The 55,469-nt window shown below is 67.8% G+C and carries 55 protein-coding genes and 1 tRNA gene (2 of these 56 only partly in view); 39 read left to right on the forward strand and 17 right to left on the reverse strand.

Translation table 11 applies throughout. The features are described from left to right. The 11 genes from CDN99_RS10320 to CDN99_RS10370 all read left to right on the forward strand — a co-directional run. A protein-coding gene (locus CDN99_RS10320) for an ABC transporter substrate-binding protein (protein ID WP_162296487.1) crosses the window boundary here: on the forward strand, positions 1–1,053 show its final stretch. 1,266 nt of this gene lie to the left of the window's left edge; the window shows 1,053 of its 2,319 coding nt (coding positions 1,267–2,319); the start codon falls outside the window, past its left edge; its stop codon occupies positions 1,051–1,053. Next, positions 1,050–2,033, forward strand: a complete 984-nt coding sequence (locus tag CDN99_RS10325; RefSeq protein ID WP_088384753.1) for an ABC transporter permease — start codon at positions 1,050–1,052, stop codon at positions 2,031–2,033. Before CDN99_RS10320 ends, CDN99_RS10325 begins: the two co-directional genes overlap by 4 nt. Positions 2,034–2,065: 32 nt before the next feature. Continuing rightward, the gene (locus CDN99_RS10330; RefSeq protein WP_088384754.1) at positions 2,066–3,538 is read left to right on the forward strand and encodes an ABC transporter permease; all 1,473 of its coding nucleotides are present in this window, start codon (positions 2,066–2,068) and stop codon (positions 3,536–3,538) included. Between the two features lie 13 nt (positions 3,539–3,551). Then, positions 3,552–5,450, forward strand: coding sequence for an ABC transporter ATP-binding protein (locus CDN99_RS10335; protein WP_088384755.1), 1,899 nt, complete (start codon positions 3,552–3,554; stop codon positions 5,448–5,450). 593 nt (positions 5,451–6,043) lie between these two features. Further along, positions 6,044–8,722: a TonB-dependent receptor gene (locus CDN99_RS10340; protein WP_088384756.1), complete on the forward strand. Its 2,679-nt coding sequence runs from the start codon at positions 6,044–6,046 to the stop codon at positions 8,720–8,722. A 115-nt stretch (positions 8,723–8,837) separates the two neighbouring features. Beyond that, a complete protein-coding gene (locus tag CDN99_RS10345; RefSeq protein WP_158218813.1) occupies positions 8,838–9,539 on the forward strand; it encodes a 2OG-Fe(II) oxygenase in 702 nt (233 codons plus the stop codon). Between the two features lie 576 nt (positions 9,540–10,115). Beyond that, positions 10,116–10,760, forward strand: a complete 645-nt coding sequence (locus CDN99_RS10350) for an ABC transporter substrate-binding protein (protein ID WP_088384758.1) — start codon at positions 10,116–10,118, stop codon at positions 10,758–10,760. A gap of 105 nt (positions 10,761–10,865) precedes the next feature. Then, positions 10,866–11,720, forward strand: a complete 855-nt coding sequence (locus CDN99_RS10355) for a MotA/TolQ/ExbB proton channel family protein (RefSeq protein ID WP_088384759.1) — start codon at positions 10,866–10,868, stop codon at positions 11,718–11,720. A 26-nt stretch (positions 11,721–11,746) separates the two neighbouring features. Continuing rightward, positions 11,747–12,175 carry an ExbD/TolR family protein gene (locus CDN99_RS10360; RefSeq protein WP_088384760.1) on the forward strand — a complete coding sequence of 143 codons (429 nt, stop codon included), beginning with the start codon at positions 11,747–11,749 and terminating at the stop codon, positions 12,173–12,175. Positions 12,176–12,187: 12 nt separating this feature from the next. Continuing rightward, positions 12,188–12,619 (forward strand): ExbD/TolR family protein, encoded by a 432-nt coding sequence (locus CDN99_RS10365; RefSeq protein WP_193531703.1) that lies wholly within the window; start codon positions 12,188–12,190, stop codon positions 12,617–12,619. An 83-nt stretch (positions 12,620–12,702) separates the two neighbouring features. Beyond that, positions 12,703–13,953 carry a hypothetical protein gene (locus CDN99_RS10370; RefSeq protein WP_088384762.1) on the forward strand — a complete coding sequence of 417 codons (1,251 nt, stop codon included), beginning with the start codon at positions 12,703–12,705 and terminating at the stop codon, positions 13,951–13,953. 141 nt (positions 13,954–14,094) lie between these two features. Here CDN99_RS10370 and CDN99_RS10375 read toward each other — a convergent pair whose 3' ends face one another. From CDN99_RS10375 to CDN99_RS10405, 7 genes are all read right to left on the reverse strand, one after another. Continuing rightward, complete coding sequence (locus CDN99_RS10375) at positions 14,095–14,853, reverse strand: 3-hydroxyacyl-CoA dehydrogenase (RefSeq protein WP_088384763.1); 759 nt, start codon at positions 14,851–14,853, stop codon at positions 14,095–14,097. Between the two features lie 143 nt (positions 14,854–14,996). Continuing rightward, complete coding sequence (gene adk, locus CDN99_RS10380) at positions 14,997–15,650, reverse strand: adenylate kinase (RefSeq protein ID WP_088384764.1); 654 nt, start codon at positions 15,648–15,650, stop codon at positions 14,997–14,999. A gap of 215 nt (positions 15,651–15,865) precedes the next feature. After that, positions 15,866–16,636, reverse strand: a complete 771-nt coding sequence (gene kdsB, locus CDN99_RS10385) for a 3-deoxy-manno-octulosonate cytidylyltransferase (protein ID WP_088384765.1) — start codon at positions 16,634–16,636, stop codon at positions 15,866–15,868. Beyond that, entirely contained in the window at positions 16,633–16,836 is a 204-nt protein-coding gene (locus CDN99_RS10390) for a Trm112 family protein (RefSeq protein WP_088384766.1), read from the reverse strand. The genes kdsB and CDN99_RS10390 overlap by 4 nt, the downstream gene beginning before the upstream one ends. Beyond that, on the reverse strand, positions 16,817–17,872 hold the full coding sequence (gene lpxK, locus CDN99_RS10395; protein WP_088384767.1) for a tetraacyldisaccharide 4'-kinase: 1,056 nt from the start codon (positions 17,870–17,872) through the stop codon (positions 16,817–16,819). Before lpxK ends, CDN99_RS10390 begins: the two co-directional genes overlap by 20 nt. Positions 17,873–17,885: 13 nt before the next feature. Further along, positions 17,886–18,299, reverse strand: a complete 414-nt coding sequence (locus CDN99_RS10400; protein WP_088384768.1) for an ExbD/TolR family protein — start codon at positions 18,297–18,299, stop codon at positions 17,886–17,888. Continuing rightward, a complete protein-coding gene (locus CDN99_RS10405) occupies positions 18,296–19,027 on the reverse strand; it encodes a MotA/TolQ/ExbB proton channel family protein (protein ID WP_088384769.1) in 732 nt (243 codons plus the stop codon). Before CDN99_RS10405 ends, CDN99_RS10400 begins: the two co-directional genes overlap by 4 nt. 330 nt (positions 19,028–19,357) lie before the next feature. Between CDN99_RS10405 and xseA the strand changes: the two genes are divergently transcribed. Both xseA and CDN99_RS10415 read left to right on the forward strand, forming a co-directional pair. Next, positions 19,358–20,662: an exodeoxyribonuclease VII large subunit gene (gene xseA / locus CDN99_RS10410; protein WP_088384770.1), complete on the forward strand. Its 1,305-nt coding sequence runs from the start codon at positions 19,358–19,360 to the stop codon at positions 20,660–20,662. Between the two features lie 154 nt (positions 20,663–20,816). Then, positions 20,817–21,401 (forward strand): superoxide dismutase, encoded by a 585-nt coding sequence (locus tag CDN99_RS10415; RefSeq protein WP_088384771.1) that lies wholly within the window; start codon positions 20,817–20,819, stop codon positions 21,399–21,401. 161 nt (positions 21,402–21,562) lie between these two features. Here CDN99_RS10415 and CDN99_RS10420 read toward each other — a convergent pair whose 3' ends face one another. Continuing rightward, entirely contained in the window at positions 21,563–22,030 is a 468-nt protein-coding gene (locus CDN99_RS10420) for a DUF192 domain-containing protein (protein ID WP_088384772.1), read from the reverse strand. A gap of 35 nt (positions 22,031–22,065) precedes the next feature. Here CDN99_RS10420 and CDN99_RS10425 point away from each other — a divergent pair, with 35 nt between their 5' ends. The 8 genes from CDN99_RS10425 (at position 22,066) to CDN99_RS10460 (ending at position 29,810) form a co-directional block, all read left to right on the forward strand. After that, positions 22,066–24,453, forward strand: a complete 2,388-nt coding sequence (locus CDN99_RS10425) for a heavy metal translocating P-type ATPase (protein WP_088384773.1) — start codon at positions 22,066–22,068, stop codon at positions 24,451–24,453. A 1-nt stretch (position 24,454) separates the two neighbouring features. Further along, the gene (ccoS, locus tag CDN99_RS10430) at positions 24,455–24,601 is read left to right on the forward strand and encodes a cbb3-type cytochrome oxidase assembly protein CcoS (RefSeq protein ID WP_088384774.1); all 147 of its coding nucleotides are present in this window, start codon (positions 24,455–24,457) and stop codon (positions 24,599–24,601) included. Positions 24,602–24,676: 75 nt separating this feature from the next. Beyond that, complete coding sequence (ccoN, locus tag CDN99_RS10435; RefSeq protein ID WP_088384775.1) at positions 24,677–26,137, forward strand: cytochrome-c oxidase, cbb3-type subunit I; 1,461 nt, start codon at positions 24,677–24,679, stop codon at positions 26,135–26,137. A gap of 24 nt (positions 26,138–26,161) precedes the next feature. Further along, entirely contained in the window at positions 26,162–26,788 is a 627-nt protein-coding gene (gene ccoO / locus CDN99_RS10440; RefSeq protein ID WP_088384776.1) for a cytochrome-c oxidase, cbb3-type subunit II, read from the forward strand. A gap of 11 nt (positions 26,789–26,799) precedes the next feature. Then, a complete protein-coding gene (locus CDN99_RS10445) occupies positions 26,800–26,976 on the forward strand; it encodes a cbb3-type cytochrome oxidase subunit 3 (RefSeq protein ID WP_088384777.1) in 177 nt (58 codons plus the stop codon). Continuing rightward, complete coding sequence (gene ccoP, locus CDN99_RS10450; protein WP_088384778.1) at positions 26,969–27,943, forward strand: cytochrome-c oxidase, cbb3-type subunit III; 975 nt, start codon at positions 26,969–26,971, stop codon at positions 27,941–27,943. The genes CDN99_RS10445 and ccoP overlap by 8 nt, the downstream gene beginning before the upstream one ends. Positions 27,944–27,956: 13 nt before the next feature. Further along, complete coding sequence (gene ccoG, locus CDN99_RS10455) at positions 27,957–29,483, forward strand: cytochrome c oxidase accessory protein CcoG (protein WP_088384779.1); 1,527 nt, start codon at positions 27,957–27,959, stop codon at positions 29,481–29,483. Between the two features lie 33 nt (positions 29,484–29,516). After that, positions 29,517–29,810, forward strand: coding sequence for a hypothetical protein (locus tag CDN99_RS10460; RefSeq protein WP_088384780.1), 294 nt, complete (start codon positions 29,517–29,519; stop codon positions 29,808–29,810). Positions 29,811–29,840: 30 nt separating this feature from the next. On the opposite strand, the gene CDN99_RS10465 is transcribed toward CDN99_RS10460, so the two are convergent. Beyond that, positions 29,841–30,587: a helix-turn-helix domain-containing protein gene (locus tag CDN99_RS10465; protein WP_088384781.1), complete on the reverse strand. Its 747-nt coding sequence runs from the start codon at positions 30,585–30,587 to the stop codon at positions 29,841–29,843. Between the two features lie 172 nt (positions 30,588–30,759). On the opposite strand from CDN99_RS10465, the gene hemN reads away from it, so the two are divergent. From hemN to icd, 3 genes are all read left to right on the forward strand, one after another. Continuing rightward, positions 30,760–32,196 carry an oxygen-independent coproporphyrinogen III oxidase gene (gene hemN / locus CDN99_RS10470; protein WP_088384856.1) on the forward strand — a complete coding sequence of 479 codons (1,437 nt, stop codon included), beginning with the start codon at positions 30,760–30,762 and terminating at the stop codon, positions 32,194–32,196. Positions 32,197–32,210: 14 nt separating this feature from the next. Next, a complete protein-coding gene (locus tag CDN99_RS10475; protein WP_088384782.1) occupies positions 32,211–32,954 on the forward strand; it encodes a sulfite exporter TauE/SafE family protein in 744 nt (247 codons plus the stop codon). A 108-nt stretch (positions 32,955–33,062) separates the two neighbouring features. Beyond that, entirely contained in the window at positions 33,063–34,316 is a 1,254-nt protein-coding gene (gene icd / locus CDN99_RS10480) for an NADP-dependent isocitrate dehydrogenase (RefSeq protein WP_088384783.1), read from the forward strand. 155 nt (positions 34,317–34,471) lie between these two features. On the opposite strand, the gene CDN99_RS10485 is transcribed toward icd, so the two are convergent. After that, positions 34,472–34,756 (reverse strand): cold-shock protein, encoded by a 285-nt coding sequence (locus tag CDN99_RS10485; RefSeq protein ID WP_088384784.1) that lies wholly within the window; start codon positions 34,754–34,756, stop codon positions 34,472–34,474. A 253-nt stretch (positions 34,757–35,009) separates the two neighbouring features. On the opposite strand from CDN99_RS10485, the gene clpS reads away from it, so the two are divergent. Both clpS and clpA read left to right on the forward strand, forming a co-directional pair. Next, positions 35,010–35,375: an ATP-dependent Clp protease adapter ClpS gene (clpS, locus tag CDN99_RS10490; protein WP_088384785.1), complete on the forward strand. Its 366-nt coding sequence runs from the start codon at positions 35,010–35,012 to the stop codon at positions 35,373–35,375. Next, positions 35,372–37,693: an ATP-dependent Clp protease ATP-binding subunit ClpA gene (clpA, locus tag CDN99_RS10495; protein ID WP_088384786.1), complete on the forward strand. Its 2,322-nt coding sequence runs from the start codon at positions 35,372–35,374 to the stop codon at positions 37,691–37,693. The genes clpS and clpA overlap by 4 nt, the downstream gene beginning before the upstream one ends. Positions 37,694–37,806: 113 nt before the next feature. Here clpA and CDN99_RS10500 read toward each other — a convergent pair whose 3' ends face one another. The 5 genes from CDN99_RS10500 to CDN99_RS10520 form a co-directional block, all read right to left on the reverse strand. Then, positions 37,807–38,598 carry a M90 family metallopeptidase gene (locus CDN99_RS10500; protein WP_088384787.1) on the reverse strand — a complete coding sequence of 264 codons (792 nt, stop codon included), beginning with the start codon at positions 38,596–38,598 and terminating at the stop codon, positions 37,807–37,809. Positions 38,599–38,699: 101 nt separating this feature from the next. Next, a complete protein-coding gene (locus CDN99_RS10505; protein ID WP_238139457.1) occupies positions 38,700–39,497 on the reverse strand; it encodes a UDP-2,3-diacylglucosamine diphosphatase in 798 nt (265 codons plus the stop codon). Then, positions 39,494–39,997, reverse strand: coding sequence for a peptidylprolyl isomerase (locus tag CDN99_RS10510; RefSeq protein ID WP_088384788.1), 504 nt, complete (start codon positions 39,995–39,997; stop codon positions 39,494–39,496). Before CDN99_RS10510 ends, CDN99_RS10505 begins: the two co-directional genes overlap by 4 nt. Before the next feature lie 12 nt (positions 39,998–40,009). Then, on the reverse strand, positions 40,010–40,573 hold the full coding sequence (locus CDN99_RS10515) for a peptidylprolyl isomerase (protein ID WP_088384789.1): 564 nt from the start codon (positions 40,571–40,573) through the stop codon (positions 40,010–40,012). 65 nt (positions 40,574–40,638) lie between these two features. Continuing rightward, positions 40,639–41,175 (reverse strand): tetratricopeptide repeat protein, encoded by a 537-nt coding sequence (locus CDN99_RS10520; protein ID WP_158218814.1) that lies wholly within the window; start codon positions 41,173–41,175, stop codon positions 40,639–40,641. A gap of 294 nt (positions 41,176–41,469) precedes the next feature. Between CDN99_RS10520 and cysS the strand changes: the two genes are divergently transcribed. The 7 genes from cysS to CDN99_RS10555 all read left to right on the forward strand — a co-directional run bounded on the left by cysS (position 41,470) and on the right by CDN99_RS10555 (position 48,354). Then, complete coding sequence (gene cysS, locus CDN99_RS10525) at positions 41,470–42,870, forward strand: cysteine--tRNA ligase (protein WP_088384791.1); 1,401 nt, start codon at positions 41,470–41,472, stop codon at positions 42,868–42,870. Then, positions 42,870–43,523 carry a DNA-3-methyladenine glycosylase family protein gene (locus CDN99_RS10530; RefSeq protein ID WP_088384792.1) on the forward strand — a complete coding sequence of 218 codons (654 nt, stop codon included), beginning with the start codon at positions 42,870–42,872 and terminating at the stop codon, positions 43,521–43,523. The genes cysS and CDN99_RS10530 overlap by 1 nt, the downstream gene beginning before the upstream one ends. A 138-nt stretch (positions 43,524–43,661) precedes the next feature. Then, positions 43,662–44,633, forward strand: coding sequence for an acetyl-CoA carboxylase carboxyltransferase subunit alpha (locus CDN99_RS10535; RefSeq protein ID WP_088384793.1), 972 nt, complete (start codon positions 43,662–43,664; stop codon positions 44,631–44,633). Continuing rightward, on the forward strand, positions 44,602–45,942 hold the full coding sequence (tilS, locus tag CDN99_RS10540; RefSeq protein ID WP_088384794.1) for a tRNA lysidine(34) synthetase TilS: 1,341 nt from the start codon (positions 44,602–44,604) through the stop codon (positions 45,940–45,942). Before CDN99_RS10535 ends, tilS begins: the two co-directional genes overlap by 32 nt. A 128-nt stretch (positions 45,943–46,070) precedes the next feature. Then, complete coding sequence (locus CDN99_RS10545) at positions 46,071–47,342, forward strand: aspartate kinase (protein WP_088384795.1); 1,272 nt, start codon at positions 46,071–46,073, stop codon at positions 47,340–47,342. Between the two features lie 118 nt (positions 47,343–47,460). Then, positions 47,461–47,553 (forward strand) — tRNA-Ser (locus CDN99_RS10550). Between the two features lie 171 nt (positions 47,554–47,724). Further along, positions 47,725–48,354 (forward strand): FMN-binding negative transcriptional regulator, encoded by a 630-nt coding sequence (locus CDN99_RS10555; RefSeq protein ID WP_088384796.1) that lies wholly within the window; start codon positions 47,725–47,727, stop codon positions 48,352–48,354. 100 nt (positions 48,355–48,454) lie between these two features. Here the strand turns inward: CDN99_RS10555 and CDN99_RS10560 are convergent, their stop codons facing one another. Continuing rightward, entirely contained in the window at positions 48,455–50,140 is a 1,686-nt protein-coding gene (locus tag CDN99_RS10560) for an electron transfer flavoprotein-ubiquinone oxidoreductase (protein WP_088384858.1), read from the reverse strand. 276 nt (positions 50,141–50,416) lie between these two features. On the opposite strand from CDN99_RS10560, the gene CDN99_RS10565 reads away from it, so the two are divergent. From CDN99_RS10565 to CDN99_RS10585, 5 genes are all read left to right on the forward strand, one after another. Beyond that, positions 50,417–50,818 (forward strand): OsmC family protein, encoded by a 402-nt coding sequence (locus CDN99_RS10565; protein WP_088384797.1) that lies wholly within the window; start codon positions 50,417–50,419, stop codon positions 50,816–50,818. A gap of 151 nt (positions 50,819–50,969) precedes the next feature. After that, positions 50,970–51,752, forward strand: a complete 783-nt coding sequence (locus CDN99_RS10570; RefSeq protein ID WP_088384798.1) for an SDR family oxidoreductase — start codon at positions 50,970–50,972, stop codon at positions 51,750–51,752. 64 nt (positions 51,753–51,816) lie between these two features. After that, complete coding sequence (locus CDN99_RS10575) at positions 51,817–52,455, forward strand: YceH family protein (protein WP_193531704.1); 639 nt, start codon at positions 51,817–51,819, stop codon at positions 52,453–52,455. A gap of 26 nt (positions 52,456–52,481) precedes the next feature. After that, complete coding sequence (locus tag CDN99_RS10580; RefSeq protein ID WP_088384799.1) at positions 52,482–52,901, forward strand: acyl-CoA thioesterase; 420 nt, start codon at positions 52,482–52,484, stop codon at positions 52,899–52,901. 81 nt (positions 52,902–52,982) lie between these two features. Beyond that, complete coding sequence (locus CDN99_RS10585; protein ID WP_088384800.1) at positions 52,983–53,222, forward strand: hypothetical protein; 240 nt, start codon at positions 52,983–52,985, stop codon at positions 53,220–53,222. Between the two features lie 6 nt (positions 53,223–53,228). Here the strand turns inward: CDN99_RS10585 and CDN99_RS10590 are convergent, their stop codons facing one another. Continuing rightward, positions 53,229–54,260: a hypothetical protein gene (locus CDN99_RS10590; RefSeq protein ID WP_088384801.1), complete on the reverse strand. Its 1,032-nt coding sequence runs from the start codon at positions 54,258–54,260 to the stop codon at positions 53,229–53,231. Between the two features lie 208 nt (positions 54,261–54,468). Here CDN99_RS10590 and CDN99_RS10595 point away from each other — a divergent pair, with 208 nt between their 5' ends. After that, positions 54,469–55,469, forward strand: partial view of a cyanophycinase gene (locus tag CDN99_RS10595; RefSeq protein ID WP_088384802.1) — the 5' portion only. The gene runs 334 nt beyond the window's last position; 1,001 of the gene's 1,335 nt are visible here — the first part of the coding sequence; it begins with the start codon at positions 54,469–54,471; its stop codon lies beyond the right edge, outside the window.

Consider the following 55,469-nt stretch of genomic DNA (forward strand, 5'->3'; position numbering starts at 1 on the left):
GATCCCAACAACTGGTACATGGGCTTCAACGGGCTGGACCCGGTCGTCGGCAAGGGCGACACGCCCGAGCATCAGCTGCGCAATCGCAAGCTGCGCCAGGCGCTCTCGATCGCGATCGACTGGGAGGAGGGCTACGGCCGCATCTTCAAGAACCGCGGCGGTGTCACCGCCTACGGCCCGGTGCCGCCGGGCGTGTTCGGCTCGCGCGAGGCCCAGCCCGGCTTCTTCAATCCGGTCACGCACAAGCGGGTGGACGGCAAGATCGTGCGTCGCTCGATCGAGGAGGCGAAGCAACTGCTCGCCGAGGCCGGTTATCCCGACGGCCGCGATGCGAAGACGGGGCGGCCGCTGGTGCTGAACTACGACTTCATGCGCACCGTCACGCCGGAGGTGAAGGCGGAGAACGACTGGATGGTCAAGCAGTACGCCAAGCTCGGCATCCAGCTGGACGTGCGCGCCACCGACTACAACCAGTTCCAGGAGAAGATCAAACAGGGCAAGCACCAGATCTTCTGGTGGGGCTGGTTCGCCGACTATCCGGACGCCGAGAATTTCCTCTTCCTGCTCTACGGCCCGAACAGCAAGTCGCTGCACGAGGGCGAGAACGTGGCCAACTACCAGAACGACGAGTACGACCGGCTGTTCAAGCAGATTCAGATCCTGGACGACGGGCCGGCCAAGCAGCAGGTCATCGACCGCATGGTGGAGATCACGCAGCAGGACGCGCCCTGGGCCTTCGGTTACTGGGCCTGGACCGGCCAGGCGTTTCAGGGCTGGGTCCACAACGGCAAGCCCAGCATCGTGATCCGCGACCCGGTCCGCTTCTACCGGCTCGACCCCGCGCGGCGCGCGCAGTTGCAGGCGGACTGGAATCACCCGGTGTGGTGGCCGCTGCTGGTGCTGGTGATCGGCGGCGCGGCGATCGTCTGGACGACGCGCCGCAGCTTCCAGGTGCGCGAGACCGCCACCGCCCGCGGCACGTCCGCGCCGACCGGCCGCGACGATGCCTTGGTCGCGAGCGCGACCTCGACGGCGCCGGGAGCCGACCGATGATCAAGTACCTCACGCGCCGATTCGCCTACGGGCTGGCGATCCTGGTCGGCGTCAACCTGCTGACCTTCTTCCTGTTCTTCACCGTCAACACGCCGGACGACATGGCCCGGCTGAACATCGGCGGCAAGCGCGTCACGCAGGAGCAGATCGAGAAGTGGAAGGCCGAGCGCGGCTACGACAAGCCGCTGTACTGGGACGCCTCGCAGGCGGGCGCCGCGCGCGTCACGCACACGGTGTTCTGGGAGCGCTCGGTGTCGCTGATGCTGCTGGACTTCGGCCGCTCCGACGCGCGCCAGGCCGTCGACATCGGCCACGAGATCAAGACCCGCATGGGCGTGAGCCTGCAGCTGGCGGTGCCGATCTTCATCCTGCAGCTGATCATCAGCGTGGCCTTCGCGCTGCTGCTGACCTTCTTCCGCCACTCGCGCATCGACTTCTGGGGCGTGGTGCTGTGCGTGCTGATGCTGTCGATCTCCAGCCTGTTCTACATCATCGTCGGGCAGTTCTTTTTCTCGCGCGTGCTGCGCCTGGTGCCGATCAACGGCTATGAGCCGGGCCTGGACGCGATCAAGTTCCTGGCGCTGCCGATCGTGCTGTCGCTGCTGTCGCGCCTGGGCGGCGAGGCGCGCCTGTACCGCGCGATGCTGCTGGAGGAAGTCGGCAAGGACTACGTGCGTACCGCCCGCGCCAAGGGCCTGTCGGAGCCGGTGGTGTTGATGCGCCACGTGCTGCGCAACGCGCTGATCCCCATCATCACCAGCGCCGGCGCCTACCTGCCGTATGTCTTCCTGGGCAGCCTGGTGTTCGAGAGCTTCTTCGGCATCCCCGGCCTGGGCGCCTTCGTCATCGAGGCGATCACCGGGCAGGACTTCGCCATCGTGCGCACCATGGTGTTCCTGGGCGCGCTGCTGTACATCGCCAGCAATGCGCTGATCGACGTGGTCTACACCTGGGTCGATCCGCGCGTGCGGCTGACCTGACGCGCGCGAGCGCCCGGGAACCTGGAACGGATATGGGATTCAAGGTCGTCATCCTCTGGACCGACGCGGCGCTGTGGGCGATGTTCGCGGCGCTGGCGCTCTACATCGTGCGACTGGTGCGGCGGCCGCATCTGCGCGCCAACTGGCAACGCGTGCTGCGCGATCCGGCCGCACTGAGCGCGGGCGTGGTGCTGACGCTGTTCCTGGCCATCACCGCGCTGGACAGCCTGCACTTCCGCCGCGCGCTGGCCGACAGCCCGGCCGGCCAGCAGTTCTACGAGACGCGCACCGAGTCCGTCCTGGACCTGCTGCTCGCGCGCCAGATCGAGATGCGCGAGACCAGCTACTCCGCGCCGCTGGCCTACCGCGGCTTCAACATGGACAGCGTCGCGCACGGCGCGGAGATCGTGCGCGAGTTCCCGCGCCTGGCCTTCGGCGGCGCGCATTTGCAGGATCCGGCCAGCGACTGGACCGGCGACATCACGCGACGCGCGCTGGGCGGCCTGGCCGGCGGCGCGGTGGCGGCGGTGCTGCTGGCGCTGGCGATGGCGGCGGTGCTGGCGCCGCACCACGGCGGCTTCCGCCAGGGCCTGCGCGACCTGCTGGGCGACCGCACCCACTACCCGTGGCGCGCCGCGCTGGCGACGCTCACCGTGACCGCGCTGCTGGCCGGGCCGGTGATCGCGCTGATGGGGCATTACCACGTCTTCGGCACCGACCAGACCGGCAACGACGTGCTCTACCAGGCGCTCAAGAGCATCCGCACCGCCTTCGTCATCGGCGCGCTGTCGACACTGGCGACGCTGCCGTTCGCGCTGGTGCTGGGCATCCTGGCCGGCTACCTGAAGGGCTGGGTCGACGAGGTCATCCAGTACTTCTACACCGTGTTGACGTCGGTCCCGAACGTGCTGCTGATCGCCGCCTGCGTGCTGATGGTGCAGGTCTTCCTGGACAAGCATCCGGAGGCCTTCGAGACCGGCGCGGAGCGCGCCGACCTCAAGATCTTCCTGCTCTGCGCGATCCTGGGCGTGACCGGCTGGGCGACGCTGTGCCGATTGGTGCGCGGCGAGACGCTCAAGCTGCGCGAGGCCGATTTCGTGCAGGCCGCCACCGCCTTCGGCGTGCGCGACACGACGATCATGGTGCGCCACATCGTCCCCAACGTGATGCACCTGGTGCTGATCAGCCTGGTGCTGAATTTCTCCGACCTGATCCTGTACGAGGCGGTGCTGACCTACGTTGGTGTCGGCGTTGACCCGGGCATGAACAGCTTCGGCGGGATGATCAACCTGGCGCGCTCCGAGATGAGCCGCGACCCGGTGGTGTGGTGGAGCTTCGTGGCCGCCTTCGGCTTCATGGTGAGCCTGGTGCTGGCGGCCAACCTGTTCGCCGACGGTGTGCGCGACGCCTTCGATCCGCGCTCTCGCAAGCTGCGGCCGCAGGTGCTGTCGCTGAAGAAGAAGGCCGCGGCGCCGGCGACCGCGCCGGCACGGCCGCAGGCCTGAGGAACGACGCGAGATGTTGAAGATCGACGACCTGCAGGTCCACCTCGACGCCGATGCGGGCCTGGTGCGCGCCATCGACGGCATGCGGCTGACGCTGGCGCGGGGGCAGACCTTCGCGCTGGTGGGCGAGTCCGGCTGCGGCAAGAGCATGACCGCGCTGGCGCTGATGCGCCTGCTGCCCGACAACGGCCGCATCGCCGCCGGCCGCCTGGACCTGGACGGCCAGGACCTGTTCGACCTCAGCGAGGCGCGCATGCGCGACGTGCGTGGCGGCCGCATCGGCATGATCTTCCAGGAGCCGGGCACCAGCCTGAACCCGGTGATGAAGGTCGGCGCGCAGATCGTCGAGGCGATCGAGGCCCACACCCCGCTGCGCGGCGAGGCGGCGCGCCGGAAGGCGGTGGACTGGTTGCGCCGCGTCGGCATCCCCGAGCCCGAACGCCGCGTCGACGAGTACCCGTTCCGCCTCTCCGGCGGCCAGAAGCAGCGCATCATGATCGCGATGACGCTGGCGGCCGAGCCCGACTACCTGATCGCCGACGAGCCCACCACCGCGCTGGACGTGACCATCCAGGCGCAGATCCTGGCGCTGCTCAAGGACCTGCAACGCGAGCGCGGCCTGGGTCTGCTGCTGATCACGCACGACCTGGGCGTGGTGTCCGGCATGGCGCACCAGGTGGCGCTGATGTATGCCGGCCAGATCGTCGAAGTGGCGCCGGCGGCGGATTTCTTCGCCGCGCCCCGTCACCCGTACGCCCGCCTGCTGCTGCGCGCGCTGCCCGATGCCGACCGACGCGGCGAGCCACTCGCCGCCATTCCGGGTACCGTGCCGCCGCTGTGGCAGGTCTTCGACGGCTGCCGTTTCGCACCCCGTTGCGATCAGGCGATGGTCCATTGCGGCGCGACCCGGCCGCTGCTGGCGGACCTGCCCGAGCAGCCCCCGGGGCACGAGGTGCGCTGCCTGCTCTACACCGACCGTCGCGAGGCGTTGCCGCGCCCGGCCGCCCAGCCCGCGGACGCGACGATGGCCTCGCCGCGCGCGGCGGCCGAAGGCCGGCTGCTGCTCGAGGTCAAGGACCTGCGGGTGCGTTATCCGATGTCGCGTGGACTGTTCGGCGGTGCCAGGCGCTATTTCGACGCGGTCGACGGCGTGTCCTATTCGATCGAGGCCGGTCGCACGCTGGCGCTGGTGGGCGAGTCGGGCTGCGGCAAGACGACGTCCGGCAAGGCCATCGTGCAGTTGCTGCGCCGGGTCGCGGTCATCGAGGGTCAGGCCTTGCTGCATCCGCCGATGGCCGGGGTGGGGCGGGGCGGCACCGCCGCCGCCGACATGGCGCGAGACCTGTTCCACCTCGACGGCGACGCGCTGCGCGAGGCGCGCCGCCAAGTGCAGATCATCTTCCAGGACCCCTATGCGTCGTTGAACCCGCGGCTGAGGGTCCAGGAGGTGCTGGAGGAGGGGTTGCTGGCCCTGCGGCCGGAGCTCGACGGCCCGGCGCGGATCGCGCTGCTGCATGACCTGATCGACCAGGTCGGCCTGCGCCGCGACGCGCTGGCGCGTTTCCCGCACGAGTTCTCCGGCGGCCAGCGACAGCGCATCGCCATCGCCCGGGCGCTGGCGGTCGAGCCGCGCCTGATCGTCTGCGACGAGCCGACCTCGGCGCTGGACGTGTCGGTGCAGGCGCAGATCCTGAACCTGCTGCGCGAGCTCCAGCGCAGCCGGGGGCTGTCCTACCTCTTCATCACGCACAACATCGGTGTCGTCGAGTACATCGCCGACGAAGTGGCGGTGATGCAGGCCGGCCGGATCGTCGAGGCGGGCCGCTGCGATGCCGTGCTGGGCAGTCCGACCCAGGCCTACACCCGGACGCTGCTGGCGGCGGTGCCGCGTGTGGAGCGGCAGGCGGGCTGACGCGCGCGCAATGGGCTCGACGGCGCGTCGCGCCACCACCCCGCCCAGGGCCGCTTCGCGGCCCTTTTTTTGCTCGGTTGCCAGCCGTTTCCGTGTCCATGCCAGGGCGGCTCGCGCTCCGTCCCGAGGCGACCGCACGGTTGTGGTGCCGGGCCATGGTTTCTCAGGGTTACGGGCGCGTGAATCGGCGGACGAGCGCGGATTCCCGTCGTTCGTGCGGCAGATGCTGCCCCTCTTCAATGCATTTGAGCGATTGGCGAACGAAGTAGTTCCAGTTTTGCCAACTCTTGGTGCGATTTACACCTGATTACGTCTGTCACGACCCCGTTTGGGCGCTACCCGCGCGTCGCGTGGCCGCAACGTGTGACGCATTGCGCACGGTCGGTGTTTACCCGTGAATTCCCAGGGCTTCCCCAGCAAATCAGGGCTAGCGCTGTCTTGCATAGGGTGATTACGGGGCATTCCTTATCAATCCGGACAAGAAACTGCCTTCCGCCCTGTCCCGGGAACAGCGCTCGGAGGGGTTTGGCCGACACCCTGGCCGCCCGTGTTCCCGGGAACACGTCACAAGTGTTTCTGGATAAGGAGTCCACATGTTCAAACGCAAAAGCATCAACCTGGCCGCGTTGCTGGCCCTAGGCGCGGCGGCCTTGCCGGCGACCGCGCAGCAGCAGCTCGAGCGGGTTGAGATCACCGGTACCTCGATCAAGCGCATCGACGCCGAAACCGCCTTGCCGGTGAGCGTCATCACTCGCGAGAACATCGACAAGACCGGCGCCTCCAACGTGCAGGAGCTGGTCGACCGGCTGAGCTACAACAACGGCGGCGGCATCGCGCTGGGGCAATCGATCGGCGACGGCAGCGCGCTGGGCCAGACCGGCGCTTCGCTGCGCGGCCTGGGTCGCTCGCGGACCCTGGTGCTGCTGAACGGCCGGCGCATGCCGATCTATCCGTTCTCGGGGCAGGGCGTCGACTTGAACTCGATCCCGCTGGCGGCCCTGGAGCGCATCGAAGTGCTGCGCGACGGTGCGTCCGCGACCTACGGCTCCGACGCCATCGGCGGCGTCATCAACTTCATCACCCGCAAGGATTACCAGGGCGGCGACCTGAGCGTCGGCCTGGAGCTGCCGCAGCAGGTGGGCGACGTCTTCTCGCTGTCGGGGGGCTTGGGCTTCGGCGACCTGGAGAAGCAGAAGTTCAACGTGATGGGCACCTTCAATTACCAGAAGTACGACCCCATCCGCGCCAAGGACCGCTCGTACGCGCAGACCGGCAACCGGCCTGACCTGGGCATCGTCAAGGACTCAGGCAACACCTTCCCCGCCAACGCGGTGATCCCGTCCACCGGCCAATACGTGCCGCTGGCCGCCAACTACCCGACCTGCGCGCCGCCGGACTCCTTCAAGGGCGCCTCCAACTGCCGCTACGACTACACCCATTACATCGACCTGGTGCCGGAGCAGCAGCGCTACGGCGCCCTGGTGAAGGCCACCGTCCAGCCGGTGCAGGACAACACGCTGTTCGCCGAGGTGGCCTACAGCCGCAACGAGATCATCCTGGGCTCGTCGCAGACGCCGTCCACGACGACCGGCAAGCCGGCCTACCTGTACCCGGGCGGCGGCAAGTGGTACCCGACGGCGGCGGTGGACGCGGTGCTCCCGGGCTACCGTGGCCCGCTGCGCATCTCCTGGCGCATGGTCGATGGCGGCCAGCGCCGCGACAAGGTGACCAACGAGGTGCTGCGCACCGTGGCGGGCGCCGAAGGCACACTGGGCGGCTTCGACTACAAGGCGGCCTTCACCTATGCGGAAGGCAAGGCGCGTGACGACTTTGTCAGCGGCATCTACTCCGACGCGCGCCTGGTGCAGGCGCTGGCGACCGGCCTGATCAACCCCTTCGGCCCCAACGACGCCGCCGGCCTGGCCGCGCTGAAGACGGCCGAGCTCAGCGGCAACAACCGCAAGTCCAAGACCAGCAACACCGGCGTGGACTTCACGCTGTCGCGCGAGCTGTTCAACGTCGGCGCCGGCAATATGGGCCTGGCCTTGGGCGGTGAGTTCCGCAAGGAGAAGTACGAGGACGGCTTCTCCGACATCGCGGGCTCCGGCGACATCGTCGGCGGCAACGGCAATGCCGGCAAGGTGACCGGCCAGCGCGACGTCAGCGGCCTGTTCGGCGAAGCCAACTTCCCCATCCTCAAGACCCTGGAGCTGAACGCGGCGGTGCGCTTTGACCGCTACAGCGGCACGAAGGGGGCCTCGCGGGACGGTGCGTTCAGCACGCCGAACCTGTCGTCCACCAGCCCGAAGCTGTCGCTGCGCTTCACGCCGATCAACGGCCTGCTGCTGCGCGCGGCCGCGGGCCGCGGCTTCCGCGCCCCGGCGCTGGACAACATGTTCGCGCCGTCCGCCGGCACGAACTCCGGCAGCAACTACACCGACCCGTACTACAACGCGCTGAAGGGTTGCACGGCGTTCCCCAACACCGACTTCTGCGACACCCAGCTGACGGTGGTGAACAACAGCAACCGCGACCTGAAGCCGGAGAAGTCCAAGACCTTCACCGCGGGCCTGGTGTTCGAGATGATCAAGGACACCACGATCGGGATCGACTACTTCGACATCAAGATCAACAACGGCCTGCGCCTGCTCAGCGGCGACGACATCCTGAAGGACTGGTTCAAGCACCAGACCGGCCCGACGACCAGCACCTCGATCTTCGCGAACCGCCTGGTCCGCGATCCGACGACGGGGTACCTCTCGTTCGTCAACGCGTCGTGGGAGAACGTCAGCCAGTCGCGCGTGGCGGGCTTCGACCTGAGCGCCCGCACCCGGCTGCGCACCGAGATCGGCACGTTCACGCCGGGCTGGGAAGGCACGCTCATCACCAAGAGCGAGGAGACCATCGTCGGCACCGGCACCACCCAGGACAACCTGGGCAAGTACCAGGTCGGCGGTCCGGTCATCCGCCTGAAGCAGACCTTCACGCTGGACTGGGACAAGGGCGTGTGGGGCGCGGGGATCCGCTACTTCCGTCAGAACGGCTACCAGGACTATGACGAGATCCGTCATGTCAAGGCCTACGGTCTGTTCGACGTGCAGGGGCAGTTCCGCGGCATCAAGGGCGTGACCCTGAGCGCCGGCATCCGCAACCTGTTCAACACCAAGCCGCCGGAGACCGTCCAGCAGGACTACTTCCAGGTCGGTTTCGACCCGACCTACGCCGATGTGAAGGGTCGCACCTTCTATCTGCGCGGAAACTACAAGTTCTGATCCAGACTGCTCGTCTGATGATGGACTGAACAGGCAGGCCCTTCGGGGCCTGCCGCCGTTGTGGCATCCGACCGGTCGGTCGATGCGTGTCCACACGGCCGACATGGAAGGGCTCATGGACTATCTGAATCCGACGCTGGACTACGCCGCGCTCGGCCGCACGCTGCGTACCGAGGGCAGGGTGTTGATCCGCGATTTCTTCTCCCCGCAGGTGGCCGACGCCCTGGACCGCGCCTTGCAGGCGATCGATTGGGAGCTCGTCTATCGCGACCTGAATGGCGACCGACGATTGACCGGCGAGCAACTGCGGGCGTTGACGCCGCAGCAGCGGATGCAGCTCACCGAAGGCATCCACTCGGTCGCGCGGGAGGGCTTTCAGTTTTCGTTCTTCTCAGACTCGCTCGTCCGGGCTGTTCATGACGGGCGGGAGGATCTGCTCGCGCGCTTCATGCGATGGATGGGCGGCGAAGATTTTCTGTCCCGCATGCGCGAGCTCAGCGGCGACGCCACGATCAATGGCGTCTATGCGCAGGCCACGATGTACTCGCGCGGTAACTTCCTGACCACGCACGACGATCATGTGGACCGCGAAGACCGCCGTCTGGCCTACGTCATCAACCTCACGCGGCGATGGCGACCGGACTGGGGCGGCATGCTGCACTTCACCGCCGAGGACGGCTCGGTGCTGGACACCTATTACCCCCACTTCAATTCGTTGTCGCTTTTCACCGTGCCACAACGACATTTCGTATCGTATGTACCGCCCTTCGCCATGGCGGAACGCCAGGCGATCACCGGCTGGCTGATCGCCGCCTGACTTGGCACGACAATTGCCGAGTCTTTCTCAAGGGTTCGCGGGTCGCCCTGGTGCGGGTTATTCCTAGGGAGCAGTCTCTAGTCGCTAGAGTGCATACCAGTAGAATACCAGGCAGCACTTGGGACCTCGGCGGAGGTGGTTCGCCGCCCGTAACCCGAGGTGATCAGGAGGCTGGGCGAAGCGCGCATGCTGGGGCAAACCCCATGACTTGTCGCCGGTGCAAAGCGTTTATGATCAAGGTCGCGAAAGGCGGTCAATCCTGTAGTTTTGCTACAGTTTTGATCGATCCTTGAGACGCCCGCGGCCACAAGCCGACGGGCATTTTTGTTGAGTCGGGTTCGTATCGTGCCCTGGGTTTTCGAGTCTTCTTGTGTCCATCCTGCATTCGGCGGGTCGACAGTCCTGGTCGCTTCGGCGGCTTGGCACCGGTCGCATCGCTGCTCACACAGCCGGCAAGACAGGCGCTGCTAACCTTGGGTCGCGGCGCGAGTACCTGATCAGTCCAGACGCTGTGCTGAGTCGAACTCCCCTCGTAGTCTCGATGAAAGAAATTCGCAGTTTGATGAAGGAGCGCGCATGAACTTTGCGCAGGATAAAGGCGGGTCATCGCGCCTGACGGGTCTCGGCCTCGTCGTGTTGGTCCACGTCCTGATCATCGGCGCCCTGGCCAGCGGCCTGGCGACGAAGATCAAGGAAGCCGTCAAGGGCCCCATCGACGTGAAGGTCGTCGAGGAAAAGGTCAAGCCGCCACCGCCGCCGGAGAAGGTCATTCCTCCTCCGCCGGACATCAAGGCGCCGCCGCCGCCGTTCGTGCCGCCGCCGGAAGTGGTCGTGACCGCTCCTCCGCCGCCGACGCAGACCGTGGCCGTGCAGTCCAACACGCCCCCGCCGCAGGCCGACTTCCGTCCGGCGCCGCCGCCGGCCGCTCCGGCGCCTCCGGCACCGCCCGCCAACAAGGTCCGCTCCGCCATCGGCAGCTGCACCAAGATGGGCAAGCCGGAAATGCCGGCGCTCAACTGGAGCGGCTCCGCCAGCTACAAGGCCACGTTCACGGTCAAGGGCGGCAAGGTGACCGAAATCTCGTTGGCGACGCTGCGCGGCGCGAACGATCGCAAGGCTGACCGCGCTCTGAAGAACGCGATCACCGCCGCGGTGTCCGAAACGTACGATTGCCCTGGGGACGCGATCCTCGAGCAGGAATTCGTGTTCAACATGGAATGATCCGCGCGCAGGCCTGTCCTGACCGTGATCGACCGATTTGAGGGGCGCCTGACGCGCCCCGACCCTCAACCTGAGTTCAAGACTTTTTGCGTAGGAGCTAACTCCATGATCTCTCGTCTGTCTGCCTTGTTTGCGGCCATCGCCTGTGCCGCGACCCTGGCCGTCTCCCCGCTGAGCGCCCAGGCGCAGGACCAGGCTGCCTCCGCCGCCGCGTCCGCCGCCGACACCACGGCCGCTCCCGCTGACATCGCTCCTGCCGCCGCGCCCGACACTGCCGCCGCCGCCAAGCCGGTCGACAATCCTTACAGCCTGGGCAACATCGTCGCCCACGGCAACATCGTCGACCAGATCGTGCTGGGCATTCTGTTCATCATGTCGCTGGGCTCGTGGTACATCCTGTTCACGAAGCTGTGGGACACCTCCAAGATCGCCCGTGAAGCCAAGGACGTCCGCGCTTCGTTCTTCAAGAAGGCCTCCCTGCAGGAAGGTCTGAAGAGCCTGAGCGAAACCGGCGCGTTCCGCTACATCGCCCAAACCGGCGTGGAAGCTTCCGAGCATCACGAAGGCGCGCTGACCGAGAACATCGATCACAACACCTGGGTGACGATGAACATCGACCGCGCCGTGAGCGAAGTGAACTCGCGCCTGCAAGGCGGCCTGGGCTTCCTGGCCACCGTCGGCTCGACCTCGCCGTTCATCGGCCTGTTCGGCACCGTGTGGGGCATCCTGCAAGCGCTGACCCAGATCGGCGTCGCCGGTCAAGCGTCGATCGACAAGGTCGCCGGCCCCGTGGGCGCCGCGCTGATCATGACGGCCATCGGTCTGGGCGTCGCGGTTCCCGCGGTGCTGGGCTACAACTGGCTGGTCAACCGCAACAAGTCGGTGATGGGCCAAGTGCGTGCCTTCGCTGCTGACCTGCACGGCGTCCTGATGGGCAGCCGCAAGGTCGCGGGCCGTTAATTTCACAGTAGTCCCGGAGACTGACTATGGGGATGAACGTAGGTTCGTCCGGTGGTGACGACGAGGTGGTCTCGACCATCAACACCACGCCCCTCGTGGACGTGATGTTGGTGCTCTTGATCATCTTCTTGATCACCGTGCCGGTGGTGACGCAGTCGGTGGGGGTGACCCTGCCGAAAGAGACGAACGTCATCCGCGTCACCAAGCCGGAAAACATCGAGATCGCGGTGACCAAGGATGGCGACATCTACTGGGGCGTGCAGTTGGTTCCGGACACGGAAACGCTGGTGACGCGCCTGAAGAAGGTCGCGGTTCTGAATCCTCAGCCGGAAGTCCACATCCGCGGCGACGAGAAATCGCGCTACGAGAACGTGGGCAAGGTGATGGTTGCGTGCCAGCGCGCGGGCATCATGTCCATCAAGTTCGTCACCGAGCCCCCGGCTCGCGGTGGCTGAAGGAGCTGAACAATGGGTATGAATGTTGGTAGCTCCGGTGGTGGTGAAGATCCCGAAACCATGCTGGACGTCAATACGACGCCGCTGATCGACGTGATGCTGGTGCTGCTGGTGATGTTGATCATCACCATCCCGATCCAGCTGCACTCGGTGAATCTGGACATGCCGCCGCCGAGCAACAGGCCGCCTCCGCAAGACCCCGTGGTCCATGAGGTCGCCATCGACTTCGATGGCACGGTGTTCTGGGACGGCGCCGCGGTGCCGAACCATGCCGCCCTGGAAGCGAAGCTGTCCGAGGTGGTCGCGGAGCCGGATCAGCCGGAAGTGCACATCAAGCCGAACAAGCTGGCCGAGTACGGCTATGTCGCCAACGTGATGGCGTCGGCGCAGCGTCTGGGCGTCAAGAAGATGGCCATGGTCGGGAACGAGCAGTTCCTGAACTGACCGGGTGACCGTCTGATTTGGTGTTAGAACAGAACGCGCTGCCCGCAAGGGCGGCGCGTTTTTCTTCGTAGGAGAGCAAGCGAATGAAACTCAAACTGCTGGCAACCGCCGCCGTGGGCGCCGCCGCCCTGGTCCTGGGTCAGACGCCCGAGGGCAGCCTGAGCGTCCTGTCCCAGGCCGCCGCGCAAGTCCGTCCGCAAGTCGGCGCCGCGCTGAAGGCCGCGTCCGACCTGCTCAAGGCCGGCAAGGCGCAAGAGGCGATGGCCAAGATCCGCGAGGCGGAAGCCGTTCCCGGCCGCAACGCCGACGAGAACGCCACGCTGGAAGGTCTGCGCCTGTCCGCCGCGTCGCGCCTGGGCGACGCCGACGGCATGGTCAAGGCCTACGACGCGCTGAACGCGGCGGGCAAGCTGCCGGCCGCCAACAAGCTGCCGACGATGGAGTCCATCGCCGGCACCTATCTGCGCGCGGGCAACGGCGCCAAGGCGCTGGAGTGGGTCAACAAGTACTACGCCGCCGGCGGCAACAGCCCGGCGATGAAGCAAGTGCAGAGCGCGGCGCAACTGCGCTCGGGCGACGTCGGCACGATCCTGAAGGACACGCTGGCGGACATCTCCGCCGACGAGAAGGCTGGTCGCGCGCCATCCCAGGACAAGCTGAACACCGCGCTGTGGGCTGCCAACAAGAAGGGCGACAGCGGCACGGAATCGGTGCTGATCCAGAAGCTGCTGAACTACTACCCGACGAAGCAACTGTGGGCGCAGTCCCTGGGCACGCTGCAGAGCAAGAAGGGCTTCGCGGCGGGTCGCTATCAGGTCGACATCCTGCGTCTGAAGCTGGCCACCGACAACATGTCCGGCGCCAACGACTACATGGAGCTGGCGCAGTTGGCCGGCGCCGCCGGTTATCCCGACGAAGGCAAGAAGGTCCTGGAGAAGGGCTTCGCGACCGGCGTGGTCAAGCCCACGGACGACAACGCACGTCCGAAGCGTCTGGCCGATCTGCTGGACAAGCGCATCGCCGAAGCGAAGGCCGCCCAGGCCACCGCCGAGCAGACCGCCCGCGGCGCCCGTGAAGGTGACGACCTGGTGAAGCTGGGCTTTGCGCTGGTGCAGCGCGGCCAGGCCGCTCCCGGCATCAAGCTGATCGACGAAGGCATCGCCAAGGGCAACCTGAAGCGTCCGGACGACGCCAAGCTCTACCTGGGGCTGGCGCAGTTCCTGGCCGGCGAAAGCGCCAAGGCGCAAGCCACCTGGCGCACCGTCAAGGGCGCCGATGGCTCGGCCGACCTGGCTGGCCTGTGGTCTGTGTACGCACGCAGCGCCAAGAAGTGATCTCGGCCTAGGCTGCAAGGGTTCCGGCCCACCGAGGCCGGGTTCTATGCAGACCTGATGCCCATGAAAAAAAACCTCCCGACGAGAGTCGGGAGGTTTTTTGTTTTGGCGTCCACGCTGCGTCGTGGGCGCATGGCGCATTTACTTCGGCTGCAGGCGGATCGCGCCGTCCAGTCGGATCACCTCGCCGTTGAGCATGTCGTTGGTGACGATCTGGTGGACCAGCTTGGCGTAGTCCTCTGGGCGGCCCAGGCGCGAGGGGAAGGGCACGTTGGCGGCCAGGGCGTCCTGCACCTCCTGCGGCATGCCGAACAGCATCGGCGTGCCGAAGATGCCGGGGGCGATCGTCATGTTGCGGATCCCGTTGCGGGCCAGGTCGCGCGCGATCGGCAAGGTCATGCCGACGATGCCGCCCTTGGAGGCCGCATAGGCCGCTTGTCCGATCTGGCCGTCGTAGGCGGCCACCGAGGCCGTCGAGATCAGCACCCCGCGCTCGCCGGTGGCTTCCGGCTCGTTCTTGCTCATCGCCTCGGCGGCGAGACGGATCATGTTGAAGCTGCCGACCAGGTTGACCTGGATGACCTTGGAGAAACCCGCCAGCGCGTGCGCGCCGTCCTTGCCGACCGTCTTGGCGGCGGGCGCGATGCCGGCGCAGTTCACCAGCCCCATCAGCTTGCCCAACGACACGGCCTTGGCCACGACCGCCTGCGCGTCGGCCTCCTGGCTGACGTCGCACTTGACGAAGGCGCCGTTGAGCTCCTTGGCCAGCGCCTCGCCACGCTCGGCCTGCAGGTCGGCGATGACGACCGTCGCGCCCTCTCGCGCCAGCATGCGGGCCGTGCCCTCGCCCAGACCCGACGCGCCGCCGGTGACGATGAAAACCTTGTTCGCGATGTCCATGGGATGTCTCCTTCCACGCTGTCTGCGTTGCACGGCTTGGTTGCCGTTGACGTAAACGTCAATTGTGTGCCGAAAAAAGGCGGCCGCGCGGGCCGCCGTGCACGCGCCGCTCGTGGAGCGGCGCGATGCGGATATCTCGCCGATCAGGTCAGCGCGGCCAGGGCGCGCGCGGTGATCTCGTCAACGCTGCCGATGCCCTCGATGCGACGGTACTGCGGCGCTTGCGCGTCGCCGCTGGCGGCCCAGGTCGAGTAGTAGTCGACCAGCGGACGGGTCTGCGCCTGATAGACCTCCAGGCGCTTGCGGACGGTGGCTTCCTTGTCGTCGTCGCGCTGGATCAGGTCTTCGCCGGTGGCGTCGTCCTTGCCTTCGGTCTTGGGCGGGTTGAACTTGACGTGGTAGCTGCGGCCCGAGCCCGGGTGCACGCGACGACCGCTGATGCGCTCGATGATGGCTTCATCGGGCACGGCGATCTCCAGCACCACGTCCAGCTTCACGCCAGCCGCCTTCATCGCGTCGGCTTGCGGGATGGTGCGGGGGAAGCCGTCGAACAGGAAACCCTTGGCGCAGTCCGGCTGCGCGATGCGCTCCTTGACCAGGCCGATGATGATGTCGTCGCTGACCAGGCCGCCGGCGTCCATCACCTGCTTCGCGGCCAGACCCAGTTCGGTACCGGCCTTGACCGCGGCGCGCAGCATGTCGCCGGTGGAGATTTGCGGGATGCCGAACTTTTGGCAGATGAAGGCCGCCTGGGTGCCTTTGCCGGCGCCGGGGGCGCCCAGAAGAATCAGTCGCATGGGTCTCCTCGATACATGGAGAAGGCGCGTCACGCAGGGAGACGCGCCCTCGAAAACTGCGGGCGAGAATAGCATGGGCCGGCCTACGCCCCGCTGACGTGCCACCTGAATGAATTGGGGTGTAACCCTGCCGGGCCATGTGTCGCCGGGAACCGTCATCGACCTACAGGGCCGATGAACAGCGGGTTCCGGGGCGTCGGCCCGGAAGGCGCGGATCAGTCCGCCATCAGCCGGCGCACGCGCGCGAGGTCCTCCGGCGTGTCGACGCCGGGCCCCGGCCGCTCGTCACTGACGTGCACCGCGATGCGCTCGCCATGCCACAGCACGCGCAGTTGCTCCAGCGCTTCGATCTGCTCCAGCGGGCTGACCGCGAGCGTCGGGAAACGGCGCAGGAAGCCTGCCCGATACGCATACAACCCGACGTGACGCAGCACCGCGTCCGGCTTGATGCGAGCGCCGCCGCCAGGCGCGTCGCGCCACCACGGGATGGGCGCGCGCGAGAAATACAGCGCCAGGCCTTGCGCGTCGGTCACCAGCTTGACGACGTTGGGGTTGGCGAACTCGGTGTCATCGTCGATCGCGTGCGCCACCGTCGCCATCTGGCATTGCGGCTTTGCGGCGAGCAACTCGGCGCAGGCGCGGATCATGCCGGGCGCGATCAGCGGCTCGTCGCCCTGGACATTCACGACCAGAGCGTCGTCGGGCAGGCCGAGCTGCTCGCAGGCCTCGGCGAGGCGGTCGCTGCCGCTGGCGTGATCGGGGCGTGTCATCAGCGCGCGGATGCCGTGCTGCTCGCAGGCGGCACGGACTTCCTCGGCGTCCGTGGCCACGACGACCTGGGCGGCGCCCGCCAACGCGGCACGGCGCGCGACCTGCACGATCATCGGCGAGCCCGCCAGGTCGGCCAGCGGCTTGTTGGGCAGCCGCGTCGAGGCCAGCCGCGCCGGAATGACGATGTGGAAGTCGCCGGCCGCCGCCCCGCTCATGCCGCGTCGCCCTCGGTGTCGGTCGAGCGCGCTTCGCTGGCCAGCATCACCGGGATGCCGTCGCGGATCGGAAAGGCCAGGCGGTCGGCGGGGCAGACCAGCTCGCGGTCGGGCAGGCCGGACGCGGCGGCGTTGCGGCGGTCGTCCAGCGGGCCCTTGCAGACGGGGCACACCAGCATCTCAATCAGTCGATGGTCCATGGGGGAGCAGCCGCCGCAACTCACGCTGCAGCGCCTCTTCAAAAGCGGGTTCGGGGCGGAAGTCTAGCGCCACCACCCAGATGCGGCAGCCTTGCAGCGCCTCCGGGCGCAGCTTGACGGCGTCCTTCTCGGTGATGACGACCTCGTCGGTGCGGGCCCAGGGCAGCGGGTCCAGCGTTGCGTGATCGGGCAGGGCGAGCGCGCGGAAGCTCAGCCCCTGCTCGCCCAGCATGTCGAAGAAGCGCTGCGGCCGGGCCAGGCCGGCGGCGGCCGTCAGCGGTTTGCCGCGCAGCGCGTGCAGGCGCTCGATCCGGCCGGGCTCGCCACGCCACCAGTCGGCCAGCGCGACGGCGCCGGCCAATTGCCGCGTGCCGACGAAGCCAGGCAGCGCGGTGCTCGGCCGGCCCGTGCTGTAGAGCACCAGCCGGTCCGCCGCGGAGCCCGGCGGCGGCGGCAGGTCGCGCGCCTGCCGCAGCGGGCCCGCCGGCAGCAGGCGGCCGTTGCCCAGGCCGCGTTCGTCGAACACCAGGATGCTGAGCTGTCGCGGCAGGCGCCAGTGCTGCAGGCCGTCGTCGGCGACCAGCACCTGGACGTCGGGATGCGCCGCCAGCAACGCATGCGCCGCGGCGATGCGGTCGCGGCCCACGGCCACCGGTACGCGGCCGCGCAGCCGGATCAGCAGCGGTTCGTCGCCGACGTCCTCGGCTCGGTCGCCGTCGGCGATGACGCGGACCTGGTCCTCGTCCTTGCGTCCATAACCGCGAGAGACCACGCCCGCGCGCACGCCCAGACGCCCGAGCGATTCGAGCACCGACAGCGTCGTCGGCGTCTTGCCCGCGCCGCCGACCACCCAGTTGCCGACGACAATCACCGGCACCGGCAGGGCGGCGCTTTTCTTGAGCCCGACGCGGTACAGCAGCACGCGCAGCTTCAGAACCGCGCCGTGCAGCGCGGCCAGCGGACGCAGCAGATGGGCGAGACGGTCGTCGTCGCGCCAGGCTCGCTGCAGCCGATCCTCCAGGGCCCCCCGGTTCATGTCCGGGTCCGGATCATTGCGGCTTGTTGGCCGCGAAAGTCAGGCGCGGCAGGTTGGCGCGCCGCGCCGCGTCCATCACGTTCACCACCGCCTGATGCGGCGTGGCGGCGTCGGCGGAGATGATCACCACCGGTTCCTGGCGCCCCTGCGACGCCTGTTGCAAGGCGCTGGTGAGCAGCTCCACGCTGCGCCCCTCGACCACCTGCCGGTCGATCGAGTAGCGGCCGTCCGCCGAGATGGCCACGATGATCTCCGCCGGCCGCTCCTTCAGCTGCTGGGCATCGGCGGTGGGCAGCGTCACCTGCAGCTCGGTGAACTTCGAGTACGTGGTCGACAGCATCAGGAAGATGAGCACCACCAGCAGCACGTCGATGAACGGGATCAGGTTGATCTCCGGTTCCTCGCTCTGACGGCGGCGGAACTTCATTTCTGCGCCTTCGCGGCCTTGCCCTGGACCGGCGCCGCGGCGGGCGCGGCCACCGGCGGCGGCACCGTGACCGGGCCGGCGTTGGCGGCGGGCATCGGCATCGTGGCAGGCGGCATGGCGCGGTTGACCAGGTGGGTCAGCAGGCGCTCGCTGGCTTGCTCCATGTCGACGATGTAGGACTCGATGCGGCCGCGGAAGTAGCGGTACATCATCAGCGACGGGATCGCCACGACCAGGCCGAAGGCGGTGTTGTAGAGCGCGATCGAGATGCCGTGCGCCAGCAGCCCCGGGTTGTTGCCGGTGGGGCTTTGGCTGCCGAAGATCTCGATCATGCCGACCACGGTGCCCAGCAGGCCCAGCAGCGGCGCGGCGGCGGCGATCGTGCCCAGCGTGTTGAGGTAGCGCTCCATCTGGTGGATCGCATGGCGGCCGGCCAGCTCGAACGCCTGGCGCAGACGCGTCTCGCCAGCGCGGGGATCGGTCTGCGAGGCGCGCAGGCCGGCGGCGAGCACCTGGCCGAGCAGCGAGTTCTCGGCCAGCTTGCCGACCACCTCGCCGCTGGGAATCTGGAGCTGGGTGACACCCAGCACTTCCTCGATCAGGCTGGGCGGGGCCACCCGGGCCGCGCGCAGGCTGACAAGCCGCTCGATGATCAGGGCCAGGGCCACCACGGAACACAGCAGCAACGGCCAGATCGGCCAACCGGCGGCTTGTATGATCGAAAACAAGGCATTCCCTCCGTACGGGCATCTTCCGGCCCGGCGGCGCGATTATGGCGCCATGCCGCCCACGCGCCGACCACTCCCGACCCTCATCACACGCCCTTACAAACATCCACCGTTCCTGTGGATAACTTTGTGGGCAAGTACGCCCGGAAGCGCGCCGAGGCCCGTCGCCAGACGGCGCGGATTAGAGTGCCCCAAAAAATGGCAGGAAAAAGCTTTTGAAAAACAAGCGCTTATCGATATATGACGCGGCGGTGACGGCCAACATGGCCCGCGGAACCAGCATTGGCGCGGCTGTGGAGTTCCGAACCCGCGCCACGCTTGGGTTTGCGCATGGTTGACGCCTTGAAACCCGCATCGCCACGCATGGTCTGGGGTGTGGCGGCCCTGTTGACGGCCCTTTCCGACGCATTGCAGGCGCGATTCCCCGTCATCACGGTGCAAGGCGAGCTCTCGGGCTTCACCCGCGCCGCCAGCGGCCATTGCTACTTCAGCCTGAAGGACGCCGAGGGCCAGCCGGCGATGCTGCGCTGCGCCATGTTCCGGCGGGCGGCGTCGCTGGTCGATTTCGCGCCCCGGGACGGCATGACGGTCGAACTGCGTGGGCGGCTGGACCTGTACGGCCCGCGCGGGGAATTGCAGTTCATCGTCGAGGCGATGCGCCGTTCGGGCGAGGGCGCCCTGTACGAGCAGTTCCTGCGGCTGAAGGCGCGGCTGGAGGCGCAAGGGCTGTTCGACGCCGACCGCAAGCGTCAGCCGCCGCCGTTCGCGCGTCGCATCGGCGTGATCACCTCGACCGGTGGCGCGGCGCTGCACGACGTGCTGACGGCGCTGCGCCGTCGGGCACCGCATGCGCAGGTCTTCATCTATCCGACGCTGGTCCAGGGCAACGAGGCACCCCCGGCGATCGTGCGTGCGCTGGCGCTTGCCAACGACCGGGCCGACGCGGAGGTGCTGCTGCTGGTGCGCGGCGGCGGCTCGCTGGAGGACCTTTGGGCCTTCAACGACGAGCGTGTCGTGGGCGCGGTGGCGGAATCGGCGTTGCCGGTGATCTGCGGTGTCGGCCACGAGACCGACATCACCCTGGCCGACCTGGCCGCGGACCTGCGTGCCCCGACGCCGACGGCGGCGGCCGAGCTGGCGACGGTCTCGCGCCAGCAGTGCCTGGAGACGCTGGAAGCGCTGGAGCGGCAATTGACCCGCCGCCTGGAGCAACGCCTGGACGCGGCCGCGCAGCGGCTCGACCGTCTGGCGCTGCGGCTGGCGCGGCCTGGCGACGCGTTGGCGCGGCAGCGGCGGCGACTGGACCTGCTGTCGCAGCGGCTCGGGCAGGTGGCGCCGCGCACGGTGGCGTTGCAGGCGCAGCGGCTGGCGCATCTGGACCAACGCCTGCACCGGGCGCTGCCTCAGCAGGCGCAGCGCGGCGCGCACCGGCTGGACGCGCTGGAGGCGCGCCTGCAAGCGCTCGATCCGCGCCAGGTGCTCGCGCGTGGTTATGCGTGGCTGGACGACGGCCAGGGGCGAGCGCTGAGCTCCGCCCGGCAGTTGAGCGAGGGTCAGGACTTGCGCGCCGTGCTGGCCGACGGCGAGGCCGAACTGCGGGTCGGGCGCGTCGTCTGCCGGGACGCCGAGGGCTGAGCCGGCCGGGATCGCCCGGACCCGGACCTGCGAGGAGCGCCCCGGCGCGCGCCAGACGACGCGACGGGTATGCGCGCTCCCGGCAGGGGCATGGTCTTGATGCCTACAATCGCCCGCGACATTTGTCCCACCTCACACTCAACAGGAGTCCCTCATGGAACACGTTCTGCCCGAGCTGCCGTACGACAAGAAGGCGCTGGAGCCGCACATCAGCGCCGAGACGCTGGAGTACCACCATGGCAAGCACCACAAGGCCTATGTGGACAACCTGAACAACCTGCAGAAGGGCACCGAGTTCGAGAGCAAGACGCTGGAAGAGATCGTCAAGACCTCCAGCGGCGGCATCTACAACAACGCCGCGCAGATCTGGAACCACACCTTCTTCTGGAGTTGCCTCAAGCCCAACGGCGGCGGCGCGCCGACCGGCAAGCTGGCCGATGCGATCAACGCCAAGTGGGGCAGCGTCGACGCCTTCAAGGAAGCCTTCCAGAAGAGCGCCGTCGGCAACTTCGGTTCGGGCTGGACCTGGCTGGTGAAGAAGGCCGACGGCTCGGTCGACATCGTCAACATGGGCGCCGCCGGTACCCCGCTGACGACCGGCGACACCGCGCTGCTGACGATCGACGTGTGGGAACACGCGTACTACATCGACTATCGCAACGCGCGTCCGAAGTTCGTCGAGACCTTCCTGAAGAGCCTGGTCAACTGGGACTTCGCGCAAGCCAATTTCGGCAACTGACCCCCCGGCGTCCGGCCTTGAGCCGGGCGCCGACGTGTCGATCAAAGGGAACGGCCCGGGAGAGATCCCGGGCCGTTTCTCCTTTCGTGTCGCGCGGGCGTGCCGCGATCGGTGTGTCGATCAGACGCCGGCCGGCCCGGGGCGGGCCAGCGGGCGCCGATTCACTTGGGCCAGGGGCCGCCGCGCAGCTTGGTGCCGGCCTTGATGCCGCGCTTGTCGAACCAGCCCTTGTTCATTTCCAGCACGTAGCGCACCGGCTTCTTGGAGCAGTGGGACACGTCGGAGAGCGGCTGCATCTCGTCGAGGTTGACGATGGTGCCGTCGTCGGCCACGAACGCGACCGACAACGGGATCAGCGTGTTGCGCATCCAGAAGCATTGCTCGGCCGGCTGCTCGAAGATGAAGACCATGCCGGCGTTCTGGGGCATGTCCTTGCGCGCCATCAGACCGATGGCGCGTTGTTCGTCGGTCCGCGCGACCTCGGCGTGGATCAGGTGCATGCCGGCGCCGATCTCGACGACGGGCAGCCCGGTCTGCGGGATCGTCTGCGCCGCCGAAGGCTGGGCCAGGAAGAAGACGGACGCGGCCGACAGGCCGATCCACGATGCTGCGCGCTTGATATTGAGCATGTTCAGACCTCGAGGTTTGGCGGATTATCGCGGCCATGTTGCCCGCCCGAGCCGCCGCGGCGTCCGCCAGCGATGCTTGCGCCGATGCCATTCGCCCCACCGCCGACGTGCCCCTCACGTCGGAGCGTGCGCGGCACCCGGACGCCGCCGTCGATGACGAGGCGTGGCGACAGTTCTCCGAATGGACGACCGATGCCGGCGGCGCTCGGCATCTGCGCTCGCGACTGCGCCTGTCAGGCATGCACTGCGCGTCCTGCGCCGGGCTGATCGAATCGCTGCTGCATGCACAACCCGGGGTGCGGCTCGCCCACGTGAGTCCATCGACGCAACGCCTGACCCTGGACTGGTCTCCGGCGCTCGTGAGCCTCGATGCGCTGCGGCAATGCCTGGTGGGCGCGGGCTACGATTTCGCGCCGGACCTCGCCGCGCCTGCGCGGGAACTGCGGCGTCGCGAGCATCGTCAGGCACTGTGGCGCCTGTTCGTGGCGGGCTTCCTGATGATGCAGGTGATGATGCTGGCCTGGCCGTCGTACGTCGCCGCGCCGGGAGAGATGGCGGCCGACCAGGCGGCGCTGCTGCGCTGGGGCCAGTGGGTGCTGACCTTGCCGGTGATGCTGCTGTCGGCCGGCCCGTTCTTCAGGGCCGCGTGGACGCAGTTGCGCGGGCGGCGGCTGGGCATGGACGTGCCGGTGGCCCTGGGCCTGGCGGTGGCGTTCGTCGCGGGCAGCGGTGCGACGCTCGATCCGGGTGGGCCGTTCGGGCACGAGGTCTACTTCGATTCGATCACGATGTTCGTGACCTTCCTGCTCGGCGCGCATTATCTGGAACTGCGTGCCCGCCATCGCGCGGCGGAGGCGCTCGAACAAGCGGTCGGCGCGCTGCCGGACAAGATCGAGCGGCTACGGGCCGACGGCCTCGCGGACTGGGTCGCGGCGGATGAGCTGGTGGCCGGGGATCTGGTCCGAGTCACTGCCGGGCAGCGCGTGCCGGCCGATGCGATCGTCGAGCACGGCGTGAGCGCCGCGGACGAGGCGTTGCTCACCGGCGAGTCCGACGCCGTTCCGAAATCGGTGGGCGACGTCGTGCTGGCTGGCAGCCTCAATCTGACCGGCGTGTTGCTGCTGCGTGTGCGGCAGATCGGCGAAGACACACGGCTGGCCGGGATCCGGCAACTGATGGCGCAGGCCTTCCAGGAGCGGCCATCGACGCCGCGGGTGGCCGATCGCGTGGCAGGCTGGTTTCTGGGCACCGTGTTGTTGCTGGCAGGCGGCGCGGCCCTCGTGTGGCAGTTCATCGATCCGTCGAAGGCGCTCGCGGTCAGCGTGGCGGTGTTGATCGTGACCTGCCCGTGCGCGCTGTCGCTGGCGGCGCCGGCCGCATGGGTCGCCGCGGCCGGCGCGCTGGCGAAGCGGGGCCTGTTGCTGTCCAGGCTCGACGCGATCGAGTCCCTGGCCGATGTCGATCATGTGGTGATGGACAAGACCGGCACGCTGACCGATCCGGCGCCGCGTCTGCTGCGCCGATGGCCGGAGGCGCCCGACGATGACGCGATCGCTGCCGCGGCGCTGTTGGCCGGAGGATCGCATCACCCGCTGTCGCGCGCGCTGATGGGGGTGGTCGGCGCGCGGCCCGCGGCGACGGGCTGGCGTGACATCGAGGAGATCGGCGGCCGAGGGCTGCAAGGCGTCGATACGGCGGGCCGCCAATGGCGGCTCGGCGCGGGGACGTGGTCGGCGACGTCCGCGGCGTTGGCCGGAGACACGATGCCGCTGACCGAGGCGCAACTCGTCCTGTCCTGCGACGGGCTGCCTCGTGTGGCCTGGCAGTTCGACGAGGCACTGCGCGAGGGGGCTCGTGCGGCCGTGAGCGTCTGGCGCGAGCGGGGCCTCGGCGTGGAACTGCTGTCCGGCGATGCGCCGCCGCGCGTGGCCGCGATCGCGGCGCGGGCCGGCATCCGGCAATGGCGCGGGGGCGCGAGTCCGGAGGACAAGCTTGCCCACGTGACGCGCCTGCAGGACGGTGGACGCCATGTGCTGATGATCGGCGATGGCATCAACGACGCGCCGGTGCTGGCGCGCGCTCACGTGTCGGTGGCGATGGGACAGGGCGCGGACCTGGCGAAGTCCCGGGCCGACGCGTTGCTGATGGGCACGCGCCTGGAAGCGATCGGCGCGGCGCTCGACCTCGCGTGCCGGACGCGTCGCGTCGTGCGCCAGAACCTCGCGTGGTCGGCGCTCTACAACGCCGTCTGCGTGCCGCTCGCGCTGATCGGCTGGCTGCCCCCCTGGGCCGCCGGACTGGGCATGGCGATGAGCTCCATGGTCGTCGTCGCCAATGCCGCGCGATTGGGCAACCTGCGTCGCGTCGACACGGATGTCGATGCCCACATCGGCGCGCGGGTGCCGGCCCGTCGAGGAGCCTGAGATGGACATCCTCTATCTGCTGATTCCGCTCTCGGTGGTGCTGGTGCTGCTCGTGCTGGCCGTCTTCGGGTGGGCTTTGAACAACGGTCAGCTGGAGTCGCTGGACCGTGAAGGTCAACGAATTCTGGAGGACGACTCGCAAGCTTGACAGGTATCAAGGTGCTTCTTGGACCGCCGCCAAACAATCGCCGACATCAGCGATTCACAGGCACAAGGAGCCGACATGCCAAGCACAGCGAGTCCGACGGGAAGGGGCGGCACAGCCCCGATGTACGAGGACGGGGTAGTTCGAGCGTTCGCGCTGGCCTCGGTCCTGTGGGGCGTGGTGGGCATGCTGGTGGGCGTGATCATCGCCGCGCAACTGGCCTGGCCGGAGTTGAACCTCGGCATCCCATGGCTCAGCTACGGGCGCCTGCGTCCTCTGCACACCAACGCGGTGATCTTCGCCTTCGGCGGCTGCGTGCTGATGGCCACGGCCTTCCACGTCGTGCAGCGGACCAGCCAGGTGCGGCTCTTCGCGCCCAAGCTCGCGTGGTTCACGTTCTGGGGATGGCAGACGGTCATCGTGCTCGCGGCGATCACGTTGCCGCTGGGCATCACCAGCGGCAAGGAGTATGCCGAGCTTGAATGGCCGATCGACCTGCTGATCGCCGTCGTGTGGGTGTCCTACGCGATCGTCTTCTTCGGCACGATCGGCGTGCGACGCGTGCGCCACATCTACGTCGCCAACTGGTTCTTCGGCGCCTTCATCATCGCGGTGGCGCTGCTGCACATCGTCAACAGCGCCGAGATCCCGGTGTCACTGACCAAGAGCTACTCCGCCTACGCCGGCGTGCAGGACGCGATGGTCCAGTGGTGGTACGGGCATAACGCGGTGGGCTTCTTCCTCACCGCCGGCTTCCTGGGCATGATGTACTACTACATCCCCAAGCAGGCCAACCGACCGGTCTACAGCTACCGGCTCTCGATCGTCCACTTCTGGGCGCTGATCTTCACCTACATGTGGGCCGGCCCCCACCACCTGCACTACACCGCATTGCCCGACTGGGCGCAGAGCGTGGGCATGCTGTTCTCGCTGGTGCTGCTGGCGCCGAGCTGGGGCGGGATGATCAACGGCGTCATGACGCTCAGCGGCGCTTGGCACAAGTTGCGCGACGACCCGATCCTGAAGTTCCTGATCGTGGCGCTGTCGTTCTACGGCATGTCGACCTTCGAGGGGCCGATGATGTCGATCAAGACCGTCAACGCGCTCTCCCACTACACCGACTGGACGATCGGCCACGTGCACAGCGGCGCGCTGGGCTGGGTGGGGCTGATCTCGATGGGCTCGCTCTATCACCTGATCCCGCGCATGTACGGCCGCACCGAGATGTACTCGAAGCGCGCCATCGAGCTGCACTTCTGGATCGCCACGCTGGGCATCGTGCTCTACATCGCCGCGATGTGGATCGCCGGCGTGATGCAGGGCCTGATGTGGCGCGCGGTCAACCCCGACGGCACGCTGACCTGGACCTTCGCGGAGAGCGTCAAGGCGACCTATCCGTTCTATGTGGTGCGCCTGCTCGGCGGCCTGCTGTACCTGGGCGGCATGTGCCTGATGGCCTGGAACGTCGTCCTGACGACGCGTGTCGGCCACACCCGCGCCCAGCCCATTCCTCCGGTGGCCGTCCCGGCCGCCGCCTGATCGCACGACCCCAAGGAGAACGACATGGCCAATGCCCATGCCCAGCCGACCGGCCACGAGCGCATCGAGACCAGCAACTTCCTGATGATCGTGCTGGTGCTGCTGACGGTCATCGTCGGCGGCATCGTCGAGATCGTCCCGCTGTTCTTCCAGCGCTCCACCACGCAGCCGGTCCAGAACCTGCGTCCCTACACACCGCTGCAGCTCGCCGGCCGCGACGTCTACATCCGCGAGGGTTGCTACAACTGCCACTCGCAGATGATCCGGCCGCTGCGCGCCGAGACGCTGCGCTACGGCCATTACTCGGTCGCCGGCGAGTTTGTCTACGACCACCCCTTCCAGTGGGGCAGCAAGCGGACCGGTCCCGATCTGGCGCGCGTCGGCGGCAAGTACAGCGATGAATGGCATCGCCTGCACCTGACGAATCCGCGCGATCTGGTGCCCGAATCCAACATGCCCGCCTACGCCTGGCTCGCCACCGCGCAGGTGGACCCGGCCGACATGGCACCCAAGATGCGCGCGTTGCGGACGGTCGGCGTGCCCTATACCGACGAGCAGATCGGCCAGGCCGCCGACGAGGTCAAGGGCAAGACCGAGATGGAGGCGGTGATCGCCTACCTGCAGGTGCTGGGCACCGCGATGAAGCGGTGAAGGGGACCGTCATGGGCGCAATCGACCTGAACACGCTGCGGTCCGCGGTGACCTTGCTGTCACTGCTGGTGTTCCTCGGCATCGTCGTCTGGGCCTATGCCCGGCGCAATCGTGAACGTTTTGAAGACCTGGGCGCGCTGCCGTTGATGGACGAGCCGGCGACACCCGAAGGAGCTCGCCATGAGTGATTTCGTATCGAACGGCTGGTCGCTGTTCGTGGCCGCGGCAACGGTGCTCGGCCTCCTGCTGTGCCTGGTGCTGCTCATCGTGGCGAGCCGGCGCAAGGTCATGGCCGCGGACAACTCGACCGGCCACGTCTGGGACGAGGACATCCGCGAGCTCAACAACCCGCTGCCGCGCTGGTGGATGGTGTTGTTCGTGCTGACCGTGGTGTTCGCCGGCATCTATCTGGCGCTCTATCCGGGCCTGGGCAACTACGGTGGGACGCTGAAGTGGTCAAGCGTCGAGCAGCATCAGGCCGAACAGGCCGAGGCACGCGAGGCGATGCATGCGATCTACGCGAAGTTCGACGGACAAGCGGTCGAATCGCTGGCTCGCGACCCTCAGGCGATGGGCATCGGCGAGCGCCTGTTCGCCAACAACTGCGCCACCTGCCATGGCTCGGACGCCAAGGGATCGAAGGGCTTCCCCAACCTGACCGACAACGACTGGCTCTATGGCGGCAGCTTCGAGACGATCATCGAGACCATCACGCAAGGGCGCCAGGGCACCATGCCGCCGATGGCGGCGGCGGTCGGCGGCAGTGAGGACGTGCGCAACGTGGCGCATTACGTGCTGAGCCTGTCGGGCAGCCCGCACAACTCGGTGGCGGCGGCGCTGGGCAAGTCCAAGTTCAGCGCTTGCGCCGCCTGCCACGGCATGGACGGCAAGGGCAACCAGGCCCTGGGCGCGCCGAACCTGACCGACAAGATCTGGCTGCACGGATGGGGCGAGGCCGCGGTGATCGCGATGATCAACAACGGCAAGCACAGCGTCATGCCCGAGCACGGGTCGCGCTTGAACCCCGAGCAGATCCGCGTGCTGGCCGCGTATGTCTGGGGCCTGTCGCACGGCCCGAGTCCGATCGCGCAGGCGGCCGCGCCCACGACCGCGGTGTTGTCGGCGCCCGGCCCTGCCGGCCCGCGCAGGCAGTGATCGGGAGCGCGCGATGAGCGTCGGCAAGACGATCCCCATCAAACCGGCCTCGCTGGCGGGCGGCCCCGACCGCGCCCGGCCTCGGCCGGCCGATGGTGTCAGCGCCGAAGCGGTGACGGCGGCGCCGACCGCGCCGCGCATGGTCTCCCTCTATGAAGCCGAAGCGAAGATCTATCCGCGCGCCGTCCATGGCTGGTACGCGGTGTGGCGATGGCTGCTGGTGTGGGCGACGCAGCTGCTGTTCTACGGTCTGCCCTGGTTGACCTGGAATGGACGGCAGGCCGTGCTGTTCGATCTCGACGCGCGCCGCTTCCTGATCTTCGACCTGATCCTGTATCCGCAGGACTTCATCTATCTGACCGCGCTGCTGGTGGTGTCGGCTTTCGGGCTGTTCTTCTTCACCGCGGTGGCGGGGCGACTGTGGTGTGGCTACGCCTGTCCGCAGACGGTCTACACCGAGATCTTCCTGTGGATCGAGCGCCACGTCGAAGGCGACCGCGCCGCGCGCATCCGCCTCGATCGCGCGGGCTGGGGTGCAGGCAAGCTGATGCGCAAGGGCGGCAAGCATGCGGCCTGGCTGGTGGTGTCGCTGTGGACCGGCTTCACCTTCGTCGGCTACTTCGAGCCGATCCGCGCGCTGGGCGCCAGCGCCGTGCAAGGCGCGCTCAGCGGTTGGGAGAGCTTCTGGGTCCTGTTCTACGGCTTCGCGACCTATGGCAACGCCGGGTATCTGCGCGAGCAGGTCTGCAAGTACATGTGCCCGTATGCGCGTTTCCAGAGCGCGATGTTCGACAAGGACACGCTGATCATCAGCTACGACGCTGCGCGTGGCGATCCGCGGGGGCCTCGGTCGAAGAAGGTGGATCCCGCGGCCGCCGGATTGGGGTCGTGCGTCGATTGCGCCCAATGCGTGCACGTCTGCCCGACCGGTATCGACATCCGTGGGGGACTGCAGTACGAATGCATCGGCTGTGCCGCCTGCATCGACGTCTGCAACGACGTCATGGACAAGTTCGGCTACGACCGGGGGCTGATCCGCTACGCGACGCAGAACGGCATCGACAAGCGGTGGACGGCCGCGCAGCAGTGGCGGCGGGTATTCAGGCCGCGGGTGCTGGTCTACGGTGCGATCCTGCTGCTCGTGTCCGGCACGTTGGTCGCGAGCCTGGCGCTGCGCCTGCCGTTCAAGGTCGATGTGGTGCGGGACCGCGCGACGCTGGCACGGCAGGTCGAGGATGGCGCCATCGAGAACCTCTATCGGCTGCAGCTGATGAATGCCGCGGAATCGACGCAGCGCTTCGACCTGGCGGTGCAGGGCATCGACGGGCTGGCGGTGGTCTCGCCCACCGGCCCGTTGACGCTGGCGCCCGCGGAGGCGCGCTGGATCACGGTGTCGCTGCGGCTGCCGTTCGAGGCGGCGCAAGGGCTCGGCGGCGGGGTGCATCCGATGCACTTCCTGATTCGACGCATCGGCGATGTCGATGAAGGCGTGGCCGATCGTGAATTGCTGGAGAAATCGACGTTCGTCGTGCCGCGCTGAGCGCGAGCTCACCCTGGCGAGAAAGGAAGGAACATGAACACCGTGACAACTCGTGTCCCCGGCGCGGATCTCCCGTCCAGCGGGCCGTGGTGGCGGCATCCGATGATGTGGCTGGTGGTCGGCGGTCCGGCGATCGTGGTGGTGGCCAGCATCGCCACGCTGACGCTGGCCGTGACCTACCCGGATCCTGTCGTCCAGCATCAGGCCAACAGCGAGCAGGGCCGCGCCGCGGAGGATTCAACCGAGACCGTTCGGCCGCCGCCGGCGGCGCTGGAGCCGGCGATGAAGGCGCGCAACCACGCGGCCACTGGCGGGCAGGTCAACTGAACGAAGAGGCGGGCGGTGATCCGCGCGTCGTCATGCCGCCTGGCGGATCACCTGCAGCAGCATGCGCGGCTTGAGCACGCGGACCTCCCGCGCCTTGACCTCCAGGAGGCCGTCGTCCTGCAGCCGGGAGAAGGTGCGGCTGACCGTCTCCAGCGTCAGGCCGAGATAGCTGCCGATCTCCTCGCGCGTCATGCGCAGCACCACGCTCGACGACGAGAAGCCGCGCGCCCGCAGGCGTCGCATCAGGTTGATCAGGAAGGCGACGACGCGTTCCTCCGCGCGCATCGTGCCGAGCATCAGCATGACGCCCTGGTCGCGGACGATCTCGCGGCTCATCAGGCGATGGAACTGGTGCTGCAGCCGTTCGAAGTCGCGGGAGAGACCCTCCAGTCGCTCGTACGGCACCACGCAGACTTGCGAATCTTCCAGCGCCACCGCCTGGCAGGTGTGCACGCCGTCGACGATGCCGTCCAGCCCGAGCAGCTCGCCGGCCATCTGGAAGCCGGTGACCTGGTCGCGACCATCCTCGGCGCAGGCCGAGGTCTTGAAGAAGCCGGTGCGCACCACGTGGATCGCCTCGAATGCATCTCCGGCGGAGAACAGCGCGGTGTTGCGCGGCACCAGCCGTCGGGCCTTGACCATGCGCTCAAGTTGTTCGATGTCGATCGGCGGCAGGCCCATCGGCAGGCAGAGTTGTCGGATGCCGCAAGTCGAGCAGGCGACCTTGAACGGCTCGTGCCGAGGGGGGAGGAGTGGGGGGATCGTCGTTCTCGCCATGGAGTCGGGCGGGGCTCGCGCGGGACGTGGGGGATCGGTCGGGTCGAGTCGGGGGATCCACGCAAGAGGCGGACGACTCGGACGGGAAGCGGCAAATTTTTTGTCGACCGACCGCTGTCCACAATGACATCAATCAATGACCAGTTGCCATCAAAGGGTCAGGATGACGGCCATGAGATCTGACCCGACCGTGTGGGACTGCAGCATCCCCGATGACGACCTGCTGCGTCGGTTTGATGTCGCGGGGCCGCGCTACACGTCCTACCCGACCGCGGACCGCTTCCATGAGGGCGTCGATGGCGACCGTCACGGCCAGGCGCTGGCGCTGCGCGCGTTCGGCCCGGCCGCGACGCAGCCGGCCTCGGTGTACGTGCACATCCCCTTCTGCGAATCGGTCTGCTACTACTGCGCTTGCAACAAGGTGGTGACGCGTCACCATGAACGGGCGGCGGAGTACCTCGACGCGCTGGAGATCGAGATGGAGCGGGTGCGCGAGCGGCTGGGCGAACGCCCGGCGGTGTCGCAGTTGCACCTGGGCGGTGGCACGCCGACCTTCCTGAGCGATCGCGAGCTGGCGCGGCTGACGGCGCTGCTGCATCGCCATTTCCAGGTTGCCGAGAACGCGGAGATCTCGATCGAGGTGGATCCGCGCACCATCGACATGACGCGCCTGCGCCATCTGCGCATGCTCGGCTTCAACCGGCTCAGCTACGGCGTGCAGGACGTCGATCCCGACGTGCAGCGCGCGGTGCATCGCGAGCAGAGCGTGGAGAGCATCGCCGCGTTGATGGACGCCGCGCGGGAACTCGGTTTCCGTTCGATCAACGTCGACCTGATCTACGGCCTGCCGTTGCAGACGCCGGCGTCGTTCGCGCGCACGATCGAGCAGGTCGCCGCGTTGCGGCCCGACCGTGTCGCCCTCTATGGCTACGCGCACCTGCCGCATCGCTTCAAGCCGCAGCGGCGCATCGAGGCCTCCGCGCTGCCGGCGGCCGGAGACAAGCTGCGCATGCTGTCCGGCGCCATCGCCGGCTTCCTGTCACGTGGCTACAGCTACATCGGCATGGACCATTTCGCGCTCGCCGACGACCCGCTGGCGGTGGCGAAACGGGAGGGGCGGCTGCATCGGAACTTTCAGGGCTACAGCACGCAGCCGGACTGCGACCTGATCGCGCTGGGCGTCTCGGCGATCTCCAAGGTGGGCGCGCATTTCGCGCAGAACGCGAAGACGCTGCCGGACTATTACGCCGCGTTGCGCGAGGGCCGACTGCCGGTCGAACGTGGCCTGGCGCTGAACCAGGACGACCTGGTGCGGCGCGATGTGATCATGGCGTTGATGTGCCAGGGCCGTCTCGCGTTCGAGCCGATCGAGCGCTCGCACGGCATCTCGGTGCCGGACTATTTCGGACCCGAGCTGGCGCGGCTGCGGCGCATGGAGGCCGACGGCCTGGTGACCGTCGAGCCCGGCGCGGTGCAGGTCACGCCGATGGGATGGTTCTTCGTACGCGCGGTCGCGATGGCCTTCGACCGCTACCTCGGATCGGATCGCGCGCCAGCGACGCGCGATGGTCCGGTGCAAGCGCCGGTGCGTTTCTCGCGCATCCTCTGATCGCCGAGGGTCAGATGCTTGCTGTCGCGCTAGCCGGATCGGCGTTCCTGATGGGGGCGGCGGGCAGCCTGCATTGCGCGGCCATGTGCGCGGCGCCATGCGCGGCCGTGTCCGGCGCGAGCCGTGCCGGCGTCGCGGCGTTCCAGATGGGTCGCCTGATCGGTTATGGCGCGGGCGGCGGGGCCGTCGCGATGAGCGTCGGCGGCCTGTTGCGCTGGGAGGCTGCCGCGGGTTGGCTGCGGCCCCTGTGGCTCGCGCTTCATCTGGCGATGCTGGCGATGGGGCTCTACCTGATGTGGCGTGCCGAGCAGCCGAGGTGGTTCACCCGATGGTGGGCGGCGCGCACGACGATCTGGAATCGGGCGCCCGCGGCGGCGTTGAGCGGCGGCGGCACGGCGTGGTCGGTGCCGACCCGATCGGCTGGAGCCGGGATCGCCGGCCTGGCATGGCTGGCATGGCCTTGCGGGTTGCTGCAGTCCGCGCTGATGGTGGCCGCGCTCGCCGACGGACCCTGGCAGGGCGCGGCGGTGATGGCCGCGTTCGGGCTCGGATCGGCGCCCGGCTTGCTCGCCGGACCGTGGTTGCTGGGGCGACTCGGCCAGGCAGGCAGGCCGGTCCGGCCTGGGGTCGGGGAAGGGGCGCGTGGTGGTCGCGGACTGCGGTGGGCGACCCGTCTGTCCGGGGCCTTGCTGACTGCGGGCGCGGCGTGGGCGCTGGGTCACGGCCTGTGGGCGCAGGTCCGCGCGTACTGCGGCTGACGCAGGCAGGGGATTGGTCCCGGTATCAGCCGGTTGAAAGTTTCGCTGTCATAGAATCGGCGCTTCCGGTTTTACCCACCCACCCACGCGCTTCGCGGAGACAACTCCATGTACCAGCACATCAAGGTGCCCGAGGGCGGGCAGAAGATCACGGTCAACGCCGACTTCTCGCTCAACGTTCCCAACAACCCCATCATCCCGTACATCGAGGGTGACGGCACCGGCTTCGACATCACCCCGGTGATGATCAAGGTGGTGGACGCGGCCGTGGCGAAGGCCTACGGCGGCTCGAAGAAGATCCACTGGATGGAGATCTACGCCGGCGAGAAGTCGACGAAGGTCTACGGCCCCGATGTCTGGCTGCCCGAGGAAACGCTGCAGGTCCTGCGCGACTACGTCGTGTCGATCAAGGGCCCGCTGACGACGCCGGTCGGTGGCGGCATCCGCTCGCTGAACGTCGCGCTGCGCCAGGAACTGGACCTGTACGTCTGCCTGCGCCCGGTGCGCTACTTCAAGGGCGTGCCCTCGCCCGTGAAGGAACCCGAGAAGACCGACATGGTCATCTTCCGCGAGAACTCGGAAGACATCTACGCCGGCATCGAGTTCGAAGCCCAGAGCGACAAGGCCAAGAAGCTGATCAAGTTCCTGCAAGAGGAATTCGGCGTCAAGAAGATCCGCTTCCCGGAAACCTCGGGCATCGGCGTCAAGCCGGTCTCCAAGGAAGGCACCGAGCGTCTGGTCCGCAAGGCCATCCAGTACGCGATCGACAATGACAAGCCCAGCGTGACGATCGTTCACAAGGGCAACATCATGAAGTTCACCGAAGGCGGCTTCCGCGACTGGGCCTATGCCCTGGCGCAAACCGAGTTCGGCGCCGAGCTGATCGACGGCGGCCCGTGGTGCAAGTTCAAGAACCCGAAGACCGGCAAGGACATCGTGGTCAAGGACAGCATCGCCGATGCGTTCCTGCAGCAGATCCTGCTGCGCCCGGCCGAGTACTCGGTGGTGGCGACGCTGAACCTGAACGGTGACTACATCTCCGACGCGCTGGCCGCGCAGGTCGGCGGCATCGGCATCGCCCCGGGCGCGAACCTGAGCGACTCCGTCGCGATGTTCGAAGCCACCCATGGCACGGCGCCGAAGTACGCCGGCAAGGACTACGTGAACCCCGGTTCCGAGATCCTGTCCGCCGAAATGATGCTGCGCCACATGGGCTGGACCGAGGCGGCCGACCTGGTCATTTCCTCGATCGAGAAGTCCATCCTGTCGAAGAAGGTCACGTACGACTTCGCCCGTCTGCTGGACGGCGCGACGCAAGTGTCGTGCTCCGGTTTCGGCCAGGTCATGATCGACAACATGTGATCGTGCGCCGGCGGAGGATGCCGGCTCTCGACACCGAAACCCCGGCGCGACCCGCCGGGGTTTTTCTTTTTGCGCCAGGCCGAGGCGGCGGCGCCAATGCAAAAGGCCCGCGCGCGGCGGGCCTTCGAGGAAGAGGCTGTCGCCGGATCAGCCGATCAGGCCGCCGCCTGCTGGCCGACGTGGGTGTCCGCCATCAGCGGGATACCCACCACCGGCGTGTCGAGGCCATCGCCGTCCTCGATCGGGCGGATGTTCTGAGCCAGTTGACCCTTGGGGCCTTGCACCAGCTCGTAGCTCACCTTGCCGCCCTGCTTGAGCGTCCGGAAGCCTTCCATCTGAATGGCCGAGAAGTGCGCGAAAACGTCGCCCCCGCCCTGTTCGGGTTCAATAAAGCCAAACCCCTTGGCATCGTTGAACCACTTGACCGTGCCTGTTGCCATTTCTTCTCCATCCCGGTGTCTTTGTCGCACCGGGTCGGATTCTCAAATCCGTGTCAAGGCAGTGTCAATTCAGGAACTCCCCGGGGTAGGCGGTTCCGGAGGTGCCAAACTTGGGCCGACGGCGCGCGAAATCGCAGTAATCTGGCGTGGTCGCGACCAGCATCCTTCGTTGTGCGGGTGTCAGTCGCAAGTCGCTTGATTGCCGTAGGCCTGTCCCCATGTGGGGAGGTCCCGCTGTTTATAGAATCGGTTCATGCCCTTGTTTGCCCAACAGCCCCCTCCAGCGGGCCCCCCCGGCGGGCAGCCGCCGGCTCCGGACGATGGTGGGAACTCCACCACGCTGGAGCGACTCGCTCAGAAGACGGAGCCTCCGCGCCTTTACCAAGTGCTGATGCTCAACGACGACTTCACCCCGATGGAGTTTGTGGTGATGGTCTTGCAGGAGTATTTCCGCCATGACCTGGATACGGCCACCCAGATCATGTTGAAGATTCATCACGATGGTCGCGGCGTCTGCGGTGTTTTCACCAGGGACGTGGCGGCTACCAAGGTCGAAATGGTGCTGGCGGCCGCGAGGCGCGCCGGCCATCCCCTGCAGTGCATTATGGAGGCCGCATGATTGCGCAAGAGCTTGAAGTCAGCCTGCACATGGCGTTCGTGGAAGCACGCCAGCAGCGCCACGAGTTCATCACCGTGGAACACCTGCTGATGGCGTTGCTCGACAACCCGTCCGCGGCCGAAGTGCTACGCGCCTGCGCAGCCAACATCGAGGACCTGCGCAAGTCGCTCGCGCAGTTCATCAAGGAGAACACGCCCACCGTGGGCGGCACCGACGAGGTCGACACGCAGCCCACGCTGGGGTTCCAGCGCGTGATCCAGCGCGCGATCATGCATGTGCAGTCCACCGGCAACGGCAAGAAGGAAGTGACCGGCGCGAATGTGCTGGTCGCGATCTTCGGCGAGAAGGATTCGCATGCGGTTTACTACCTGCACCAGCAGGGCGTGACCCGTCTGGACGTCGTCAACTTCATCGCCCACGGCATCAAGAAGAGCGAGCCGCCCGAGCCCCCGAAGGGCCCGGAAGGGACCGGGGCCGAGTCCGAACGCGAAGAGGGCGAGGGGCAGGGCAACGGCGGCGGCAAGGGCTCGCCGTTGGAGCAGTTCACGCAGAACCTCAACCAGCAGGCTCGCGACGGGAAGATCGATCCGCTGATCGGTCGCGAGCTGGAGGTCGAGCGCGTGGTGCAGGTGCTGTGCCGTCGCCGCAAGAACAACCCGCTGCTGGTCGGCGAGGCGGGCGTGGGCAAGACCGCCATCGCCGAGGGCCTGGCCTGGCGCATCACCGAGGGGCAAGTGCCGGACGTGCTGGCCGACGCGGTGGTGTACTCGCTGGACATGGGCGCGCTGCTGGCGGGCACCAAGTACCGCGGTGACTTCGAACAGCGCCTGAAGGCAGTGATCAAGCAGTTGAAGGATCAGCCGGGCGCGATCCTGTTCATCGACGAGATCCACACGCTGATCGGCGCCGGCGCGGCGTCGGGCGGCACGCTGGACGCGAGCAACCTGCTGAAGCCGGCGCTGTCGTCGGGGCAACTGAAGTGCATCGGCGCGACGACCTTCAGCGAGTACCGCGGCATCTTCGAGAAGGACGCGGCCTTGTCGCGGCGCTTCCAGAAGATCGACGTGGTCGAGCCGACGGTCGACCAGACGATCGAGATCCTGAAGGGCCTGAAGTCGCGCTTCGAGGAGCACCACAGCGTCAAGTACGCGCTGGGCGCCTTGCAGGCGGCGGCGGAGCTGTCGGCCAAGTACATCAACGACCGCCATCTGCCCGACAAGGCGATCGACGTGATCGACGAGGCCGGCGCGGCGCAGCGTGTGTTGCCCAAGAGCAAGCAGAAGAAGACGATCACCCGGGCGGAGGTCGAGGACATCGTCGCGAAGATCGCGCGCATCCCGCCGGCATCGGTGTCGTCGGACGATCGCGGCAAGCTCAAGAGCCTGGATCGCGACCTGAAGAGCGTCGTGTTCGGCCAGGACCCCGCGATCGATGCGCTGGCCGCCGCGATCAAGATGGCGCGCTCGGGTCTGGGCAAGCCGGACAAGCCGATCGGGTCCTTCCTGTTCAGCGGCCCGACCGGCGTCGGCAAGACCGAGGTGGCCAAGCAGCTCGCCTACATCCTGGGCATCGAGCTGATCCGCTTCGACATGTCGGAGTACATGGAGCGTCATGCCGTCAGCCGCCTGATCGGCGCGCCTCCGGGCTATGTCGGCTTCGACCAGGGCGGCCTGCTGACCGAGGCGGTCACGAAGAAGCCGCACGCGGTGCTGCTGCTCGACGAGATCGAGAAGGCGCATCCGGACGTCTTCAACGTGCTGCTGCAGGTGATGGACCACGGCACGCTGACCGACAACAACGGGCGCAAGGCCGACTTCCGCAACGTCATCGTCATCATGACGACGAACGCGGGCGCCGAGGCGATGCAGAAGTCCACGATCGGCTTCACGACCAAGCGCGAGCAGGGCGACGAGATGGCCGACATCAAGCGCCTGTTCACGCCGGAGTTCCGCAACCGTCTGGACGCCATCGTCAACTTCGGTGCGCTGGACCAGGACATCATCCTGCGCGTGGTCGACAAGTTCCTGCTGCAACTCGAGAGCCAACTGGCGGAGAAGAAGGTCGAGGTCACGTTCAGCGACGCGCTGCGCAAGCAACTCGCCGCCAAGGGCTTCGACCCCCAGATGGGCGCGCGTCCGATGCAGCGGCTGATCCAGGACATGATCCGCCGCGCATTGGCCGACGAACTGCTGTTCGGTCGCCTGGTCGACGGTGGTCGGTTGAGCGTCGACGTGGACGACAAGGGCGAGGTCCTGCTGGACATCACCCCGACCAAGAAGGACAACAAGCCCAAGGCCGAGCCCGCCACCGCGGATTGATCCGCGCCAGGCCCGAAACGAAAAGCCCGCCGAGAGCGGGCTTTTCTCATTGTCGCGAGGCTGTGTGCCCTTGGGCTGGCGCGCTCGTGCCCATGCCCGTACCCGTGCCGGCCCTACTCGCGCGCGGGATCCTGGCGGAAGAACTCCGCCAGCAACCGGTACAGGCGCGGTTGCTCGGCGAGCAGTTCCCGCGGCGCCACGAAGAACGCCTCGACGGCGACCGCGAAGAACTCCTCCGGCGCCTCGGCGCCGTAGGGATCGATCAGCGTCGCGACACCCGCGTCCACCTGATCGCAGAACCACTGCCACTCGGCTTCCATCGTCGCCGACCAGCGCAGCCGCAACGCGGCGTCGGCCATCGGCGGCGCGCCGTCCGGATCGCCGTCGCGCATGTCGAGCACATGCGCGAACTCGTGGATCACGACGTTGTAGACCGAGTCCATGCCTTCGACGCGCTCGATCGCGTCGGGCGTGATCTCGCTCCAGGCAAGCATCAACGGGCCGCCCTCCATCGCCTCGCCGGCGAGCGTCTCGTCGTAGGCGTGGACGACACCGTCTTCGTCCATGGTCTCGCGGGCCGCCACCACCTCGCCCTCGTGCATCACGATGCCGACGAAGCCGTCGTACCAGTGGAGCCCGAGCCGCAGCACCGGCAGGCAGGCTTGCGCGGCCACCGCCACGGCGACCTCGTCCGTCACCTGGAAGCCGTTGGCGCCGTGGAACTCCTTCGACGCCAGGAACAGCGAGCACAGCCGCCGCAGCTCGGCGAGATCCGCGTGGCCGCGTCTCGCGATGAACGGATAGTGCGCCAGCGTCAGCTGCCACAGCGGATCGGGGATGGCGTACTGGTCGAGCAGCTTGCGCTCGCGACGTTCGCGCCAACGTTGGAGGAGGCCGGAGATCATGAGGGGCTTCCGGATGGGATCACGGCGATCGGGGATCGTGGAACGGGTGACGGGCGGGTCGATGGGCGGCGCGGTCGCGCGACGGGCGGCGTACGCGGCCGTCAGGTCAAAGGCTCGATCCGGCGCAGGCCGTCGGCATCGATGACCAGCACATCGCCTCGTCCCGGGCCGTGGTCGTAGTCCCAGTCGGACAGGACCACCCGCGTCAGGCCGTCGCCGAGGTCATGCGTCGCCGGCCGGTGCGTGTGGCCATGGATCAACGTGTCGCAGCCCGACGCCTTCAGCCAGTCGCGGCTGGCATCGTCGTCGACGTCGGCCCAGCGGCCAGGATCGGTCTGATGCATCCGGCTCTTCGCGCGCAGATGCCGGGCCAGGGCGCGGCGCGCGAACAGCGGCAGCGCCAGCAGGGTCGCCTGCACGTCAGGCCGCCGCACGATCGCGCGGGCACGGAGGTAGCCGACGTCCTCCAGGCACAACTGGTCGCCGTGGCTCAGCAGCCAGGTGTGGCCGAAGGCGTTCAATCGCGTCGGGTCGCTCAGCAGGCGCATGCTGGCGTCGGCGGCCATCGCCTCGCCGAGCACGAAATCGCGATTGCCATGCATGAAGAACAGCGCACGGTGCCGCGACACGTCGCGCAGCAGTTCCAGGGCGAATTGCTCGAAGGTGCCGGCTTGCCAGCGCGCGTCGTCGCCGACCCACGCCTCGAAGATGTCACCGAGCAGGAAGACCGCATCAGCCGGCGTCGCCGCCAGGTGCGCCCGGAATCGCGCCAGCGTCGCCGGCATGTCCGGCGAGAGGTGCAGATCCGAGAGCAGGTCGATCCGCCGCCAGCCCGGCGCCGCGTCGAGCGGCGTCAGGGCCTGGGGCAGGGGGGGGGACGATGTGGGTCCGGACCTCACTCGACGGCGACGGCGCGCTCGATGATCACCGGCTCGGCCGGCACGTCGTCATGGAAGCCGGACCGGCTGGTCTTGACCTTCTCGATCTTGTCCACGATGTCGGTGCCGCCCACGACCTTGCCGAACACCGCGTAACCCCAACCCGAAGCGCTCTCGCTCTTGAAGTTCAGGAAGTCGTTGTCGACGGTGTTGATGAAGAACTGCGCGCTGGCCGAGTGCGGCGCGTTGGTGCGCGCCATCGCGACGGTGTACTTGTCGTTCTTCAGGCCGTTGTTGGCCTCGTTCTGGATCGGGGCGTCGGTGGGCTTCTGCTTCATGCCGACCTCGAAGCCGCCGCCCTGGGCCATGAAGCCCTTGATGACGCGGTGGAAGATCGTGCCGTCGTAGTGACCCTTGGCGACGTAGGCCAGGAAGTTGGCGACGCTGGCCGGGGCCTTCGCGTCATCCAGCTCCAGCGTGATCAGGCCGTGGTTGGTATGCAGTTCGACTTTCTTGCTCATGTCGGGGACTCCTTATTTTTCGACGGTGGCTTTGTTGATGAGGACGGGCGTGGCGGGCAGGTTCTGGAATGCGGCGGTCTTCTTGACCGTCTGCACGGCGCGGATCTGGTCCACGACTTCCATGCCCTCGAGGACATAACCGAACACCGCGTAACCGCGGCCGTCCGCGGCATAGCCGGGATCGAGTCCGGGGTTGTCCACGACGTTGATGAAGAATTGCGAGGTCGCCGAGTTCGGGTCGCCGGTGCGCGCCATCGCGATGCTGCCGCGGATGTTGAGCAGGCCGTTGCCGGCCTCCAGCGGGATCGGCGGCTTGGTCGGGCGTTGGGCCAGGTTGGGCGTGTAGCCGCCGGTCTGGATCATGAAGCCGTCGATGACGCGATGGAAGATCACGCCGTTGTAGTGGCCGGCCTTCACGTAGCCCAGGAAGTTGGCGACGGTCTTGGGCGCCTTCTCGGGGTCGAGCTGGATCTTGATGTCGCCCAGCGTCGTGCTCAGCTTGACGACCTGAGCCTGCGCGAAGGCACAGGCCAGGCCGAGGGCGGCGGAGATCAGCAGGCGTGGGGTGGTCCTCATGATGCGGATGAGCCTTGGAAGAAGAGAAGGGGAAAGCGCCTCGGACGCGAACCGGACGTCGCCGGTCAGCGGGCCTGGGCGCCCTTGACGTTGTTGAACGCGGTCACGCGCTGCAGCTTGAGCTTGAGCGCGGTGTCGTCGCCCAGCGCCTGCTTCAGCGCGCGCTCGTAGGCCTGCTGCGCCAGGCGCATCAGCACGTCGCCGAGGTTCTCCTGTGCCTGCGCATGGTCGGGCTGCAGATCCAGCGCGCGCATCAGCGACTGGCGCGCGGGCTCGTACTCGCCGCGCGCCGCGTGGATGACGGCCAGGTTGTTGTAGGGGTCGGCGAGGTCCGGGAAGTCCTCGGTCAGGCCCACGAAGAGCACCCGCGCGCGCTCCAGCTGCTGCTGCTCCAGCAGCATCGTGCCGAGCGCGAAGCGCAGGCGCGGGTCGTCGGGGGTCGCCTTCAGGCCGTCCTCGGCCGTCTTGACCGCCAGATCGCGCTTGCCGGAGGCCCACAGGGCCTGGGCATCGTCGATGGTGGCGGCATGCAGCAGGGGCGCGGCGGCCGTCGCCGCCAGGGCGATGCAGCACATGCGGAGCAGGGCGTGGAGTCTTTGCATGGTGGAGGGGTCGGGCCGGGGGCGGACGGTGACGGGGCGGTCGCGGGCCGGGGCAGCGGCGTGGTCCGCGGGGCCGGCCAGGGTCTGCCCGGAGTTGTCGAATGGTCGGGCCGCTATACTGCCGAGCATTCTAGAGCGAGCTTTCGTCTCCCGCTCGCCACCCGGCCGACCCGCCGCCCACACAGCCCGAACCGTTCCACGCGCCGACGTCCCGCGATCCCTCGCAGACCCGGCGGTAGCGGCGTCCCGTGCGTGCGGCGACACGCCGCGGGGGCGTCCGGCGCCGACTTATCCATGTCTTCCTTGCGCATCTTCAACACGCTGACCCGTCAGCTGCAGCCCTTCCAACCGATCGAGCCGGGCCGCGTCCGCATGTACGTGTGCGGCATCACCGTCTACGACCTGTGCCACATGGGCCATGCGCGGATGAACATCGCGTTCGACGTCGTCTACCGCTGGCTCAAGGCCAGCGGCTACGACGTCAACTTCGTCCGCAACATCACGGACATCGAGGACAAGATCATCCGCCGCGCGCTGGAGCGCGGGATCACGATCCGCCAGCTCACCGACGAAATGATCGCCGCCATGCACCGCGACTTCGCGGCGCTGGGCATCGCCACGCCCACGCATGAGCCGCGCGCGACCGACTACGTCCCGCAGATGCTGGACATCATCGGCAAGCTGCAGACCAAGGGCCTGGCCTACCACGCCGACAGCGGCGACGTGAACTACGCGGTGCGCAAGTTCGAGGGCTACGGCAAGCTCAGTGGCAAGTCGCCGGACCAACTGCGCGCCGGCGAGCGCGTCGCGGTCGACGACGGCAAGCGTGACCCGCTGGACTTCGTGCTGTGGAAGTCCGCCAAGGTCGACGAGCCGGCCGAGGCCAAATGGTCCAGCCCCTGGGGCGAGGGCCGTCCGGGCTGGCACATCGAGTGCTCCGCGATGAGCTGCGCGCTGCTGGGCGAGCGCTTCGACATCCACGGCGGCGGCATGGACCTGCAGTTCCCGCACCATGAGAACGAGATCGCGCAAAGCGAGGGCGCCTTCGGCCATCCGTTCGTCAATGTCTGGATGCACAACGGCTTCCTGAACGTCGATGGCGAGAAGATGTCCAAGAGCCTGAACAACTTCTTCACCATTGCCGATGTGCTGGAGAAGTTCGATGGCGAATCGATCCGCTTCTTCATGCTGCGCACGCAGTACCGCAGTCCGTTCAACTTCAGCGACGTGAGCCTGGACGACGCTCGCACCGCGCTGCGCCGCCTGTACACGGCGCTGGACACGGTCGCGCCGGCGGACGTCGCGATCGACTGGACGCAAGGGCATGCCGCGGCGTTCAAGGCCGCGATGGACGACGACTTCAACACCCCCGGCGCGCTGGCGGTGTTGTTCGAGCTGGCCAATCAGGTCAACCGCGACCGGTCGGCGACCGACGCCGGCCTGCTGAAGGCGCTCGGCGGCGTGCTGGGCGTGCTGCAGCAGGCGCCCAAGGCCTTCCTGCAATCGGGCGCGGGCCTGGACGAAGCCGCGATCGAGGCGCAGATCGCGGCCCGTGCCGCGGCCAAGGCCGCGCGCGACTTCGCCGAGGCGGACCGCATCCGCCAGGCGCTGACCGCGCAGGGCATCGAGCTGAAGGATTCGGCGGCCGGCACGAGCTGGGTCCGCACGGGCGTGAAGGCCGGAGAGCAGGCCTGATGGCGCGTGTGTCGACCGCCGGGGTGACCCCGGACTATTGGGACGAAGCCTGCCGCCACCTGGCCAAGCGCGACCGGGTGATGAAGAAGCTCATCCCCCAATTCGGCGAGGCCCGGCTGCAAAGCCGCGGCGACGCGTTCACCACGCTGGCCCGGTCCATCGTCGGTCAGCAGATCTCGGTGAAGGCGGCGCAGAGCGTCTGGGACAAGCTCGCGGAGCTGACCTCCGGGCCGTCCAACCGCATCAAGCCGATGGAGGTGCTGGGCCTGGAGAAGGACGCGCTGCGCGGCGTCGGCCTGTCCGCACGCAAGGTCGAGTACCTGAGCGACCTGGCGCAGCACTTCGAATCCGGCCAGGTCCACGTGCGCCAATGGGCGCAGATGGAGGACGAGGCGATCATCGACGAACTGGTCGCCATCCGCGGCATCGGTCGCTGGACGGCCGAAATGTTCCTGATCTTCCACCTGATGCGACCCAATGTCCTGCCGCTGGACGACCTGGGCCTGCTCAAGGGCATCGGCCAGCATTACTTCAGCGACGAGCCGGTTTCAAGGGCGGAAGCCCGGGAGCTGGGCGAGGGCTGGGCGCCGTATCGCTCGGTGGCCACATGGTACATTTGGCGCAGCCTTGATCCGCTTCCGGTGGATTACTGAGGCGCCGGCAGCCCACAGCCACAACGACTCCATAACGATCCCGCGCCGCCCACCCTGCGGCGCGTCCCGTTTGGGGACCCTACCGGGCGGATCGTCGAATGGCCGGGCCCGGCCGTCATCTCTGAGAGACCAAGCAGGATGAGCAAGAAACATTTCCTCGAATTCGAGCAGCCGATCGCCGAGCTCGAAACCAAGATCGACGAGCTGCGCTACGTGCAGAGCGAATCCGCGGTGGACATCTCCGAAGAGATCGACCGCCTCGGCAAGAAAAGCCACCAGCTCACGAAGGACATCTACGCGAACGTCCTGCCGTGGCAGGTCTACCAGATCGCGCGCCACCCGCAACGTCCGCAGACGCTGGACTACTGCAACGAGGTCTTCACCGAGTTCCAGGAAATGCACGGTGACCGCCACTTCGCCGACGACGCCGCGATCGTCGGCGGCCTGGCGCGTTTCAACGGCCAGGCCTGCATGGTGATCGGCCATCAGCGCGGCGCCGACGCGAAGGAGCGCACGCTGCGCAACTTCGGCATGCCGCGTCCCGAGGGGTATCGCAAGGCGCTGCGCCTGATGAAGCTGGCCGAGAAATTCGGCCTGCCGGTGTTCACCTTCATCGACACGATGGGCGCGTATCCCGGCATCGGCGCCGAGGAGCGCAGCCAGTCCGAGGCGATCGGCCGCAACATCTTCGAGATGGCCCAACTGGAAGTGCCCATCATCGCGACCGTGATCGGCGAGGGCGGCTCCGGCGGCGCGCTGGCGATCGGCGTGGCGGACCAGGTGCTGATGCTGCAGTTCTCGGCCTATTCGGTGATCTCGCCGGAAGGTTGCGCCTCCATCCTGTGGAAGACGGCGGCGCGCGCGTCCGAGGCGGCCGAGGCACTGGGCATCACCGCGCATCGCCTGAAGGCGCTCGGCCTGATCGACAAGATCGTCAGCGAGCCGGTCGGCGGCGCGCATCGCGATCCCAAGCAGATGGCCTCCAGCCTCAAGCGCGCGCTGGGCGACGCATTGCGCCAGGTCTCCGACCTGAAGACCAAGGATCTGCTGGACCGCCGCTACGAGCGCCTGCAGGCCTATGGCCGATTCGGCGACACCAAGAGCCGCTGAGTCCGGCTCCCGGTCGTCCCGCCGCGTGCTCGCGGTCGCCTGCAGCGGCGGCCGGGATTCGACGGCGCTCCTCCACGCCACCGCCTGTTCGGCCCGCTCGCTGGGCTTGCACGTGGTGGCGTTGCACATTCACCATGGGCTGAATCCGCGGGCCGACGCGTGGCTGGACCACGTGAGCGGGCAAGTGTCGGCGTGGGTCGATGCCGGCCTGCCGATCGAGCTTCGCCATGAACGCCTGAGCGGCGCGCCCGCGGCCGGCGACAGCATCGAGGCCTGGGCTCGCGCCGGTCGGCACGCGGCGCTGCAACGCCTGACCCTGGCCGCCGGCGCCGACCTGCTGCTGCTGGCGCACCATCGCCGCGACCAGGCGGAGACGTTCCTGCTGCAGGCCCTGCGCGGCGCCGGATCGGCGGGCCTGTCGGCCATGCCGCGCGCGCAGTGGCGGGACGGCGTGTGCTGGGTCCGGCCCTGGCTGGACCGTCCGCGCGAGGCCGTCGAGGCCTACGTCGCCGAGCACCGCCTGACCTTCATCGACGACGACAGCAACACCGACCCACGCTACGCCCGCAATCAGTTGCGCCTGCGCGTGTGGCCGGCGCTGTGCGCGCAATCACCCGGCGCCGAGGCGGCGCTGGCGCGCGCCGCCGAGTGGGCGCAGCAGGCCACCGAACTGCAACGTGAAATCGCCACCGAGGATCTGCGCCGGTGGTCCGATGCCACGGGGTTGTCGCAGGCAATGCTGCGCAGCCTGAGCGCCGCGCGCGCCACCAACGCGCTGCGGGCCTGGCTGCATCGGGAGACCGAACGCGCGGCGCCCGCCTCGCTGATCCGTCGCCTGCTGGTCGAAGCGCCGGAGGCGGTGATCGCGCAATGGCCGCTGGGCGACGTGACACTGCACCTGTACCGCGGACGTTTCGCCGTGCGGCCCCGAGCGCCCGAGCACGCCGAGCCCGTGGCCGCGCAGCGCGTCGATCTCGCGCGCCCGGGCCGGCACGCGATGCCCGATTGGCGGGGGACGCTCGATGTCGAGCCCGTGACGTCCGACGGCATCGGGCTTTCCCGGCTCAGCAACGTCGAGTTGCGTCCACGCGAAGGCGGCGAGCGCTTCCAGGCGCATGGCAAGGGGGTGCCGCGGTCGCTCAAGAAATGCTGGCAGACCGCGGGAATCCCCGCTGCCCAGAGGGAAGGGCCCCTGATCCACGTCGACGGGCGACTGCTGTTCGTGCCCGGCCTGGGCCTGGATGCGCGCCTGCTGCACGCCGACGATGAAGCACAAATGGCGCTGCGCTGGACGCCGGATGCATGCTGATCACGCATGACGCGCGCGGGTGCCGCCTATGGCGCCGCTTAGAATCGCCGGCTGTGGTCGCGGCGCACTCCTTCCCGCGGTAATGCGGACGCCGCCACGGCGTCCCTCAGCAGTCCTCTGACACTCCCATGGCATTGATCGTTCACAAGTACGGCGGCACCTCGATGGGGTCGACCGACCGCATTCGCAATGTGGCCAAGCGGGTCGCCAAGTGGGCGCGCGCGGGCCACCAGATGGTCGTCGTGCCCTCGGCGATGAGCGGCGAGACGAACCGCCTGCTCGGCCTGGCCAAGGACCTGTCCCCGACCAGTTCCTCGCCCGCGCTGATGCGCGAGTTGGACATGATCGCCTCGACCGGCGAGCAGGTGTCGGTCGGTCTGCTGGCGATCGCGCTGCAGGCCGAGGGCATGGACGCCGTCAGCTACACCGGCTGGCAAGTGGGTGTGTCGACCGACAACGCGTACACCAAGGCCCGCATCGAGAGCATCGACGACGCGAAGGTGCGCGCCGACCTCGACGCCGGCAAGGTGGTGGTCATCACCGGCTTCCAGGGCGTGGACGAGGACCGCAACATCACGACGCTGGGCCGGGGCGGCTCGGACACGTCGGCAGTGGCGATCGCCGCGGCCATCAAGGCTGACGAATGCCTGATCTACACCGACGTCGACGGCGTCTACACGACCGATCCGCGCGTCGTGCCGGAAGCGCGCCGCATGCATTCCATCAGCTTCGAGGAGATGCTGGAAATGGCGTCGCTGGGCTCGAAGGTGCTGCAGATCCGCTCGGTGGAATTCGCGGGCAAGTACCTCGTGCCGCTGCGCGTGCTGTCCAGCTTCACGCCGTGGGACATCGACATCAACGAGGAAGCCAAGTCCGGCACCCTGATCACTTTTGAAGAGGACGAAAACATGGAACAAGCCGTCGTCTCCGGCATTGCCTTCAACCGCGACGAAGCCAAGGTGACGCTGCTGGGCGTGCCCGACAAGCCGGGCATCGCGTTCCAGATCCTGGGGCCGGTGGCCGACGCCAACATCGACGTCGACGTGATCATCCAGAACGTGTCGCAGGACGGGAAGACCGACTTCTCGTTCACCGTGCACCGCAACGACTACCAGCGCACGATGGAGCTGCTGGAGAAGACCGTGGGGCCGGCGGTGCAGGCGGCCAAGGTCGTCGGCGACCAGCGCATCTGCAAGGTCTCGATCGTCGGCATCGGCATGCGCTCGCATGTGGGCGTGGCGTCGAAGATGTTCCGCTCGCTGTCGGAAGAGGGCATCAACATCCAGATGATCACCACCAGCGAGATCAAGACCTCGGTCGTCATCGACGAGAAGTACATGGAGCTGGCGGTGCGCGCGTTGCATCGCGCGTTCGATCTGGACCAGGAAGTTTCCGCTTGAGTTGAAACGTTCCCTGGATCGCACCGTCGTGGCGCTCGAGCCGCTGGTGATGCGTTTCGATCCGGGAGTTTCACTTGAGGGGTCGAGAAGCCATGCTATAGTCGCTGCTTCTCCGGTTGGAGACGTGACCGAGTGGCCGAAGGTGCTCCCCTGCTAAGGGAGTATGCGGGCAAAACCTGCATCGAGGGTTCGAATCCCTCCGTCTCCGCCAACCAGATGTGAAGCCCCCGCAGTGCAAGCTGCGGGGGTTTTTGCATTGGGGGCCGCGATCGCGACTCCACGTCGTGTCACGGCGTGTCACGGCCTGCGACGCCCGTGTTCATCGGACTTGCAAGCAGGATCTTTTGCCACGGCGACGGGGGATGTGCTCTACAGTCTCCGCATGTACACGCCCAAGCACTTCGACCTGCCGGATCTCTCGCACGCGCGGCTGATGATCCAGGAACATCCGCTGGCCACGTTGATGTTGAACGACCCCACGCACGGTCTTTCCGCGACGCCCGTGCCGATGATCTGGGGCGCCCCCGCCGAGGGCGAGGGCTGGTGGCTCGAAGGTCACCTCGCGCGTGCCAATCCGCATGTGGCTGCGTTGACGTCAGGGGCGCTCGACGACGTGCTGGTGCAGTTCAACGGCCCGGGCGCGTACATCTCGCCCAGTCTCTACGACACGCCGCTCGCGGTGCCGACCTGGAACTACCTGACGCTGCAAGTGCATGGCGGCGTGCAGGTCATCGACGACGAGTCCGGCAAGGATGCGCTGCTCAAGCGCCTGATCGCGACGCAGGAGCCCGACTATGCCGCGCAGTGGCGCGGCCTGCCCGCCGACTACCAGCGCAAGATGCTGGGCGCGATCGTGGGCTTCCGCATCCCCGTCGCGCGTTGGACGATGAAGGCCAAGATCAGTCAGAACCGCAGCCCGGCCGAGCGCGAGCGCATCCTCGCGCACCAGGAGCATGGCTCGCTGGAGGAGCAGATCCTCGCGAGCTGGGTGCGGGAGCTTCAGCCGCGCTGAGGCCCGCTCGGGATTGCGCGCGGCCCTCCGCGGTCGCCGCCACGAAAAGCACAAGGCCCGCGCTCGGCGGGCCTGGTCGTCGTGGGGCGAGGCAGCTGCCTCACATGCTCACGTAGTTCGGCCCGCCGCCGCCCTCTGGCGTCACCCAGACGATGTTCTGGGTCGGGTCCTTGATGTCGCAGGTCTTGCAGTGCACGCAGTTCTGCGCGTTGATCTGCAGGCGTTCGGTGTTGTCGTCGTTCTTCACGAACTCATAGACGCCGGCCGGGCAGTAGCGGCTCTCCGGGCCCGCGTATTTCGCCAGGTTGACGTTCACGGGCACGCTGGCGTCCTTGAGCGTCAGGTGGGCCGGCTGGTTCTCTTCATGGTTGGTGTTCGAGACGAACACCGACGAGAGCCGGTCGAAGGTCAGCTTGCCGTCGGGCTTCGGGTAGACGATCTTGGGCATCTCCGACGCGGGGCGCAGGTAGGCGTGATCGGGCTTGTCGCGGTGGATGGTCCACGGCGGGCTCTTCATGCCGAGCTTGGGCAGCAGCCATTGCTCGATGCCGGTCATCAAGGTGCCGACCTTGGTGCCCTTCTTGAACCAGGTCTTGAAGTTGCGCGATTGGTCCAGCTCGTCGCGCAGCCAGCTCTGCTCGAAGGCGGCCGGGTAGGCGCTGAGCTCGTCCTGCGAGCGGCCCGCGGCCAGCGCGTCGGCGATCGCCTCGGCGCACATCAGGCCGGTCTTGATCGCGGCGTGGCTGCCCTTGATGCGGGCGGCGTTCAGGTAGCCGGCCTCGCAGCCGATCAGCGCGCCGCCGGGGAACACCGTCTTGGGCAGGCTCAGCAGGCCGCCGGCGGTGATGGCGCGGGCGCCGTAGCCCAGGCGCTTGCCGCCCTCGATGTGCTTGCGGATCGCGGGATGGGTCTTCCAGCGCTGCATTTCCTCGAACGGGGACAGCCACGGGTTCTTGTAGTCCAGCCCGACCACGAAGCCCAGCGTGACCTTGTTGCCCTCCAGGTGGTACAGGAAGCCGCCGCCGTAGGTCTCGCCGTCCATCGGCCAGCCGGCGGTGTGCACCACCAGCCCGGCCTGGGCCTTGTCGGCGGGCACTTCCCAGAGCTCCTTGATGCCGATCGCATAGGTCTGCGGATCCTTGCCGGCGTCGAGCTGGTACTTCGCGATCAACTGCTTGCCCAGGTGGCCGCGCGCGCCCTCGGCGAAGACGGTGTACTTGCCGTGCAACTCCATGCCGAGCTGAAAGCCCTCGTGCGGCTCGCCGTCCTTGCCCAGGCCGACATTGCCGGTGGCCACGCCCTTGACGCGGCCCTGCTCGTCGTAGAGCACCTCGGCGGCGGCGAAGCCGGGGAAGATCTCCACGCCCAGCGCCTCGGCCTGCTGGGCCAGCCACTTCGTGACGTTGCCCAGCGAGATGACGTAGTTGCCGTGGTTGTGGAAGCAACGGGGAATCAGGAACTGCGGCGTGTCGGTGTGGCTGGTCTCGCCCAGGAACAGCACCTGATCGGCGGTGACTTCCTGGTTGAGCGGGGCGCCCAGTTCCTTCCAGTTGGGGAACAGCTCCGTGATCGCCTTCGGGTCCATGACGGCACCCGACAGGATGTGCGCGCCGGGCTCCGAGCCCTTCTCCAGCACGACGACCGAGATCTCCTGGCCCTTCTCCGCCGAGAGCTGCTTCAGGCGGATCGCGGTGGACAGCCCGCCGGGGCCGCCGCCGACGACCACGACGTCGTATTCCATGCTGTCGCGCGGACCGTACTGGGCAACAAGTTCTTCGGAGGTCATGGTCATCCTTGCTCGTTCTAATGGGGCGCCCTGGCCGATCGCTGGTGGGCGAGGGGGGACTCGCTGTCTGGCTGGGGCGGGTTGCGGCGCATTCTAGCCGTGCGAATGGCAAAAAAGAACGATCGTGCTATTTGTCGAATCGAGACGGCCGTCGCAGGGCTCGCCAGGCCGGTCCGGCGGGTGGTGGCGACATCGCCCAGGCTCGCCCGAACGGGGCTCCCGCCGATGGGGCATGCGCCGTACCATGGGCCGCAGATTCAACGAGAGGGAACTCCCATGAGCATTCAGATCCAGCGCGACAAGACCGGTCCGATGCGGCAGACGGTGCGCATCCGCAATCACACGCTGACGGCGGACCAGTCGGTCGCCGGTGGCGGCGAGGACGCGGGTCCCGACCCGCACGAACTCTATGACGCCGCGCTCGGGGCGTGCAAGGCGCTGACGGTGCTCTGGTACGCACAGCGCAAGGGCCTGCCGGTGGAGGACGTGCTGGTGGAGGTCGAGCGCGACGGCTCGCAGGAGCAGCAAGGCACGTACAAGCTCAGGGCCTCGATGACCTTCGTCGGCGACCTGACGGACGCGGACCGCGAGCGGCTGCTGCAGGTCGCGGCGAAGTGCCCCGTCCACAAGCTGATGACGCAGGTGACCACCGAGATCGAGACCGTGATGGCCGGTTGACGGCCGGCTGACGGCGGGTGGCGGGGGCGCCGCGGGGGATCGATTCCCGCGTCGCGCGATGTCATGCGGGGATCATCGCCTGACCCCGCGTGCGTGCTATCGTGCCCGGCACCTGTCCGGTCACACGAGAAGTTTTGCGAGAGACCTTGCCATGAGCTACAGCATCGATCTGGAGGGCCGCGTGGCCCTCGTCACCGGCGCGTCCAGCGGATTGGGCGCGCAATTCGCCAGGACCCTGGCCAAATCCGGCGCCTGCGTGGTGCTGGCGGCCCGCCGCGTCGAGCGCCTGAAGGCGCTGCGCGCCGAGATCGAGGCCGGCGGCGGCGACGCCCATGTCGTCCAGATGGACGTCACCGACATCGACAGCATCAAGGCCGCGGTCGCGCGCGCCGAGACCGAGGTCGGCACGCTGGACATCCTGATCAACAACTCCGGCGTCAGCACGACGCAGCGGCTGGTGGACGTCAGCCCGGAGGACTTCGACTTCGTGATGGACACGAACGTGCGCGGCGCTTTCTTCGTCGCGCAGGAAGTCGGCAAGCGCATGCTGGCGCGGGCGCGCGGCGCGGCGCCGGGCACGTACACCGGCGGGCGCATCGTCAACATCGCGTCGATGGCGGGGCTGCGCGTGCTGTCGCAGATCGGCGTGTACGCGATGAGCAAGGCGTCGGTCATCCACATGACCAAGGCGATGGCGCTGGAGTGGGGCAAGTTCGACATCAACGTCAACGCCATCTGCCCCGGCTACATCGACACCGAGATCAACCATCACCACTGGACGACCGACCAGGGCCGCAAGCTGGTGGAGCTGCTGCCGCGCAAGCGCGTGGGCGTGCCGCAGGACCTGGACACGACGCTGCTGATGTTGTGCGCCAAGGAGAGCCGTTTCATCAACGGCGCGATCATCCAGGCGGACGACGGCTTCGGCGTCTGACGCGCCGGCCGGCGCGCGCGGCGCCGACGAGAGAGATTCGAGACCAGAAAGAGAAAGCAGGCCGATGGCTGTGAGAGAACTGAGCGCGCTGGAATCGCGCGTGCTGGCGGTGCTGGTGGAGAAGGAATCCACCGTGCCGGACAGCTATCCGATGTCGCTGAACAGCCTGACGCTGGGCGTGAACCAGAAGACCGCCCGCGATCCCGTGATGAACGCGGGCGAGGCCGACGTGGCCGCGGTGCTGGACGAACTGAAGTCCATGAGCCTGGTCAACACCGTCAGCGGCAGCCGCGTGGCGCGCTTCGAGCACAACATGAAGCGCGTCTACGGCATCCCCGGCCAGGCGGAGGCGCTGCTGGCGGTGCTGATGCTGCGCGGCCCGCAGACCTCGGCCGAGCTGCGGTTGAACTGCGAGCGGCTGCATCGTTTCGCGGACGTCTCGTCGGTGGAAGGTTTCCTCGACGAGCTCGCCGCGCGCGAGCCCGCGCTGGCGGTCAAGCTGCCGAAGGCGCCCGGTGCGCGCGAGGCGCGCTGGGCGCATCTGCTGAGCGGCGAGCCGGCGTTGCCGGTGGCGAGCGCGGTGTCGGCCCCGTCGTCCTCGTCCAGCGCGCGCGATGAAGAGATCGCCGCGCTGCGCGCCGAGGTCGAGCAGTTGAAGGCGGCGGTGGCGCGCATCCAGTCGGAGCTGGGCATCAGCCCCTGATCGACGTCAACCGCTGCCTGGTCCTCATGCGCTTCGACCTTCCCGCCGACAAGACGCTCGTCCACGAGACCCGCATCCAGATCCGCTGGGGCGACATGGATGCGATGGGCCACGTCAACAACACCGTCTATTTCCGCTACCTGGAAATGGCGCGCGTCGAATGGCTGGACAGCCTCGGCGGCGCACCCAGTCCGGCGGGGCAGGGACCGGTGATCGTCAACGCGTTCTGCAACTTCCATCGCCAGTTGACCTATCCCGGCGAGGTTCTCGCGAAGCATTACGTCTCCAACCCGGGACGCTCCAGCTTCGACACCTGGATCACGCTTGAACGGCTCGACGAGCCTGGCGTGATCTACGCCTCCGGCGGCGCGACGACCGTCTGGCAGGACGCCGCGCTGCAGAAGTCGATGCCGCTGCCGGACTGGCTGCGCGAGAAGATCCCCTGAATCCTGCGGCGACCGCCGCATCAGCCGTTCGGTGGCGGCCGGCGGCGGCACGCCATCGAACCGGGTAGCATCCCGGACTCCATGAAACGCACTCTGATCGGCCTCGCGCTCTCCGCGCTGGTCTCGTTCTTCTTCCTCTGGCTAATCACACGCGGCTTCGGTCAGCTGATGGACCTGCTGCGCGACGTGACCCACCCCGGCAAGGGCGGCAGCGCCGTCCCGCTGGTGGTCATCGGCCTGGCGGTTTTCGTCCCGCTGCTGATCTACCGCATCCGCAAGGCTCGGCGGAAAAATCGGTGGGGTGGCGACCACCGCGCCTGATCCGAGTCAGCCGCGCTTGCCGCGTTTCTTCCCGACCTTCACCACGCTCTTGGCGACCTTCCCGGCGCCCCCCTTCGCCGGCGGCCTGGCAGCAGCCGGCTTGCCCTTCGCCAGGGATTTCGCGAGCAGTCCCTTGGGCTGAGGGCTCGGCGCCACCACGCCGGCCGTCGCGCCCGTCGTCCAGTACTGCGCGTGGTCCTGCAGCGTCGCGTCGCACTTCGCCTTCGCGAGCTTGTCGTAGCCGGAGGCGGTGAGGTGAATCTCGTTCGCCCAGTCGTTGCTGATGCCCGTCGTGCCAGGCGCCGCCGGGATGGAGCCGCCGCGCGTGTCCAGCACCACGAAGCCGCCGATCTTGGACTTCACCTGATTCACCAGGAAGTCGTGGAACCCGTCCACCAGCACGCGCGCGACCGCCTGCCACTGGTCCGCGGGGATCCCCGCATCGTGGAAGCCGGGCGCCATCCACGGTCCCGAGACGCCGTTCAACGCCGGCGCGAAACGCGGCGTCATGTAGTCGTAGACGTGGGTGACGATCTCCATCTGCGCGTAGTTGCCGTCTCGCAGCGCGTCCAGCTTGACGTAGGCATTCAGCAGCTCCTGGCACAGGTTCACCCAGCCGGCTTGCGACAGATAGCGGGTCGGACCCTGGCTGACCGGCAGCCATTCGTCGGGATACCGCAGGATGCGATGCGTGATGTCGACGCCTTCACCGCGCCGTATCCAGTCGATCAGGTCGTTGCCGCCTCCCGAGATCAGCATGGCGCGCCAGTTGGGCATGCCGCGCAACGTCATCGCGAGATTGAATTTCGCGAAACGCTTCGGATCGGGCAGGTCGCGCAGCAGTTGCCCCGGCATCGCATAGTTGACGATGGCCACGTCCTTGCCGAAGTCCATGTGATTGAACAGGCTGCCCGTGATCCACGGCGGCAATGAGCCGAAAGAGCCCCAGGAATCTCCGTGCGCGATGACTGGCACGAATTGATTGAAGTCGATCCGGTCGTCCATCAGGTCCTGATGCGAGTAGATCTCCGTGGTCATGCGCGCCTCCCGACCCACCGATGGATGGGCGCCGGCAGTATGGAAACGGGCCTCGTGTTCGTCATCCCATCAATGAAGGACGGACGACGCACCGCGGGGCCGGCCCTTCGCTAGCACAAGCCCGCTCCAACCGCGACCCCACGCTGCCGATCCCCTGATCCCGGGATACGCCCATTTCCTTTGCACGCGAGCCGTGCAAGATGTGCGGATGCGAACCTTCGGCTCATTCCCCGTCCGATTCGCGCGTCTGCCGTGGCGTGTGGCGCTGCGCGGCTCGCTCGCGCTGCTGGCGATGTTCGGACTGCACGGCGCACAGGCGCAGACCGCCATCGTCATTGGCGGGGCGCTGCGCATGGACAACGATGCGGTCTGGCAGCGCATCGTCGACGAGGCCGGCGGCCCTGGCCGCGCGCGCTTCGCGGTGCTGGCCACCGCTTCCGTCGCGCCGGAACGGTCGGCGCAGGCCATCATCGACGTGCTCCAGCGCCACGGCGCCCTGGCCGAGCACATTCCCGTCGCGCCGCGCCTGGAAGGCGCGGACCTGCAGAAGAACCTCGCCGATCCCGTGCTGCTCGCCAAGGTGCGGGCGTCCAACGCGGTGTTTTTCTCGGGCGGCGCGCAGGGGTTCATCGTCGACACGCTGCAGCCCGGCGGCAAGCCGACTGCGATGCTGGACGCGATCTGGGACGTGTACCGGCGCGGCGGCGTCGTCGCCGGCACCAGCGCCGGCGCGGCGATCATGAGCCGCACGATGTTCCGCGACGCGCTCGATGTCATGGGCGTGATGCGCGGGCAGATGCGCGACGGGCAGGAGGTCGACCAGGGGCTGGGGTTCATCGGCGACCAGTTGTTCGTCGACCAGCACTTCCTCAAGCGCGGACGTATCGGCCGCATGCTGCCGCTGATGCTGGCCAAGGGCTATCGACTGGGCCTGGGCATCGAGGAGAACACCGCCGCCGTCATCCACGACCAGCGCGTCGACATCGTCGGCGGGCGGGGCGCGTTGCTCGTCGACCTGCGCGACGCGCGCAGCGATCCGTCGTTGGACGTGCTGAACGTGCGCGGCGCCCGCCTCAGCTATCTGGACAACGGCGACAGCCACGACCTGCGCACTGGCGTGACGATGCCGGCGGCCCGCAAGACGGCGGCCGGCGGGCCGATGCCCGTGCGCGTGTCCGCGGCGGGCCCATCCACGGCGGGCCGCGGGCC

Source organism: Roseateles aquatilis, assembly GCF_002205645.1.
Classification (GTDB): Bacteria; Pseudomonadota; Gammaproteobacteria; order Burkholderiales; family Burkholderiaceae_C; genus Roseateles; species Roseateles aquatilis.

What these genes read in the sequence shown, in the direction of transcription:
- CDN99_RS10325 (WP_088384753.1), top strand. Translation starts at nt 1,050, where the DNA reads ATGATCAAGTACCTCACGCGCCGATTCGCCTACGGGCTGGCGATCCTG.
- CDN99_RS10330 (WP_088384754.1), top strand. Translation starts at nt 2,066, where the DNA reads ATGGGATTCAAGGTCGTCATCCTCTGGACCGACGCGGCGCTGTGGGCG.
- CDN99_RS10335 (WP_088384755.1), top strand. Translation starts at nt 3,552, where the DNA reads ATGTTGAAGATCGACGACCTGCAGGTCCACCTCGACGCCGATGCGGGC.
- CDN99_RS10340 (WP_088384756.1), top strand. Translation starts at nt 6,044, where the DNA reads ATGTTCAAACGCAAAAGCATCAACCTGGCCGCGTTGCTGGCCCTAGGC.
- CDN99_RS10345 (WP_158218813.1), top strand. Translation starts at nt 8,838, where the DNA reads ATGGACTATCTGAATCCGACGCTGGACTACGCCGCGCTCGGCCGCACG.
- CDN99_RS10350 (WP_088384758.1), top strand. Translation starts at nt 10,116, where the DNA reads ATGAACTTTGCGCAGGATAAAGGCGGGTCATCGCGCCTGACGGGTCTC.
- CDN99_RS10355 (WP_088384759.1), top strand. Translation starts at nt 10,866, where the DNA reads ATGATCTCTCGTCTGTCTGCCTTGTTTGCGGCCATCGCCTGTGCCGCG.
- CDN99_RS10360 (WP_088384760.1), top strand. Translation starts at nt 11,747, where the DNA reads ATGGGGATGAACGTAGGTTCGTCCGGTGGTGACGACGAGGTGGTCTCG.
- CDN99_RS10365 (WP_193531703.1), top strand. Translation starts at nt 12,188, where the DNA reads ATGGGTATGAATGTTGGTAGCTCCGGTGGTGGTGAAGATCCCGAAACC.
- CDN99_RS10370 (WP_088384762.1), top strand. Translation starts at nt 12,703, where the DNA reads ATGAAACTCAAACTGCTGGCAACCGCCGCCGTGGGCGCCGCCGCCCTG.
- CDN99_RS10375 (WP_088384763.1), bottom strand. Translation starts at nt 14,853, where the DNA reads ATGGACATCGCGAACAAGGTTTTCATCGTCACCGGCGGCGCGTCGGGT.
- adk (WP_088384764.1), bottom strand. Translation starts at nt 15,650, where the DNA reads ATGCGACTGATTCTTCTGGGCGCCCCCGGCGCCGGCAAAGGCACCCAG.
- kdsB (WP_088384765.1), bottom strand. Translation starts at nt 16,636, where the DNA reads ATGAGCGGGGCGGCGGCCGGCGACTTCCACATCGTCATTCCGGCGCGG.
- CDN99_RS10390 (WP_088384766.1), bottom strand. Translation starts at nt 16,836, where the DNA reads ATGGACCATCGACTGATTGAGATGCTGGTGTGCCCCGTCTGCAAGGGC.
- lpxK (WP_088384767.1), bottom strand. Translation starts at nt 17,872, where the DNA reads ATGAACCGGGGGGCCCTGGAGGATCGGCTGCAGCGAGCCTGGCGCGAC.
- CDN99_RS10400 (WP_088384768.1), bottom strand. Translation starts at nt 18,299, where the DNA reads ATGAAGTTCCGCCGCCGTCAGAGCGAGGAACCGGAGATCAACCTGATC.
- xseA (WP_088384770.1), top strand. Translation starts at nt 19,358, where the DNA reads ATGGTTGACGCCTTGAAACCCGCATCGCCACGCATGGTCTGGGGTGTG.
- CDN99_RS10415 (WP_088384771.1), top strand. Translation starts at nt 20,817, where the DNA reads ATGGAACACGTTCTGCCCGAGCTGCCGTACGACAAGAAGGCGCTGGAG.
- CDN99_RS10420 (WP_088384772.1), bottom strand. Translation starts at nt 22,030, where the DNA reads ATGCTCAATATCAAGCGCGCAGCATCGTGGATCGGCCTGTCGGCCGCG.
- CDN99_RS10425 (WP_088384773.1), top strand. Translation starts at nt 22,066, where the DNA reads ATGTTGCCCGCCCGAGCCGCCGCGGCGTCCGCCAGCGATGCTTGCGCC.
- ccoS (WP_088384774.1), top strand. Translation starts at nt 24,455, where the DNA reads ATGGACATCCTCTATCTGCTGATTCCGCTCTCGGTGGTGCTGGTGCTG.
- ccoN (WP_088384775.1), top strand. Translation starts at nt 24,677, where the DNA reads ATGCCAAGCACAGCGAGTCCGACGGGAAGGGGCGGCACAGCCCCGATG.
- ccoO (WP_088384776.1), top strand. Translation starts at nt 26,162, where the DNA reads ATGGCCAATGCCCATGCCCAGCCGACCGGCCACGAGCGCATCGAGACC.
- CDN99_RS10445 (WP_088384777.1), top strand. Translation starts at nt 26,800, where the DNA reads ATGGGCGCAATCGACCTGAACACGCTGCGGTCCGCGGTGACCTTGCTG.
- ccoP (WP_088384778.1), top strand. Translation starts at nt 26,969, where the DNA reads ATGAGTGATTTCGTATCGAACGGCTGGTCGCTGTTCGTGGCCGCGGCA.
- ccoG (WP_088384779.1), top strand. Translation starts at nt 27,957, where the DNA reads ATGAGCGTCGGCAAGACGATCCCCATCAAACCGGCCTCGCTGGCGGGC.
- CDN99_RS10460 (WP_088384780.1), top strand. Translation starts at nt 29,517, where the DNA reads ATGAACACCGTGACAACTCGTGTCCCCGGCGCGGATCTCCCGTCCAGC.
- CDN99_RS10465 (WP_088384781.1), bottom strand. Translation starts at nt 30,587, where the DNA reads ATGGCGAGAACGACGATCCCCCCACTCCTCCCCCCTCGGCACGAGCCG.
- hemN (WP_088384856.1), top strand. Translation starts at nt 30,760, where the DNA reads ATGAGATCTGACCCGACCGTGTGGGACTGCAGCATCCCCGATGACGAC.
- CDN99_RS10475 (WP_088384782.1), top strand. Translation starts at nt 32,211, where the DNA reads ATGCTTGCTGTCGCGCTAGCCGGATCGGCGTTCCTGATGGGGGCGGCG.
- icd (WP_088384783.1), top strand. Translation starts at nt 33,063, where the DNA reads ATGTACCAGCACATCAAGGTGCCCGAGGGCGGGCAGAAGATCACGGTC.
- CDN99_RS10485 (WP_088384784.1), bottom strand. Translation starts at nt 34,756, where the DNA reads ATGGCAACAGGCACGGTCAAGTGGTTCAACGATGCCAAGGGGTTTGGC.
- clpS (WP_088384785.1), top strand. Translation starts at nt 35,010, where the DNA reads ATGCCCTTGTTTGCCCAACAGCCCCCTCCAGCGGGCCCCCCCGGCGGG.
- clpA (WP_088384786.1), top strand. Translation starts at nt 35,372, where the DNA reads ATGATTGCGCAAGAGCTTGAAGTCAGCCTGCACATGGCGTTCGTGGAA.
- CDN99_RS10500 (WP_088384787.1), bottom strand. Translation starts at nt 38,598, where the DNA reads ATGATCTCCGGCCTCCTCCAACGTTGGCGCGAACGTCGCGAGCGCAAG.
- CDN99_RS10510 (WP_088384788.1), bottom strand. Translation starts at nt 39,997, where the DNA reads ATGAGCAAGAAAGTCGAACTGCATACCAACCACGGCCTGATCACGCTG.
- CDN99_RS10515 (WP_088384789.1), bottom strand. Translation starts at nt 40,573, where the DNA reads ATGAGGACCACCCCACGCCTGCTGATCTCCGCCGCCCTCGGCCTGGCC.
- CDN99_RS10520 (WP_158218814.1), bottom strand. Translation starts at nt 41,175, where the DNA reads ATGCAAAGACTCCACGCCCTGCTCCGCATGTGCTGCATCGCCCTGGCG.
- cysS (WP_088384791.1), top strand. Translation starts at nt 41,470, where the DNA reads ATGTCTTCCTTGCGCATCTTCAACACGCTGACCCGTCAGCTGCAGCCC.
- CDN99_RS10530 (WP_088384792.1), top strand. Translation starts at nt 42,870, where the DNA reads ATGGCGCGTGTGTCGACCGCCGGGGTGACCCCGGACTATTGGGACGAA.
- CDN99_RS10535 (WP_088384793.1), top strand. Translation starts at nt 43,662, where the DNA reads ATGAGCAAGAAACATTTCCTCGAATTCGAGCAGCCGATCGCCGAGCTC.
- tilS (WP_088384794.1), top strand. Translation starts at nt 44,602, where the DNA reads ATGGCCGATTCGGCGACACCAAGAGCCGCTGAGTCCGGCTCCCGGTCG.
- CDN99_RS10545 (WP_088384795.1), top strand. Translation starts at nt 46,071, where the DNA reads ATGGCATTGATCGTTCACAAGTACGGCGGCACCTCGATGGGGTCGACC.
- CDN99_RS10555 (WP_088384796.1), top strand. Translation starts at nt 47,725, where the DNA reads ATGTACACGCCCAAGCACTTCGACCTGCCGGATCTCTCGCACGCGCGG.
- CDN99_RS10560 (WP_088384858.1), bottom strand. Translation starts at nt 50,140, where the DNA reads ATGACCTCCGAAGAACTTGTTGCCCAGTACGGTCCGCGCGACAGCATG.
- CDN99_RS10565 (WP_088384797.1), top strand. Translation starts at nt 50,417, where the DNA reads ATGAGCATTCAGATCCAGCGCGACAAGACCGGTCCGATGCGGCAGACG.
- CDN99_RS10570 (WP_088384798.1), top strand. Translation starts at nt 50,970, where the DNA reads ATGAGCTACAGCATCGATCTGGAGGGCCGCGTGGCCCTCGTCACCGGC.
- CDN99_RS10575 (WP_193531704.1), top strand. Translation starts at nt 51,817, where the DNA reads ATGGCTGTGAGAGAACTGAGCGCGCTGGAATCGCGCGTGCTGGCGGTG.
- CDN99_RS10580 (WP_088384799.1), top strand. Translation starts at nt 52,482, where the DNA reads ATGCGCTTCGACCTTCCCGCCGACAAGACGCTCGTCCACGAGACCCGC.
- CDN99_RS10585 (WP_088384800.1), top strand. Translation starts at nt 52,983, where the DNA reads ATGAAACGCACTCTGATCGGCCTCGCGCTCTCCGCGCTGGTCTCGTTC.
- CDN99_RS10590 (WP_088384801.1), bottom strand. Translation starts at nt 54,260, where the DNA reads ATGACCACGGAGATCTACTCGCATCAGGACCTGATGGACGACCGGATC.